Source organism: Ruegeria sp. CG1, from assembly GCF_056537265.1.
Map to the genome: position 1 here is coordinate 507557 of NZ_JBQFRF010000001.1, position 56142 is coordinate 563698.

Here is a 56142-nt window from a genome sequence, read left to right on the forward strand (position 1 = left end):
GGTTCAAAGTTCGCGGGGCGTGGACCTTCAGGGCGATCGCCTTCAATCACACGGGGTTTGAAACCTGTAGTTGGCTCTCCCCCAAGGCTTTCGGGCAGCTTGACAACTTCGATGGCACGGGCTCGATGGGCAAGGCGGCGGATAAAGCCACGTTCTTCCAGCGCGGTGATCAGTCGATGAATCCCGGATTTTGACCGTAGATCCAACGCGGCCTTCATCTCATCAAAACTGGGCGGAACACCGTCCGCTTGCACGCGTTTGTGGATGAATTCCAGCAAATCCAATTGCTTCTTGGTCAGCATTGCTCATACCTCGTCGCTCATGCGTTTTCTTTTGTTCTACGCATGTTCACGTTTTGTGTCAACGGATTTGCTAGATCGGCAGGTAAAGGACCTCATCCCCGGCCTCGCGCGCGGGATCGTGGGGTTGGCGTACCAATAGTGCATTGGCTTGCGCCAAAACACTTAGCAGCGAGCTGTCCTGATCATCACAGGCGCGGATGCCGCCATTGTCCAACACCGCCCGCATATAATGCTCACGCGGGCCATTTTTTCCGAGCGGGGCAGAAAGGCGGGCGCGTTGGAATGGCTGTAGGGCCTGTTCAATCCCCAACATGCGGCGCACCATTGGGATGAGGAACAGGTAACCGCACACCATGGCACTGACCGGGTTTCCGGGTAGACCGACCATCGCAGCATCCCCAAGCCGCCCGGCCATCAGTGGTTTACCCGGTCGCATGCGAATCTTGTAGAACGATTGCTTCAGCCCAAGACCTTCCGAGACATCCGCAACCAGGTCGTACTCGCCAACCGACGCCCCTCCGATGGTCACCACGAGGTCAGCGCCCTGTGCCAAGCCAAAAGCTGTTTCTAATGACGCTAAGGTATCTTGTGCGATAGGAAGTACACGAACTTGTGCGCCAGCATCTTCCAGTAACGCCTTAAGACCAAAGGTATTTGAGGCGATGATCTGATCGGGGCCGGGTGTTTCTCCGGGCATCACCAGTTCGTCACCGGTTGAGATTAGTGCAACCACGGGTTTGCGGGTCACAGGGACCGAAGCGATGTTCATCGCTGCCATTAATGCGACATCTTCGGGTCTGAGCTGGCGCGGGGCCGTGATCTGCGTACCGATGCTGAAATCGATCCCCGCAGGGCGGATATTGGTCTTTTCACCGGGGGCGTCGATTATGGTGATCAGATCACCGCCTCGGTCGACATCTTCCTGTATGACGACGAAATCTGCACCATCCGGCACAGGCGCACCAGTGAATATCCGCACAGCTTGGCCGGGTCCGACGCTTCCAGCAAAGCGACGTCCGGCCGCTGCTTCGCCAACCACTTTGAACATTGCATGCAGTTCGACTTCGGCCGCCTTGACGGCGTACCCATCCATCGATGACGCAGCAAAGGGCGGCTGATCACGCGTTGCTGCAACGTTTTCTGCCAGGATACGACCGGCAGCCTCGGCAAGGGCAACCGTTTCTGCGGGCAGCGGTGAGACCAGATCGAACAGCAGAGCCCGCGCTTCTTCAACCGAGATCATGATGCCTCGTAACGCCCTGATTTTCCGCCGTCTTTCAGTAGAACACGAATGCCGCCGATCTCCATCGATTTGTCCACGGCCTTCGCCATATCGTAAACCGTCAGTGCGGCTGTCGAGACTGCTGTCAGCGCTTCCATCTCTACGCCGGTCTGGCCGGAAGTCTTTACAGTCGCTTCAATCTGAACGCCGGGAAGGTCCGTGTCTAAGCTCAGTTCAATGGCGACTTTGGTCACGGGTAGCGGATGACACAGAGGTATCAGGTCAGGCGTTTTCTTGGCGCCCATTATGCCCGCAAGTCGGGCAACACCAAGAACATCGCCTTTCTTAGCGCGTCCTTCTGAAATGATATCAAAGGTTTCCTTCGCCATCTTGATGTATCCAGATGCAACCGCAACCCGGTCGGTGACAGCCTTGTCGGACACGTCCACCATATGGGCCTCACCTTTGGCATCAAAATGGGTCAGCGGCATCACATCACTCCGGGAATGAGCGGGTTGGCGAGCAGTGCTCGAGTTGCCGAAGCTACATCATCCTGACGCATCAGGCTCTCACCAATAAGGAAACAGCGCGCACCGTAGCGGGCGATATCTGCGAGGTCCGCCGGAGTGCTAAGGCCGCTCTCGCAGACGATCGTGCGATCCGCTGGAACCAGCTTTGACAGATGACGAGTTGTATCAAGAGTCGTCTCGAAGGTCTTGAGATTGCGGTTGTTTATCCCGATCAGCGGGCTTTTCAGCTGCGATGCCCGCTCAAGCTCGTCTGCGTCATGGACTTCGATCAGAACATCCATGCCCCAGTCAAACGCGGTTTGCTCAAGCTCGGCGGCCTGTGCATCGCTGACCGATGCCATGATGATCAGGATGCAATCCGCACCCAATGCACGCGCTTCGACCACCTGATAGGGGTCGTACATGAAGTCCTTCCGCAATGCTGGCAACGAACAGGCCGCGCGCGCTTCGGTCAGAAAGGACTTGTCACCCTGAAAGCTAGGCGTGTCCGTCAGAACCGACAGGCAAGCCGCGCCGCCCTCTTCATAAGCTTTGGCAAGCGCGGGCGGATCGAAATCAGCGCGGATCAGACCTTTGGACGGGCTGGCCTTTTTGACCTCGGCGATCAATCCGTACCCCTTGCGCATAGCCGAATGCAGGGCTTCGGCAAAACCGCGTACCTCGGGTGCGTTCCGTGCCTCAGATTCTAGTGTTTCCAGAGGCTTATGCGCCTTATCCGCAGCGATCTCTTCCAGCTTGTACGCTTTGATTTTGTCCAGAACGGTCTCGGTCATGCGGCTTCCTGTGTAATGCGCGCCAGCGCGGTGATCTTTTCACGGGCCTTGCCGCTATCAATGCTTTCTGTGGCCATCGCAACGCCCTCGCGCAGATCGCTTGCCGCATCTGCAACGACCAGCGCCGCTGCCGAGTTCAGCAACACCGCGTCGCGGTAGGCTGAATGTGCCCCATCCAGCAGGGCGCGGAAGGCGACCGCGTTCTCTTCGGGCGTGCCGCCGATGATATTTTCGAACGGATGCACCGGAAGGCCTGCATCTTCGGGGTGAAGCTCGACCTCTTTGACAACGCCGTCCTCAACCGATGCGACCCAGCTGACCCCGGTGATCGTAAGCTCATCCGTACCGTCTGAGCCGTGGACTAGCCAGGCATGTTCAGCCCCAAGCAGACCCAGAGTTTCGGCCATCGGGCGGATCAGGTCGCGGCTGAACGCACCGGTCAGTTGGCGCTTCACTCCGGCGGGGTTGGTCAGGGGGCCCAGAATGTTGAAAATCGTGCGCGTCCCCAGTTCTTGCCGCGAAGGCATGACATGGGCGATCGCCGGGTGGTGCATTGGGGCCATCATAAAGCCGATACCGACCTCTTTCAGCGCTTTCTCAACGACTTCCGGGCCGACCATTACGTTGATACCTAGCTGCCCAAGAGCATCTGCTGCGCCAGATTTCGAGCTCAGGTTCCGATTACCGTGTTTTGCAACGGTGACTCCGGCGCCAGCCGTCACAAAAGCCGTGGCTGTCGAGATATTGAGTGTTCCTTTGCCGTCGCCCCCCGTGCCAACGATGTCCATCGCGCCAGCGGGAGCTTTCACTGCATTGCATTTCGCGCGCATTACGGCAGCGGCGGCGGCGTATTCCTCGACCGTCTCGCCGCGCGTGCGCATTGCCATCAGCAACCCGCCGATCTGGCTGGGCGTGGCGGCCCCATCAAAGAGGATGCCAAAGGCCTGTTCAGCCTCGGCACGGGTCAAAGGTCGATCGGCCGCAGCACCGATCAGAGGTTTCAGAGCGTCGCTCATGCGGGGACTTTCATTTCGTTCAGGAAGTTCTTAAGCAGGGCGTGACCATGCTCGGACGCGATGGATTCCGGGTGAAACTGGACGCCGTGGATCGGCAGTTCTTTGTGCTGCAGACCCATAATCGTGCCATCCTCAAGCTCGGCCGTGATCTCAAGGCAATCGGGCAGGCTTTCGCGTTCTACGACAAGCGAATGATACCGGGTGGCCTCGAAGGGCGAGGGCAGGCCAGCGAATACACCTTTGCCGGTGTGTTTCATCGTGCCCATTTTCCCGTGCACGATCTCATGACAGCGCACAACCTTGCCGCCAAATGCCTGACCGATGGTTTGATGCCCCAGACAGACCCCCATCAGCGGTGTTTGCGTTTCGGCCACGGCTTCGGTCAAGGCCAGACAGATGCCCGCCTGATCGGGATCACAAGGGCCGGGGCTGAGCAGAATACCAGCCGGGTTCATCGCCATTGCTTCTTGCACATCCAGCGCGTCATTCCGGCGCACGACCATCTCGGCCCCGAGCTCACCCAGATAATGAACGAGGTTGTAGGTAAACGAGTCATAGTTGTCGATCAGCAGCAGCATTTGGGCACTTATCTTCCTATGGGCATTTCGGGCTGGCGATGCAGTCCCTGAGCGCGGTATAATGTCGGGACATACATGCTCAGGCTTGTGCGGCAGCGTCAAGAGGACATACCCAACTTGACACCGTACAGGTGAGCGTCGCGGAAGATGGCGTCTGGGCAGATGAGGCACGAAACAACGCGAGAGGCGAGATTTCGATGAGCGGATTTTACGGTGGAGCGATCGCCGGGGCGGTCTCGGTATTGGCACTGGGCGCGGTTCTTTCGCTGACAACTCCTTTGTCACGTAAACCAGATGTGACGGCAACAGCGCCCGAAGTGGCTGATACTCCGCAGCCCCTGGAGGCTGCGAAAGTTGAGGAAAGCAATGCCGATGCTGATCTGGTTGAGTTGCCACCATCCGGCCCTGAAACCCCCGATCTATCATCAGATTCGCTGGATGGCTTGGCAGGTATCGAGCTTGAGCCCGGTGCCCGTCCTGAGGCGGGTGGAGCACCGACCGTAGCCGAGGCACCTGCAGCGATCTCATCTTCTGACGTGACCGTTCAAACCGAAGCGCCCGCGGCACCGCCAAATCCACTTGCCGAACCGACCTCGCCACAACAGGAAGCCGAACCGGCAGCGCTCGCGGACGCTCCAGCAGCGCCTGCGCCCGAGGAAGCCCCGGAACCGCAGGTTGCGGAAGAAACGCCCAAGGAGGTCCCTCAGGTCGCAGCCCTGCAGCCTGAGACCGTCGAAGTGCCGGATGCCGCGCCAGAGGCTGAGGAAGCGGAACCCGTACCTGATGAAAATCCAATCGCGGTTGAGGGTGAAGAAGATACCCGCCCTGTACGTCAGCCGCGCGTATTGACCCTGCCGCAAATTGGCGGAGAGGGGGTTACAGGTTCCGGTTCGTTGATCGGCAAGCGTGTCGTGCCCCTAACCGAGAGGGATGACCCGCCCGTCGAACAAGCCGTGATTACTCCAGAAGTGGTGGCCAAGCCCATCGAAGCACATGCTGCCACCTTCGAAAACCCAGAATCCAAGCCATTGATGTCGATCATTCTGATCGATGATGAAGGGGCTTTTGGGGCCGAGGCGTTGCAGGATTTCCCATACCCGCTAAGTTTTGCCGTCAGCCCGTCTGACCCGAATGCAGCGGAAAAAATGGCCCGTCATCGCGAGGCTGGATTTGAAGTATTGGCCTTGGTTGACATGCACGAAGCCGCCAGTGCTCAGGACGCTGAGGTGTCGTTGTCGGTGTGGTTGGATCAATTGCCTCAAACCGTTGGCATTCTGGAAGGTGTCGGAAGCGGCATTCAGGGCAACCGAAAGCTGGCTGATCAGGTTGCGGCGATTGCTGGAGATACCGGGCGCGGGCTGGTGACGCAGGACAATGGTCTAAACACTGCGCAAAAGCTTGCAGCGCGCAACGGCATTCCATCCAGCGTAGTGTTCCGCGATTTCGATGGTGCCAAACAGGACCCCAAGATCATGCGGCGTTTTCTGGATCAGGCAGCCTTCCGCGCCGGACAGGAAGGTGCCGTGGTGATGCTGGGTCGTCTGCGTCCCGAGACGATCTCGGCTCTGTTGCTGTGGGGGCTTGAGGATCGCGGCAGCCGCGTGGCGATGGCCCCAATTTCTGCCGTGATGATGAAAGAAATCCAGCAGGGCGTTGCCGGATCGCTGACGGACGGGTGACGGCAGCGACCATCCGCCACCCCACTAGCTGTTTCCGCTGCCTGTAAACCGCGCCGCATCCGCAGCCGCGCCGCGAATGGCGTTCGATTTATGGACGGTCTCCATGTATTCCGCTTCTGGGTCGCTGTCATAGACAACGCCGCCTCCAGCTTGGATATACAGTTTGTGGTCTTTCACAATGGCCGTCCGCAGCGCGATGCACATATCCATGTCGCCGCCTGCGCTGAAATACCCGACACCGCCACCGTAGATGCCGCGCTTTTCAGGCTCCAACTCGTCGATGATTTCCATCGCGCGCACTTTGGGCGCGCCTGATACCGTGCCTGCAGGCATCCCGGCAAAGAACGCGTCCAGTGCATCCTTGTCTTCGGCCAGTTCGCCGACCACGTTTGATACGATGTGCATCACGTGGCTGTAGCGCTCGATGATGAACTCTTCGGTAGGACGCACGGTTCCAATCTTGGAAACACGTCCGGTGTCATTTCGTCCCAGATCCAGCAACATGAGGTGCTCGGCCAGTTCTTTCTTGTCGGCCAGCAGGTCGATTTCGTTGACCTTGTCTTCTTCGGGCGTCGCGCCACGCGGGCGGGTACCCGCGATTGGGCGGATCGTGACCTCATTGCCGAAGACACGCACCAGGATTTCTGGGCTTGCGCCTACGACCTGAAAGCCGCCGAAGTTGAAATAGAACATGAATGGCGATGGGTTGGTACGCCGCAGCGAGCGGTAGAGGGCAAATGGCGGTTGTGGAAAATCCTGTGTCCAGCGTTGGGCCGGGACGACCTGAAAGATATCACCTGCACGGATATATTCCTTGGCCTTTTCAACGGCTTCCATATAGCCCGATTTGGTGAAGTTAGAGACAGGAGCCCCAACTTCGATTGCGTCACCTAGATCGCGCGTCTCAGCCGGCATGGCACGCTCAAGATCACGCACGGCATCCATCACACGCTCGGCGGCCTGCGCATAGGCGGCTTTGGCGCTTTGGCCCTCGCTGGCCCATGCGGGCGACACGACGGTAACCTCGCCTTTGACGCCGTCCAACACAGCAATGACCGAGGGGCGCAGCATGATCGCATCGGGCAGGCCCAACGGGTCAGGGTTCACATCCGGCAGGTATTCCACCAACCGGACCATGTCATAGCCCAGATAGCCAAACAGGCCAGCGGCGGCCTGCGGCAGGTCATCGGGAAGCGCGATGCGGCTTTCAGCCAACAAGGCGCGCAAGTTGTCCATCGGTTTGCCATCCTGTGGCTCGAACGCCTCGGCATCGAAGCGGGCTGATCGGTTCAAGGCCGATGTCTCGCCCTGACAGCGCCAAATCAGATCGGGCTTCATTCCGATGATCGAATAGCGCCCTCGCACTTCACCCCCGGTTACCGACTCGAGCATGAAGGCGTCTTTCTGAGCGCCTGTCAGTTTCAGCATCAGTGAAACCGGCGTATCCAGATCAGCGGCGAGGCGGGTATAGACGACCTGATTTTCGCCCGCATCATAAGCGCGCGCGAAACTTTCGAAATCCGGGGTCAGGGCCATGTTCTGTCTCTTTTAGTAACTGGCCCGTACCGCGTTCAGCGCTTGCTGATCCAGCACAGGGCGTGCGCGTGTCTGGGCATTGCGCACATAGATGTCAAAGATGTTCTGCGCCAGCGCCTGGCTCAATTGCGCAGCCAGTGCATCCTGCATCTGGCGTTGCTCATCGGTTTCCGCCGGAGGTAGCTCTTCATCCAGACGCACGATCAGGGCGTTACCGTTTCCGGGAATGACACGCAGCTCACCAGGGTCCATTTCAAACACCTGAGTCATGAAGTCCACGGGAACATCTTCGAGGAATGCGGTACGTGTCAGCGCATTTTCGACGCGGAAGGGCAGGCCAGTGGCGGTAAAGTCGCCATCTGTTGCCAGCTGGGTCAGAACCGTGTTGCCCTGGTTTTGCAGCGCTTTCGCAGTTTCTACCTGCAGCCATGCCTCGGCGACACGGTCACGGGCGCTTTCCAGAGGTTCCGGGCGCGGCTCTAGCACTTCATTCAAGCGCAGCGCAAAGATCGAACCATCTTCAAGGAACGCGACCTCTGGGAAATCACCTTCTTGCACAGCCTCAGCCACTGCGCGGAAGCCGTCATACGCGGCGACGCCATCGTCGCTTTGCTGGGTCCAGTCGATCTGACCCAGTTCCATCTCGGTCTCACCGGCCAGTTCTTCCAGTGTTGCGCCGCCTGCAAGCAGGTCGTTGATGTCTTCGGCCTGTGCTTCGATCTGACGGCGCGCTCGGTCGGCGGCGAGTTCTGCACGAAGTTCGGGTTCGGCGTCTTCGAAACTGACATTGTTCTCGGCCAGCGATCCATTGATCCGGAACAGGGCAGGGCCGAAAACCGTAGGAAGCGGGCCGACCACATCGTCGATCTCGGCGGCAAACACGGCGTCGGCTGCATCGCCCAGATCTTCACGTGTGACATCGCCCAGATCAACATCGCTCAGCTCAAGCTGACGTTCGCGGACCAACTGTTCGAAATCGGCCCCGCCAACTTCAAGCTGTGCCAGCGCCTCGGTTGCGGATTCTTCGCTGGGATAGGGCAGACGCTCGACCAAGCGGCGCTCGGGTTGGAAAAATTCGTCAGCGCGTTGGTCGTATAGACGGCGCAGAGAATCTTCGTCCACTTCGATCGTGTCGAGCAGCATGTCGGGCGACAGAATGGCGTAGGTCAGTTGCTTGGTGCGGGGCAGGGTGAACTGATCGGTATTCTCATCGTAATATGTCTGAATCTGCGCGTCTGTGGGTTGGGCCACGGGCGTTTCGAGAAGGTCGGCTGACAGGGTCGCCACGGTAAAGCTGCGGCGGGCCAGCACATAGTTCGACAAAGCCTCGGTCAGCGTACGGGGCATTTCAACACCGCTCATGACCGCACCCTGAACGATGGTGCGTGAAGATTCTTTGCGCAGATCCGATTCGAATTCGGAATCGGTCATTCCGACCTGTTCCAGCTGAAAGCGATAGGCTTCGCGGTCGAATGTACCGTTTACACCTTGGAACGCCGGTATCTGTACAATCTCGTCCTGCAGGTTCTCGTCACCGATCGAAATGCCAAGCTGTCCGACCTCGTTATCGATTGCGGCCAGCGCGATCAGGCGCGAAAGGGCAAGTTGATCAAGGCCAAGATCATGTGCCTGCGAAATCTGCATTGCCTGACCGGTTTGCGCTTCGACGGCCCGGATCTCGCGCTGAAGCTCACGAAAATACGCGTCGACCGAAATGCTTTCATCACCGACCTGCGCAACCGTACGCACGGTTCCGGTCAGGCTGGTGGCGCCAAAGCCCGCAAGGCCCAGCATCAAAAGACCCATGAGAATCCAGACAAAGGTTTTGGATAGGTTTTTCATGCCTGCGGCCATGGTGCCCTCTTGGTTTTGTCGGCAAATGTCTGCCCAGTCGGTTGCGGCCCTGAATACGATGCGTGCAGCCGGGGGGCAAGCTTAGAAGGACAAGCCCTGCAATCGGTCGAACAATTGCGCGATACCGGCGCGGTCGAGGTTGGCAAATGCTACGCGAACCTGCCGCTTTCCCGCGGAATTGCCCTCTGGCATGAACATGGTACCCGGCAACAGCAGTATACCTGCCTCGGGTACCAGCCGTCGGGCCAATTCGTCGGAAGCGATGCCAAAGGGATGTTCGAGGTAGGCAAAGTAAGCGCCAAGTCCCAAAAGACGCCAGCCTTTGTCTTCAAGGCGTGGCATTCCTTCCGCGATGGCCGCTCTTCGGTCGAGAATTTCATCTCGTTCACCTGCAACCCATTGGGTCAAGTTCCGCATGCCCCAAAGCGCGGCAAACTGGCCGATCTGGCCGGGGCAGATTGCGACCGTGTCCAGAAATTTCTCGATCTCCGCCAACAGGGCGGGGCTGGTTGAAATCGCGCCGACACGGTGACCGGTCAGGCGGTAGGCTTTTGAGAACGAGTAGAGATGGACAAACGTATCGTCCCAACCCGATTGCTGGAACAGGTCATGAGGCGCGCCTGATCGACTGTCGAAATCGCGATAGGTTTCGTCAACCAAAAGACGAAGCCCCGTTTCCCGCGCAAGATCATAGAAGCGGCGCACCAAGTCCGCAGGGTATTCGACACCACCGGGATTGTTCGGCGTCACCAACGAAATCGCCCGTGTCTTTTCGGTGATAAGGGCGCGGGCGCGTTCCGGATCGGGAAGCAAATCATCGTCTGTGGGCAAATCAACGGTTTTTACCCCAGCCATATCCAGCCACATCTTGTGATTGAAATACCAAGGAGTCGGAAGGATCACCTCATCCCCCTGATCGGTAATTGCCGAAATCACGGCTGAAAAGGCCTGATTGCAGCCCGAGGTGATTGCGATCTGATTCGCCGTTACCTCAGCCACATAATGTGCGCTGATCTGAGCCGCGAGCTCGGACCGCAGGTCATCGTTGCCCAGAACCGGGCCGTAAAGATGTGCGCTGTCCTGCTCGACTGCGAATTCGGCCATTGCTTGCCGCAGCGCTAACGGGGGCGGATCGACCGGGGCCGCCTGACTGACATTGATCAACGGACGGTCAACCGCGAACTCGACCCCGTCCAGCCAACGGCGTGCCTCCATCACCGGAGGGGCAAAGGTGGCGGCAGTGCGGGTCATTGTCATGGTGAGTCCGTGATTTCAGCGCTTATGAAAAACGCTTGATTAATCGGTGCCCCGATAGGGTTCGACATATTGCAGCGCCATGTCCCATGGGAAGAAAATCCATGTGTCCTGACTGACCTCGGTAATGAAGGTGTCGACCATCGGACGGCCCTTGGGCTTGGCGTATACGGTCGCGAAATGCGCTTTGGGGAACATCTCGCGCACCAGTTCCAGCGTTTTGCCGCTATCGACCAGATCGTCGATGATCAGAATACCGGTGCCATCACCCATCAGATCAGCATTGGGCGCTTTGAGAATTTCTGCTTCGCCCTGCGCCTGATGATGATAGGATTTCACGCTGACAGTATCGACCGTACGGATATCCAGTTCGCGGCTGACGATCATCGCGGGGGCCATGCCGCCACGTGTAATTGCCACGACTGCACGCCAAGCGCCGTCATCTGGTCCTTGCCCATCCAGACGCCACGCAAGAGCGCGCGAGTCGCGATGAATTTGATCCCAGCTGATGTGGAAGCCTTTTTCGTGTGGCAGGCGGTCCTTGGCGCTCATGGTCTGTTATCCTTTTTCAACGTCCGGCGCGTCGACGGCCTTCATGCCGACGATGTGATAGCCTGAATCCACGTGCAGATTCTCACCTGTCACTCCGCTGCTGAGATCAGACAGCAGATACAGGGCCGATTTACCAACATCATCGATGGTCACATTCCGGCGCAGGGGCGAGTTATACTCGTTCCACTTCATGATGTAACGGAAATCGCCGATGCCGCTGGCCGCGAGCGTTTTGATCGGGCCTGCCGAGATTGAATTCACGCGAATGCCGTCTTTGCCCAAATCCTCGGCCAGATACTTTACGGACGCCTCAAGGGCGGCTTTGGCAACACCCATTACATTGTAGTGTGGCATGACCTGTTCGGCGCCGTAGTAGGTGAGGGTGATCGCACTGCCGCCTTCGTTCATCATTTTTTCCGCGCGCTGCATAACGGCGGTGAAAGAGTAGACCGAAACATCCATCGTCAGGTTAAAGTTCGCGCGCGATGTGTCGACGTAGCGCCCGCGCAATTCGTTCTTGTCAGAAAAGCCAATGGCGTGGACGACGAAATCCAGTTTACCCCATTTCTTTTCGAGCGCGCTGAAGAGTTCATTAATTGATTCTTCATCGCTGACGTCACAGGGCAAAACGATCTCGCTGCCCAACTGCGCCGCCAATGGATCGACGCGTTTTTTTAGGGCGTCCCCCTGATAGGAAAAGGCCAACTCGGCCCCGGCGTCGGACAAGGCGCGGGCGATACCCCATGCGATTGATTTGTCATTGGCCAGTCCCATGATGAGGCCGCGTTTTCCGGCCATCAACTGATTTGACATCTTCGGTTCTCCGCCTGTCGTCGCATTGTGTTCGGTTGGTTTATGCCATTGATTGTCCTGCTTCAAGGCCATGCGCTCTTGCCCGCAGCGGGTTCTCGCCTTAGGGTCATGTTAATTGTTTCCTGGGGATGGAAATGAACGAGCATAATGGCATCTTCGCCGGGGCTGATCCGTTTGAAATCGCGGATCGGTGGCTGGCCGAGGCAGAAAAGACCGAACCGAATGATCCTAATGCGATTGCTTTGGCAACCGTGGACCCGGAAGGTTTGCCGAATGCCCGTATGGTTCTGCTGAAGGAAATCGAGAAGGACGCGTTTGTTTTCTATACGAACTATCACAGCGCAAAGGCTCAGGAGTTGGACAGCGCCCACAAAGCGGCTTTTGTGATGCATTGGAAATCTTTGCGGCGACAAATCCGTGTTCGTGGTACAATCACCAAGGAAGATGGGCCGCAGGCGGACGCATACTACGCCTCGCGCTCGCTCAAAAGCCGCTTGGGTGCTTGGGCGTCACACCAGTCGCAACCGCTGGAAAGTCGTGCATCCCTGATGGCCGAAGTGGCTAGAGTGACCGCAAAGTTGGGTACCAACCCGCCTCGCCCTGAATTTTGGGGGGGATACCGTGTAACACCTGTCGAAGTCGAGTTCTGGGCCGATGGTGCCTTCCGGTTGCATGACAGGTTTCAGTGGAAGCGACAAAATGTCGATTCCGACTGGCAAGTGCTGAGGTTAAATCCATGACGTTCGCGTTGCGTGAAATGCAACTGTTTGCAGACAATAGCTTTTTTCAGCTTGAATTTGCGAGCCAAAACATAAACAAGAAACCCTTAACGACTTGCCTATCGTAATGGGAAAACAGTGCCAGAAGATCTGAACAGCATGTACCGCGTCCGTGGACACGTAAAATGGTTCGATCCCGCCAAGGGATACGGATTTGTTGTGTCTGACGAAGGCGGCCCGGACATTCTGTTGCACGTCAACGTGCTGCGAAACTTCGGGCAAAGCTCGGTCGCGGATGGCGCCGGCATCGAGATCATGACCCACAAAACTGATCGCGGTGTTCAAGCGGTCGAAGTGATCAGTGTTGACCCGCCTGTTCGCGCGGAAACCATGATGTTGGCCGATTTTGCCGAGCTTGATCCAACCGTGATCGGCAGCGCTCCGCTTGAGGCTGCGCGCGTCAAATGGTTCGACAAGGGCAAAGGGTTTGGCTTTGCCAATGTTTTCGGCAGCAGTGAAGATGTATTCCTGCATATCGAGGTGCTACGTCGTTCTGGGTTGGCTGATCTGCAACCGGGCGAAGCGCTGGCCATGCGGGTCATTGATGGCAAGCGCGGAAGAATGGCCGCGCAGGTTCTGGCCTGGGAAGCGGCCCTGAACGACTAGGTTCTGAATGATGAGAACGGCTTTCGTACTGGCGCTCCTGAGTTTTTTGATTGGCGGGATCGCGCGGGCTGAATGCCGTCCGGATCGTGTCGAGCTTCGAAATGATCTGGCAGAGGTTCGTTTCGACGTTGAGCTGGCCATCACACCGAAAGAGCGATCGCGCGGATTGATGTTTCGCGAAAGCATGCCGAACAGATCTGGAATGTTGTTTGTTTTTGATCCGCCGCAACCTGTTGCGTTCTGGATGAAGAATACCCTGATTCCGCTTGATATGATCTTTGTTGATCGCGCGGGCACGGTGACGCGTGTGCACGAAGGTGCAATTCCGGGGGATCTGAGCCCAATCGAAGGCGGCGATTCGGTTTATGCGGTCCTGGAAATCAACGCTGGCCTAGCCGAGCGTTACGCCATTCGGCCTGGATCGCAGATGCGCCACGAAGTTTTTTCGCAAGGTCCTGCAATTTGGCCCTGTTAGGGCTTTTCAAATCAGATCGGCACGTTTAGGAAGGCGCACGGTCCGGGGCGTGGCGCAGTCTGGTAGCGCACCTGTTTTGGGTACAGGGGGTCGTAGGTTCGAATCCTGCCGCCCCGACCATTTTTCTTCTACACTGGCGTTCCGCCATAATCGGTGTAGAGCTTGGAAAAATCCCTGTCCAAATCTTTGCTTTCAATAGGTATTCTAAGAGTTGAACCATCTTTCTGCGGAACCAGAAAGTACAACTCTGCGTCCACGCGATACCCGGCCTGATTCTTGGTCGAGCTCAGCCGCGTTACGATCTGCGGCAAGTTCTGCGGATAGCCGTTGAAGCTGAGAATCAAATAGGCCGTTGCCTCGGGCGGCAAGGTCTCGCGGCATTCAAAGATGCTTGCGGTGGTCTTGATATACTTGTCGCCCGGCCCCGCGCAGTCGGTCCTGAAGGAATTGAAAAGGTTCTGCGGATAACCGTCGAATTGCGCGCTGCGAGATGCAGGTGGTGCTTCCTGTGATGTGCAGGACACGATTAGCGCCACAATAGTTAACAATGAAATCAAACGCATGTAGAGTAGATTTCCCATCCAGAAATGTCGTGTGATTTCAAGTATGGCACGCGCTGCGATGTCGTGACGATGATTCTCTGAACATGTCCTTAACGCGGGATCGGTTGATCAATGACCTCTAACTGTGGCGGAAAACACGAGAAATCACTCTGACACATCAAGGCGGAATGGGCTGGTCGTGCGGGACATGTCTGTGGAGGAATCGCGATGCGGCGAAATTCCGCCGGTTCAGCAAAACAGGTCAAGCTAAAAGATTCCAAAAATGACCGAAAAAGCCCGTTGACCAACTATGGGAATATACGTCAGATTGTATGGGCCGAAAGACGAGCCACTAAATCTGGTAGGCAATGACCGGAAAAGGCATCGGGCGAGGGACGGAAAGCAAACCACTATGACGTAGACCGTATTCGCGGTTCTGCGCTGTTCTAGGCAGCGTCCGGTCCCTTGCGTCTCAAATTCGTCGGTAGTGCGGGCGGCACCCCGCAGCATCAAGATTTAGTGCCGGGACTTGAAATTTGGACAGATCGAAGCTGGGGCAGCGGACATGAAGATTGAAAGAAAATTCACCAAACCGGGACAGGATGCATATGCCGATCTGGATTTTGTGTCCGCAACATCCGAGATTCGCAATCCGGATGGCACAATCGTGTTCCGTCTGGACGAGATCGAAGTGCCTGCAAAATGGAGCCAGGTGGCCAGCGATGTCATCGCACAGAAGTACTTCCGCAAGGCCGGTGTTCCTTCCAAGCTGAAGAAGGTTAAGGAAAAGGACGTTCCCGAATTCCTGTGGCGATCGGTTCCTGCGGAAGATGCTGAATTTGATGGCGAAACCTCATCGAAACAGGTTTTTGATCGTCTGGCCGGCGCGTGGGCTTATTGGGGCTGGAAGGGCGGCTATTTCTCGACTGAAGAGGACGCGAGCGCCTATTTTGACGAGATGCGCCATATGCTGGCGACCCAGCGCGCAGCTCCGAACTCGCCGCAGTGGTTCAACACCGGTCTGCACTGGGCATATGGGATCGATGGCCCGGCGCAGGGGCACCACTATGTTGACTACAAAACCGGCAAGCTAACCAAATCGAAATCCGCTTATGAGCATCCGCAACCGCATGCGTGCTTCATCCAGTCGGTCGACGATGATCTGGTCAACGAAGGCGGCATCATGGACTTGTGGGTGCGTGAGGCGCGCCTGTTTAAGTATGGCTCGGGCACCGGAACCAACTTCAGCCATCTGCGTGCAGAGGGTGAAGCGCTTTCGGGTGGCGGCAAGTCTTCGGGCCTCATGGGATTTCTCAAGATCGGCGACCGCGCCGCTGGCGCGATCAAATCAGGCGGTACAACCCGTCGAGCAGCAAAGATGGTAATCGTCGATGCAGATCACCCGGACATCGAGCAATTCATCGAATGGAAAGTGATCGAAGAGCAGAAGGTGGCCTCGATCGTTGCCGGATCGAAGATGCACGAGAAGATGCTGAACGGTATTTTCGAGGCCATCCGGTCTTGGGACGGCTCTGCCGATGATGCCTATGATCCAAACGCAAACGACGCCCTGAAAAATGCGGTTCGCGAAGCGAAAAAGGTCGCGATCCCAGAAACTTACATCAAGCGCGTTCTGGACTACGCCAAGCAGGGCCACGATAGCATTGAATTCCCGACCTACGATACGGACTGGGATTCAGAGGCTTATAGCTCGGTCTCGGGCCAAAACTCGAACAACTCGATCCGGGTGACCAATGCGTTCCTGACCGCAGTTGAAAAAGACGCGGATTGGGAACTGATCAACCGCACCGACGGCAAGGTTGCTCGTACAGTCAAAGCTCGTGATTTGTGGGAAAAGGTCGGCCACGCCGCATGGGCCTGTGCCGATCCTGGCATCCAGTTCCATGATACTGTCAACGAATGGCACACTTGCCCCGAAGACGGTGAAATCCGCGGTTCGAACCCGTGTTCGGAATACATGTTCCTCGATGACACTGCCTGTAACCTGGCGTCGATGAACTTGCTGACCTTTTTCAAGGACGGTGAGTTCCAGGCGGCGGACTATATGCACGCCTCGCGGCTTTGGACGCTGACGCTGGAAATCTCGGTGACCATGGCGCAGTTCCCGTCTAAGGAAATTGCGAAACTCTCTTACGATTTCCGTACGCTGGGTCTGGGTTATGCCAACATTGGCGGTCTGCTGATGAACATGGGCTATAGCTATGACTCGGATGAGGGTCGTTCGATCTGTGGCGCGCTGACCGCGATCATGACCGGTGTGGCTTATGCGACCTCGGCAGAGATTGCAGGCGAGCTTGGCCCGTTCAAAGGATATGAGCGCAACGCAGACCACATGTTGCGCGTCATCCGCAACCACCGTCGTGCGTCGCAAGGAGTGACCGATGGTTATGAAAAACTGGCTGTTAAGCCGGTGCCTCTGGATCACGACAATTGCCCGGACAAACGTCTGATCGATCTGGCCATGTCAGCTTGGGATGAAGCGCTGAGCCTCGGCGAAAAGAACGGTTATCGCAACGCGCAGGCCACAGTTATCGCACCAACCGGCACCATCGGTCTGGTGATGGATTGCGACACGACCGGGATCGAACCGGATTTTGCGCTGGTTAAGTTCAAGAAGCTTGCGGGAGGCGGTTACTTCAAGATCATCAACCGCTCGGTGCCTTCGGCGCTTGAGAAACTGGGCTATTCCTCGGCTCAGATCGAAGAGATTGTGGGTTATGCGGTTGGTCACGGCACCATCGGCAATGCGCCGGGGATCAATCACACCTCACTGACTGGTCATGGTTTTGGCCCGAACGAGTTGGCAAAAGTAGATGCCGCACTGGAAAGCGCGTTCGACATCCGGTTCGTCTTCAACCAGTGGACGCTGGGCGAGGACTTCTGCACCGGTGTTCTGGGCATCCCGGCGACCAAGCTGAATGACCCGACCTTCGATCTGCTGCGCCATCTGGGCTTTACCAAGGCGGATATCGACGCGGCAAACGACCATGTTTGCGGAACCATGACGCTGGAAGGTGCGCCGCATCTGAAGGAAGAGCACTATTCGATCTTCGACTGCGCCAACCCGTGCGGCAAGAAAGGCAAGCGTTTCCTTGGGGTTGATAGCCACATTACCATGATGGCTGCAGCGCAAAGCTTTATCTCGGGCGCGATCTCGAAGACGATCAACATGCCCAATGACGCGACCATCGAGGACTGCCAGAAGGCATACGAACTCAGCTGGTCGCTGGGTGTGAAGGCGAACGCGCTGTACCGCGACGGCTCGAAACTGTCGCAGCCTCTGGCGGCGGCGCTGGTCGAAGATGACGATGAGGCAGCCGAAGTACTAGAAAGCGGTTCGACGCAAGAAAAAGCCGTCGTTCTGGCCGAGAAGGTGATCGAGAAGGTTGTGGTCAAGGAAATGATCCGCAGCCACCGCGAGAAACTGCCGCATCGCCGCAAGGGCTATACCCAAAAGGCGATCGTTGGCGGCCACAAGGTCTATCTGCGGACTGGCGAGTTCGAAGACGGCAAACTGGGCGAGATTTTCATCGACATGCATAAGGAAGGCGCTGGCTTCCGGGCGATGATGAACAACTTTGCCATCGCTGTGTCGGTTGGCTTGCAATACGGCGTGCCGCTGGAGGAGTTCGTCGACGCTTTCACCTTCACCAAGTTCGAACCGGCCGGGATGGTGCAGGGCAACGACTCGATCAAAAACGCGACGTCGATCCTTGATTACATCTTCCGCGAACTGGCTGTGTCCTATCTGGACCGCACCGATCTGGCGCATGTCAAACCCGAAGGCGCAACCTTCGACGATCTGGGTCGCGGCGAAGAGGATGGTCTGTCCAACGTATCGGAAATCAGTGAAAGCGCGGCAACCAAATCTCTGGAAGTGCTGAAACAAATCAGCTCGACTGGGTATCTGCGCAAGCGGCTACCGCAGGATCTGATGGTCTTCAATGGTGGTCAAGCCGACGTGTCCGGTATGGCCGAAACCGCAGCGACATTCGAAGCACCCGCTGAGACGGCGGTTGCGACCGGAATGGACGCCCGTACCAAAGCCAAGATGCAAGGGTACGAGGGCGATCCATGCGGCGAATGCGGAAACTACACGCTGGTGCGCAACGGCACCTGCATGAAATGCAACACTTGCGGCGCAACTAGCGGGTGTAGCTGAGTTTAGCGCCCCGGCAACCCGGGGTGCAGGGGTCGGATGCTGCCACAGTAACCGGCCCCGACGAATACGAAGCAAGGCGCTGAGACTTACCATCGATGCCTTGTTTCACTCGGCCGACATGCCCGTGTCGGCCGGGAACAGGGTGGGGCGGAATATTTGCTCCCTCCCACTCTCTCACGGGACGGGTGCGCTCGTCCCATGCGCAGTCCAGGCCGCAGGCAAAAAAACACCGGGCGGTCAACGAAATGAGCCTGGAAGGCGAAACTGACAGGGGGCTTCGGCCCCCTTTCTTTTTTCAACCCCGAGTCGTGGATTTGAGCAGGGCATTGCCGGATCATCCTGTTTGGATCGGGCAAGAGTTGCCGAAGCCACGACTGGCCATTTCGTCCGGCAATCGTCCGCAAATGCGACTCAGTCAAACACGCAAAGATTGGCTTGAAAGCAGCCATATCAATCTGAGCGGGTGACACGCCTACAGGATGGCCTTTTTTTGGCGCTTGTCCGGACGCAAACACTCAAGAAAACGCAATCAGGAGGCATAACATGAAACCGCAAATTCTGGCCCTTATCTCAACCTTCGCACTTGGCCTGCCGACATTGGCTGTTGGCCAAAGTGCTGCCGATACCAACGGCGACGGCGTACTGACGATCGATGAAGTTCAGGCCGTCGTGCCTGACGTTGATGCCGAAGGCTTTGCGCAGATGGACGCAAACGGCGACGGTGCGCTGGATCAGGATGAGATCACCATCGCTGAACAAGCGGGCCTGCTGCCGCCGTCCAACGGTTGATCAAGCAGGAATACTGGCGGCCCGGAGGCTCCGGGCCGCTTATTTTTCAGTGTCTTACGCGGGTAAGTAAATGTTGAACTTGCTGCGAATTTTCGCGTCCAGAAGCGGGTCGAATCTGGCCGGGGATGGCACGGCGAGGATCTCTTCCTTCCGCTTCACTGCCTTTTCGATCAGATCTGGTTTGCCAAGCTCAACCCATTCCTTCGGAGATGATCGGTCACCAAAGGTAGGATAGACGTAATCTGCCTGCATACGGCCTAGCGTCGCATCGGTGCCAAGATAATGCCCAGGACCACCCATGCAGACTTCGGCCATCTGGTCCAGTGCCAGTGTCTCGTCCGTCACCTCAATTCCGCGCACACAGCGCTGTGCCTGTCCGATCAGGTCATCGCTCAGGATCAGGCTCTCGTGGCAGAACCCCAGCAATGAGGCATGCATGCCTGCGGCCTCATACACCATGTTCAGGCCCGATAGCCCAGCCATGACGTTCGAACACATTTGTTCCCAACCGGCCTGCATGTCGGGCAATTTCGCGTCCGATGCACCAGCTGCGGCACCACCGGGCAGATCGTAAAACTGGTGCATTTGCGCGCAGCCCGCGGTTAGCAGAGCTTGTTCACCCGATCCGATGGACATAGCACCGGTGCGCAGGTCCAGACCAAAAGGCCAAGTGCCAAAAATCGCGGGTGCACCGGGCTTTACGGCGTTTACATAAACCAAACCCGCCAGACATTCGGCGGTGGCTTGTGTGATCGCTCCGGCAATGGTCGAGGGTGCGGTAGCTCCTGCCATGCCCGCAGAAAGCAACAAAACCGGCATTCCGGCCTTGATGCATTCTTCCATCACCTCGCAGCTTTCGGTGGCGAATTTCATCGGGGGCACAACGAAGCAGTTGGAGTTGGACATGAAGGGCCGCTCGCGCCACTTGTCCTCTCCGCCCGCGATCATGTGCAGCATCTCGATGGCGGGGGCCACATGGCTGGGCTCTGTGAACGACGTACCGATGTGTTTGAACGTGCCTGAGGTGGTGGCGTAGACCGTGTTCAGATCCATCTCAAGGTTGTCGGCGATATCTCGGCACACCATGGGGCGTTGAACAAAGTGAATGTTTTCAAGCTGTTCACAGATGCGAGTCGCGTCATGCAGGTCCTGCAGGGTCGAGTCGCGATATTCCTGCCCATGCACGTCGACCATGCTGACCGCTGCGCCTGCGGTGCCATAATGGACGCGTGTCCCTGATAGCTCCAAATCCGACTTGCCATCCCGGCTGTGTAGCGTGATCGAGCGGTTGGCCTTGGCGATTGTGTCCTCGACCAATGCGCGCGGAAAGCGGATGCGGCCATCGTCGCCCAAGGTGCATCCCGCAGCCACGAGATAGTCGATCCCACTTTGTGGCGCATCAGCAAGGCCGATGGTTTCCAGAGCGGTCAGAGCGGCCTCGTGGATGCGTTCGATCTGTGCTTGGGTCAGAACCTTCAGGGTTCCGCCCTCCATACCAGGCCGAATCGGGCGAAGATGTTCCGGAAGAGCTGACGCACGGGCGGCACGACGCGCGGCGCGGCCACCGCTGCGGGATGAGTTTCGGGTTTGTTCGTTCATGTGTGTGTCCGGTCAAAAAAGTACGATGTGGGTGAGTGTACCTAGACCAGTGCTGGCCGTCCTCGTGCCGCACGACCGCGATCCGCACCAATGGTGCGGCTGACCAGCCGAATTTTCCAAACTTCGTTATGCATCAACTTCCTCAGTCTGATGCGCCCATTGTTTCAATGCACTTTTGGACAATCTGTTCTGTTTGCGACTTTGGACTAGTTTTATTGGGCCATCAGTCAAAATGAACTGGGCGCAAATCCTCGTGACTAAATGTTTTTTTCCAATTGCGGTAAGAATCTGTTAATCTGCACGTAGTTATTTGGATTTGTACCTTAGGTTTAAGTAAATACTGGGGTTGGCTGATCAGCAGATCGCTGCCTCGGGGATGCGCCCAAACCGGCAACGGATGTTTGGAGGTCTGCATGAAGTCATTACTGGCCGCACTCGCCGCAGCACTGATAACAGGTGCAGGGCAGGTTGTGGCAGAAGACTGGACAGGCGCGTACGCTGGTTTCAGCTTTGGTTATGCAGATGTTGATGGGTCCGGAGGGGCAGGCGGAAGCGGGGGCAGTTTTGGCCCGCTGATCGGATACGACTATGATTTTGGAAATTTCGTGCTTGGCGGTGAGTTGGAATATAACCGCCTGAATCTTGATCTGGGACAATCCGAAGGAAGCCTTGATAGTATGTCGCGATTGAAGTTGCGCGGCGGCTACGATTTTGGATCAGCCCTTGGCTATGTTGTCTTGGGAACCGCGCGGGCCAGTACGTCGGGTGACAGTGATACGGCAGCCGTTTACGGGATCGGTGTTGCCTATCCGCTTGGCGAACGGTTTGTAATCAGTGGCGAAGCGCTGCGGCAGAACTTCGATGATATACCGGAGTCTGGTCGAAGCCTCGACGCAAATGTGTTCAACTTGCGCACCACATTCCGCTTCTGAAACTCGGTGGTCGATTGTCATCCCTCTGCCAATTGAGCGGCAAATTCGCATAGGGTCTGTAGCGATGTGACGAATTTCTCGTCATCGATTGTCATGGCCACGCGGATGTGACCTGCGGCGGCAGAACCAAAGCTCTCACCGGGCATCACAGCGATGGCATGCGTGTCCAGCAGCGCATTTGCGAACACATCGCCGCTAAGACCCGTAGCCCGGATATCCAGCATCAGATACATCGCGCCTTGCGCCGGTATTAAGGTGACGACCTGCTGCGCAGCCAGCACTTCAATCGCCAGAGCGCGGCGGCGGCGAAACGGCGCGGCGATTTTGTCTTCGAGAGGTTGTCCCACGCTCAGCGCATAGTTGGCCGCATCCTGTATAAAGCCGGGTACACCATAGGTTGTGTGTGTTGCCAAGTTGATCAGGCGGTCGATCACGCCTTCCGGAGCAACGATCCACCCACACCGCGAGCCAGTCATGGCATGAGATTTCGACATTGAACCCACGACCAGAGTGCGCTCAGCCATGCCGGGTAGAGCGCGAGGTGACAGGTGTTCACCCTCCCAAACCTGCGTATCGTAGACTTCATCGGAAATCAGCCATAGATCGCGGCGCTGACAAACCTCGGCGATGGCAGAAAGTGTTTCGGCGGAATAGACCACACCAGTTGGATTGTTTGGGGAGTTTATCAGCAGCGACACCGCCCCGCCTGCCGCGCCATCGATATCGGAAGCACGAGGTTGGAACAAATCTTCGGCGCGTGTTTCTATGCGTTTGGCTTCCGCTCCAACGCCACGGATCGTGCCGGGGTAGGTGGCATAATACGGATCCAGGTAGAGCGCGATATCGCCCGGATCGCAAAGCGCGGTGTGCGCCGCAAACAACGCGGCCTGACCGCCGGGGGTTATGATGACATTGTTGCGAGTGGTCGCTACACCTGTTCGCATTTGGACACGGGCGGCCACAGTATCACGCAGCAGATCAGTGCCCGGAACCATCGCGTATCCTGTGTGCCCGCTGCGGGCCGAACTTTCCATGGCCGACAATATTGACTGATCGGTCCGAATGTCATGCTCGCCGATCGTCAACTCGGTAACGGCATGGCCTTCGGCAATCATCCGACGCGCGCGGATGAACACCTCCCAGCCGTCTGATCCACCCTCGGTCAGATGCGTAATGCGATGCGATAGTTTCAAGGGATTCTCCCGACCGGCTATGACGCCGAATGGGGCAAAGCACAGCAATTTTGTCAATCAGCTTCGCGGCGGCAAACTCGCCTGTATCTTCTTGGTCAGCGATGCACGGACGATATCGTATGAGGTGATCAGGCGATGTTGCATCTCGTCGGCGGCGGTTTCCCACGGCAGGCGAACCCAGCTGCGGTGAAAATACGGGGCCTTGGTGCCAATCCCTGCGTCGATCAACATCTGCGCGGTCTCAATGTCGGGTGTCTTGACCGATACACCATCCCCGACCGAACCGACGCAGGCGAACATCTTGCCGCCAACTTTCCATGCGTCGTGGCCGCCACCCCAAGGGTCCGAAAGTTCGGCACCGGGCAGGTCTGCGCATACGGAATTGACGTAATCACGGGTCATGGTGGGCAGACTGCCTCTGTGGAGGTTGAAACTCAAGGCTTGGCTCAGCATCAATCCCGTGCTAGGCAAAGCGCATGAACCGGAAAACTTGCATCATTATCTGCTGCATTACCTGCTGATTTCTCAAGCGGGCCGGTTTCTTTCGTTTTCATCTCTGAGACAAGTTGCTAAGCCCGCGCCAACGCGTGACGTATATGCTGTTTCAGGAGCACGACCCGATGACGACGATCAAACTGCACAACACAAGGACTCGGACGAAAGAGGATTTCGCGCCGATCGATCCCGGTAATGTGCGGATGTATGTCTGTGGTCCGACGGTCTATGATCGGGCGCATCTTGGGAACGCACGGCCTGTGGTTGTGTTCGACGTGCTCTATCGTTTGTTGCGGCATGTATACGGTGCTGATCACGTGACCTATGTGCGCAATTTCACCGACGTGGATGACAAGATCAACGCCACCGCATTGTCGCGCAAGAAGGCTGGGGCTGACGGGTCTTTGGAACAGTTGGTGCAGGAACGTTCGGACGAAACCATCGGCTGGTATCTGCACGACATGGGCGCGCTGGGGGCGTTGGAACCCAACGCGATGCCGCGCGCCACAGAGTATATCGCGCAGATGATTGCGATGATCGAAGACCTGATGGCCAAGGGGCATGCCTATGCCGCCGAGGGTCATGTGTTGTTCGCGGTGGACAGCTGGAAGGAACACTACGGTGCGCTGTCGGGGCGGTCGGTTGATGACATGATCGCCGGGGCGCGGGTCGAGGTCGCGCCTTACAAGAAGAACCCGATGGATTTTGTGCTGTGGAAGCCGTCGACCGATGAGTTGCCCGGCTGGGACAGCCCATGGGGCCGGGGGCGTCCGGGGTGGCATATCGAATGCTCGGCCATGAGCTATGAATTGCTGGGCGAGAGCTTTGATATTCACGGTGGCGGCAACGATCTGATGTTCCCGCACCACGAGAACGAGATTGCTCAGAGCAAATGTGCCCACCCGCATGGTGAATTCGCGCGTGTCTGGATGCATAATGAGATGCTGCAGGTCGAGGGCAAGAAAATGTCCAAATCGCTGGGCAATTTCTTCACCGTTCATGATCTGCTTGAGCAGGGTGTGCCGGGTGAAGTGATCCGGTTTGTGTTCTTGCAGACCCATTATCGCAAGCCGATGGACTGGACCGAGAAGAAGGCGCGCGAAGCCGAGGCAACATTGCGCAAGTGGCGGGCGTTGACAGCGGGCATCGAGCCCGCCGCCACCGCGGCACCTGCGGTCATCGATGCGCTTGCGGATGATCTGAACACGGCAGGTGCCATCGCGGAACTGCATCGTTTGGCTGCAGATGGTGATGCTTCGGCTTTGCTGGCAAGTGCGCAGCTGGTTGGACTGTTGGGGGACGATATGGGCGCTTGGGCCGAGACCGCTTCGGCTAATCTGTCGTTTCATGCAGAAAAGCTGGCCGCTGCGCGCGCGTTTGCGATGCAGAGCAAGGATTTCTCTGAGGTTGATCGTCTAAAGGCGGCATATATCGCCGCCGGGCTTGAGGTTCGGATGAGCAAGGATGGTGTGGAATTGGTGCCCGGCGCCGGATTCGACGCCGCCAAGCTGGAGGAGGTCGAATGACCAAGGAACGCCTTTACCTCTACGACACCACGTTGCGCGACGGGCAGCAAACTCAGGGTGTGCAGTTCTCGACAGCCGAGAAGGTGCAGATCGCGCAGGCGTTGGATTCGCTGGGGATTGATTACATCGAAGGGGGTTGGCCCGGAGCGAACCCGACCGACAGTGCGTTTTTTGAAAGCGCGCCTGAGACGTCGGCCTGTATGACGGCGTTTGGAATGACCAAACGCTCGGGCAGGTCGGCTGAGAATGATGACGTTCTGGCGGCTGTAATGAACGCGGGAACACCAGCCGTTTGTCTGGTCGGGAAATCGCACGATTACCACGTGACCCACGCACTTGGTATCACGCTGGAGGAAAACACCGAGAACGTTCGCGCCTCGGTCGCGCATATCGTGGCGCAGGGGCGGGAGGCTCTGTTTGATGCCGAGCATTTTTTTGATGGCTACAAGGACAACCCGGAATATGCGGTTGAAGTCTGCCGCGCTGCGCTCGATGCAGGGGCACGGTGGGTGGTTCTGTGTGACACCAATGGCGGAGCATTGCCGGCAGAGGTCGGTCGGATCGTATCCGAGGTGATTGCGGCCGGTCTGCCGGGGGATCGGCTGGGCATTCATACGCATAACGACACCGAGAACGCAGTGGCGTGCTCGCTGGCTGCAGTCGATGCGGGGGCGCGGCAGATTCAAGGTACGTTGAATGGGTTGGGAGAGCGCTGTGGCAATGCCAACCTGACCGCTTTGATCCCAACGCTGATGCTGAAAGAACCCTATGCCTCGTGCTATGAGATCGGAGTGATGCCCGAGGCGCTGGCCGGGCTGACGCGCATCAGCCGGATGCTGGATGATATCCTGAACCGAGTGCCCAGCAAGCAGAGCGCCTATGTGGGCGCGTCGGCTTTTGCGCATAAGGCCGGGCTGCATGCCAGCGCGATCCTCAAGGACCCGACAACCTATGAGCATATCGATCCGGCAAGTGTTGGAAATGCGCGCATCATTCCGATGTCGAACCAGGCTGGGCAATCGAACCTGCGCAAACGTCTGACCGATGCGGGATTGGCCGTAGAAGCGGGCGATCCGGCGTTGGGACGTATCCTTGAGCGGATAAAACTGCGCGAGGCCGAGGGGTATTCCTACGACACCGCGCAGGCTAGTTTTGAGCTGCTGGCGCGGGATGAATTGGGGCAGTTACCCGAGTTCTTTGAGGTCAAGCGCTATAAGGTGACCGTTGAACGCCGGAAAAACAAATACAACAAGATGGTCAGCCTGTCCGAAGCGGTTGTTGTTGTGAAAGTGGATGGCGAGAAGAAGCTGTCGGTAAGTGAGTCGCTGGATGAAAGCGGTAGCGATCGCGGTCCGGTGAACGCGCTCGCCAAAGCTCTGGCCAAGGATTTGGGGCAGTATTCGCAGATACTGTCGGATATGCGGCTGGTCGACTTCAAGGTGCGCATCACTCAGGGCGGGACCGAGGCGGTCACGCGCGTGATCATCGACAGCGAAGACGGGCAAGGGCGGCGCTGGTCTACGGTTGGGGTGAGTGCGAACATAATTGATGCCTCGTTCGAAGCGCTGCTGGATGCGATTCAGTGGAAACTGGTGAGCGATTGCGCCCCGCAGTCAGCGGCCGCCGAATAAGGTGGAGTTCGACGACGACATCAAGGCTTGTGCTGCGCTGGTTCATCGGGCCGATCCCGATCGCTTTATGGCTGCCATGGCCGCGCCAGTTGAGGCACGGGCAGTTTTGTTCCCGATTTATGCGCTGAACGTCGAGGTGGCCCGTGCCCCGTGGGTGACGCAAGAGAGCATGATCGCCGAGATGCGGCTGCAATGGTGGCGCGATGCCTTGCAAGAGATTGCCGAAGGTCCATCTGTTCGTCGGCACGAGGTTGTTACGCCATTGTCGCGCGTGATTTATCCGCATCTGGCAGCGCTGTTGGATGAATATGTGGCCGTAAGGCGTTGGGATATCTATCGTGATCCGTTCGAGGATGAGGCGCATTTTGACGCCTATATTGCCCATAGCGCTGGAACATTAATGGTGGTGTCGGCGCAGGCTTTGGGTTCGGCGGATGAAACTGTTCTGCGTGATTTCGGATATGCAGCGGGGATCGCGAATTGGCTGCGCGCAATTCCCGAGCTTGAGGCACGTGGGCGCATTCCTTTGCTGGACGGAACCCATGACGGGGTTCGGGCGCTGGCGCAGAAGGCTTTGGACCGATTGGCGCAGGCGCGGTCCGCCCGCAACGAGGTCTCGGCACAAGCACGGCCTGCGCTCTATGCGGGGTGGCAGACGGAATGGGTGTTGCGGACTGCATTGGCCAGACCGGACCGGGTGGCCGCAGGTGCGTTGGCTCAGGGTGAAATCCGACGTCGGTTTACCCTGATGAAAACCGCAGCGACCGGGCGCTGGTAACGTCAGACGGTTTGTGGGTCCGAAGGCCTCAGAACCAGCCACAGCAGCGCGCCACCTGCAAGGGTCAGCAGCGGGATCATGGCGAGGTTTACGGCCGTCCAACCCTCGACCGCTGAACCGCCCGAGCAGTTCATCAATCCGCCAGAGGCAAGCGAAGCAAAGGTCACGCCGCCAAACACCAGCAAGTCATTCAGGCCCTGCATTCGCCCGCGTTCGTGCACTTCATGCGAGTCTGCCAACATGCTGGTGGCGCCAATGAAGCCAAAGTTCCATCCGATGCCAAGCAGGATCAGGGCGACGAAAAAGTTACCTAGATCAACACCTTGCAAGGCGACAATGCCTGCGCCGCCAAGGATTGCCAAACCGAGAGCTACGATCTTTTCGACCCCAAACCGCGCGATCAGGTGGCCGGTGAAGAAGCTGGGAATGTACATCGCCAGTACGTGGCTGGTGACGATATCCGCGGCATCACCTTCGGTATATCCGCACCCGACGACGGCCAAAGGTGTAGACGTCATTACAAGGTTCATCAGCGCATAGGAAACCATTGCGCAGATGATCGCTACTGCGATGCGTGGGGTTTTCAGCAACTCCAGCCGTGTGCGACCTTTGGGTTCATCTTCGGTCGGTTTCGGCGGAGTAGGGATGTCGAGAAAGAAGAACAGGGCTGAGCCGATTACGTTGATCGCGATCACCGCCAGATAAGTGCCCAAAAACGGGACCACATACGCCTGCGAGGTCAGCTTGACGATCTGAGGGCCGATGATCGCCGCCGCAAGCCCTCCGGCCATGACGTATGAGATCGCCTTGGGCCGAAATGCATCAGAGGCGGTGTCTGCTGCTGCAAAGCGATAAAAGCCATGTGCGCTCATGTATATGCCGGTCAGGAAGCTGCCGATCAGGAAGATCGGGAACGAGCCGAGATAAAGGCCGTAAGCCCCGATAACGCCCCCTGCGGCACCTGCGGTTGATCCCACAAGAAACCCGGCACGGCGTCCCCAGCGTTGCATGATGGCTGAAATCGGCGTGGCCGCCAGCATTGAACCCAGAACGATCAGTGAAATCGGCAGCGTCGCAAGGCAAGCGTTGCTGGCCAGCGATTGGCCTGCCAGCCCGCCGACGATGAACATCATCGGCATCTGTGCACCCAGGATTGCCTGTGCTGCCACCAAAACGGCGACGTTGCGTTTGGCCTGACTGTCGTCAGGGGTGGCAGCGATCATTGTCATGGGCGAATGGTTATCTACGATTGAGACTTGGCACAAGCGGGTTGCATATGCGGCACATCCGCCTAACGTGCGGACAAGGATCACTTATTGGAGAGCGCATGTCCGTCGGACGCATCATCGAAACATCGGACTGCGTTACCGAAGGGGCCGAGTGGCTGGCTGAGGCCTGCCCCCGGATGGCTTATGCGATAGAGCAAACCGGACCCCTGCCACTCAGGCGCAAGCCTGACGGGTTCGCCCAGTTGCTCAGCGCGATTGTCAGTCAGCAGGTCAGCGTGGCCTCGGCAAACGCAATCTGGAAGAGGCTGCAGGACGCAAAACTGACCGGTCCGCGCAAGATTATGTGGGCCACTGATGATGATCTGCGCGCTGTGGGTCTCAGCCGTCAGAAAATTCGCTATGCCCGCGCCTTGGCTGAGGCGCGGATCGATTACAAAGCGTTGCGTGATGCGCCAGATGACGAAGTGGTCGCAATTCTGACCGAGGTACCGGGAATCGGTGTCTGGACTGCCGAGATTTATGCGATGTTTTCGCTGGGTCGCGCCGATGTGATTGCACCGGGCGATCTGGCCTTACAGGAAGCTGCACGCATCCTCTATGAATTGCCAGAACGACCAAAAGACAAAGAGTTACGCCAGATGGCTGAAGCATGGTCGCCGTGGCGATCGGTTGCGGCGCGGGTGCTGTGGGCCTATTACCGGGTCGCAAAAGACAGAGAAGGGATCAGATGACACGGGTTTTGAACGCGCTCAGGAAAGAGCCGGTTTCAGGCGACACACGCTCGGTTGTGGTGTTTGTGCATGGTTATGGTGCAAACGGGGCCGATCTTTTGGGGCTGGCTGATCCGTTGGGCGAGCATCTCCCGGATACGTTGTTTGTAGCTCCGGACGCGCCTGAACAGATCATCGGTATGCCCAACGGTTTCCAGTGGTTCCCGATCCCGTGGATTGATGGCTCATCCGAGGAGGAAGCCCGACGGGGTATGGAAATGGCAGTTGAGGATTTCAACGCGTTCCTTGATGCGCTGATGGTGGATGAGGATGTCCTGCCAGAGCAGGTAGTGCTGTTCGGTTTCAGCCAGGGCACGATGATGAGCTTACATGTAGCCCCGCGCCGCGAGGACCCAGTGGCCGGGATCGTAGCGTTCTCGGGCCGTTTGCTGGAACCTGATTTGCTGCCAGACGAAACCGTAAGTCGCATGCCGATCCTGCTGGTGCATGGCGATGCTGATGATGTTGTACCGCCGCAATCGTTGCCAGAAGCAGCTGAGGCACTTCAGGCGGCCGGGTTCAAAGAGGTTTATGCCCATATAATGAAGGGCACCGGCCACGGGATTGCTCCGGATGGCTTGAGTGTTGCGCTGGCTTTCATGCGGGATAAGTTGAGCCTCTGACTTGCGGGGCGATCTAAGGAGAGCATGATGCTGATCGTGACAGGAGTGGTCGAAGTTTCAGATGCAGGGGTCGAGAAAGCCATTGCCGCTGCGCAGGTGATGGTTGCGGAAACCCTGAAAGAACCCGGATGCCTGATCTATGAATTCAGTCAAATCCTGGGTCAGGCGACCCGCTTTCGGGTCTATGAGGAATGGCAGGATCAGGCCGCGCTTGAGGCCCATTTCGCGACCCCTCATATGGCTGCGTTTCAGGCAGCACTTGGTGAAATCGGCGTTGTCTCTAGTGAAATCTACCGTGTGATCGGGGGTGAAAAGCAGCCGCTTCGCTGATCGATCACTCCCACAGCCTTCTTTCCGAGAATTCGACGGAGTTGCCTGCAGGGTCTCGTACATAGAGCGACCGGGCTCCGTTGGGCCAGTCGAACTCGGCATCGACAGGGATGTTCCAGTCCAACAGATGCTTGCGCATCACGGTGATTTCATCTCGGGTTAGGACAAGGCAAACATGGCTGGGACCGCGCGCCCCATGCGGTGGGACCGGCAGATCGGGGTTGCCTGGCGGTTTCTCGGTTTCGCGGGCATTGAACAGCAACAGGACAGACCCGCCGATTCGATAGAACACATGGCGGTCGGTGACGCGCTGGATTTTCTCTAGCCCCAATATCTGACCATAGAAATCCTCGGCCGCATCTAGATCGTCGACATACAGCGCGGCTTCCAGGATGGCAGACGGGGCAGGGATATCCGGTGTGACCTTCATGCCCTAAGCCTATCACATCACGCAGTTTTTGTCACCGGCGCGGGCGGCGGTCCCGCTTGCGCGACGGTGCTGCGTCAACAGCTGGCATCGGCAGGCTTTCCCACTGACCGGGGTCAAGGCCGTCCAAAGACCAATCTCCAACACGGGCTCGGATCAGCCGCAGAGTTGGGTGCCCGACTGCGGCTGTCATCCGGCGAACCTGACGGTTGCGGCCCTCTTTAATCGTCAGTTCAACCCAACTGTCGGGCACCGTTTGGCGAACCCGGATCGGCGGGGTGCGTGGCCACAGCCATTCGGGTTCGTCAATCAGCCGCGCCTTGGCGAGGCGCGTCAAACCATCCTTAAGTTCAACACCTTCCCGCAACGCCTTTAGTGCCGCTGTGTCGGGAATGCCTTCGACCTGAACCCAGTATGTCTTAGGCATCTTGTGCTTGGGGTCTGATATCTGCGCCTGCAAACGCCCATTGTCAGTCAGCAGCATCAAACCCTCGCTATCCCGGTCCAAGCGTCCCGCAGGATAGACACCGGGCAGGTCGATGAATTCCGACAGCGTGCTGCGGGGCGAGTCAGAATTGGCGCGGTCGGTGAACTGCGGCAATACATCGTAAGGTTTGTTGAAACGGATGAACCAGGACATGCCCCGCCATAGCTTGCAGACCACATCTGCGCAACCTGTGGATAAGTGTCACTTATCTGTTACGTATTCGGCCTAACCAATACCCGAGATGTTGTGTGAACTCGGCACTTGTCAGAGATTTAACACGATATATAGTTAACTTAAGGCCGGGGCGGGTGTTCCCCGCTCTGATGTCACAAACGGGCAGTACAGAGCGAGGAGCGATTCTGTTATGGACGGAGACTTCAGGACCGAATTTGTCAGGGAAACCGGTGCGCTCAAGCATCATCCGGCATTGGTTTTGAACGCCGATTACAGACCTCTTTCCTACTACCCGTTGTCTTTATGGCCGTGGCAGGAGGCGATCAAAGCTGCCTGGCTGGACAGGGTGGATATTGTTGCGGAATATGACGAGGTTGTCCGCAGTCCCAGTACCGAGATCCGAATACCCTCGGTCGTTGTCCTGAAAGACTATGTAAAACCCAGAAAGCGCGTGGCCTTCACGCGCTTTAATTTATTTTTGCGGGACGAATTCAAATGCCAGTACTGCGGCAGCCGTGAAAACCTGACCTTTGATCATGTTGTACCGCGCGCTGCGGGCGGGGTCACAAGTTGGCAGAATGTCGTTGCAGCGTGCAGCCCGTGCAATCTGCGCAAGGGCTCAAAATCCCTGCGACAGGCCAGAATGTCACTGAATAAACCGCCGCGTCAGCCGGATGCTGAGGCTTTGCGCAATATCGGTCGGAAGTTCCCCCCGAACCATCTGCACGAAAGTTGGATCGACTTCCTCTACTGGGATGCCGAACTGGATCAGCTATGAACCCTAGCGCGCGCGCCAGGCTGCGATCCAGATCAGGACCAGACCCGTCGAAATCAATCCATTCCAGCCCGCCATGGAAATCCCGAACATCTCCCACGGGATGTCATCGCAACGCACGAGCGGGGCAGACATGATCTGATCCATTAACTCTTCGGCACTCAGACCACCGATATCACCAGATGTGCAGGTCAATGGGCCCTCCCACCAGCCTTGCTCGACCCCAGCATGGTAAAACCCTATTCCCGCCGTTGTGGCCGCGGCCAGAGCGCCTAGTAGGGGCAGGGGGCGGACGCCCGGGAAGGCAAAGGCTAGAGCACCAAGAATCACTGCGACACCATGGGGATACCGCTGCCAGATGCACATTTTGCACGGCGCGAGCCCACCGATGTATTGAAAGCCCCAAGCCCCAAGTAGCAACGCGGCCGAGCCGGATGCGGCAACCAGAACCAGAAGTCTTTTGCGCGTCATAAGTATTTCACCACAAGAAAGCCGCCAAACAGCAGGATTATGAATAGGGTAAACATCAAACCCAACCGTTTTTCGATGAAGTCACGGATTGGTTCCCCAAATTTCCACAGCAGCCCGGCCACAAGAAAGAAGCGCAAGGCGCGCGCCAGGATCGAGGTGGCTATGAACGTCCCAATCGGCATCCCGGTCCAGCCCGACATGATGGTGATGACCTTATATGGGAAAGGCGTCACACCAGCCGCCAGCACGGCCCAGAAGCCGAAATCATTGAAGCGGGTATTGAATTCTTCCATTGCGTGGGCTTTGCCCATGGCTTCCAGAACAGGCTGCCCAAGGCTTTCGTAAAAGAATGCCCCAATTGCATAACCCAATATCCCACCCAGCACCGAGGCAACCAAGGCGACCGTCGCGATCAGCCAGGCCCGCGACGGACGCGCAAGGATCATGGGAATCATCAAAACATCGGGTGGGATCGGAAAAAACGAACTTTCGACAAAAGCCACAACAGCCAGCGCCCAGAGCGCATGAGGATGTTCGGCCAGACGAATGGTCCAGTCATAAAGGGATCGCAACATGAAGAATATGTATCCTGGTAACCGCTGCGGCAAGCCAAACCATGCACCCGACTGACCGTCAACCTCCTTCGATGAAACATTCAGGGCAGTGGTTGTTTTTTGCCTCTGGACCTTCTCTCGGTAGGGCGCTAATCCAGTGTTCGTGGCCCAAGTGGCGGAATGGTAGACGCAGGGGATTCAAAATCCCCCGCCCTCACGGGCGTGAGAGTTCGAGTCTCTCCTTGGGCACCACAGCAATTCTGAATATATTGCTGAAGTTCGGCTTCAATACCCCGTCATCTCAAGATATCCGCGCCCTGTGTGGCTACCTGTAATGGTGATTGGGCCTTCCCAGTATTCGAACCGGGTTCCCATCCAGGCTTTCGGGGTTATGGCATCGACTTCAACATCGATCCCGCGATCCGGCAAGGATACCTGCCATTTGATCGGAACGTCACGATGCGCCACGCGGGCGGTTTCAAGGGGCATTAGCAGAACTGAGCCATCGGGCAGGGGGGTCGTTTGCCCATCGGCCTCAATCCACGTAGCGGCCGTGAAATCCCCTCGATCCCCGCGTAGACGGAAGGCCATCAGCTTGTCACCGTCGTCAAAGCTGAGCGAGAACCAGTCCCAGCCGCTTTGATCTTCGGCCAAGGGTTGCGAAGACCATTCGCGATCCAGCCAACCCTGGCCGGCGACTTCGACATCTTCGTTGGGCAGGTGGAGCGTGCCCTCGACCGAGTAGAAGGGTTGTGAATAGTAATAGCTGGCCTGACCATCGGCGGATTTCACCGAATACCCCTCGGCCCCGTGAAACACCAATGGGCCTTGGGCCTTCAGAGTCAGATCATACCCAAAGTCTGATCCGTTTGCTGTCAGGCTGAGGGTTTCCAAATCATCGCCGCGCATGTGCCATTCATCGATCCATGCCTCAAACGGATGGGCCGTTACGCCAGCCTGTCCGACACCGCCGCGAGAGAGTCGTTCGGCGAAATAGTGTGTTTCTGGCGTTGTGAGCGCGGCATGGCCCATCCAGATCTGTGGGTTTTGCCAGCCGTCAGCTTCGGATGGTTTCAGTGCCGAACGGAATAAGGTCCATTGTATGCCATAGTCGCGACCCTCTGCGTCTTTGAGGTTTGCCGTCAGATACCACCATTCAATCCGATAATCCGGATGGGCGCCGTGATCTTTCGGAAACTGAAAGCTGTAGCCCGGTTCAGGACGCGTAAAGCCATCCGCATTGCCGCCCAACCCGGCATAACCCTGCGCCCAACCAGGAATTGGAAGGAGGATGAACAGAATGAAGGCTTTAACGTTCATTGGCAAAAACCCTCAACAGCGCAGCAGGTGGTAGGCGGAGCAATCGTAATGCGGGTAGGGCCGCTGCGAGCACGGCGGCAACCAGAGTCAGCAGGAATAAGCTCAGCCAATCAGTTGGGAACAAATACATGGGCAAGCGCCATCCGAAGGCCTGCACGTTGATCACGGCCAGCAGCACCCATGCCAATACAAGGCCCAATGGAAGGGCAAGACAAGCGGTCATCACCGCTAGCAGGACACTGCGCAGAAGCTCTAGCTTGGCCAGTTGCGCGCGCGTAAGGCCCAGCGCCCAGACCGGTGCGACCTGAGGCAGGCGCTGGGTCCACAATGTCAGCAAACTGGTGAGTATCGCGAACCCCGCAACGCCCAGTGTCAGCACATTCAGCGCTGAGGTGACGACGAAAGTTTTCTCAAAAACAGCCATCGATTGCGCTTTCATAGCGGCCTGCTGCACAACTGCCGATGGGGGTAGGTAAAATTGGTCACGCAACGCCTGTGCCAGCTCCGAGGCCTGATCCGGTATGATGCGGATGCCGAAGCGGCGTGTATCCGTATCCGGGGCAATCTGATCTAGCATCGGCATAGCGACGATGGCCTGACCTGTCGGGTTCCCGTAATCGGAATAGACACCTGCAATCGGCAAGCTGTGCTCGGGTGTGATCGCGACGGTATCTCCGGGCCACAGATCCGCGCGTCGTGCGAGTTGCTCGTTGATCAGAACGGCGCCGCGATACAGGACGTTGTCCCATACGTCAGGACCCTTGGCGATCAGTGGCCAGTTGTTGCGATAGCTATCGTGATCAACAATCCCGTACAGAAACAACGGCCCGGTCTCGTGCGGCAATTCGGTGCTGCGAATGGGTAGGACAGCTGACGCCCTTGGGTCGAGCCAATCGATAAGGGCTGCGCCTTGTGCATTGTCGGCTGCGGTCACGTAAAGTTCGGAGGTCAACCGTTGATCGAGCCAGCCAGTAAAGGTGAGGCGGAAGCTTGAAACCATTGTGCCGACGCCGATATTCGCGGCGAGCGCCAGCAGCAAGGCCATCAGCGCAAGTGACAGACCGGGCAATTGCGCCCGCATGTCCGCGAGCACCCATTGACCAACAGGCGTGCGGGCCCGGCGCAGGCACAAGGTCAATATCCCTGACAGTGCGAGCGGCAGCAACAAGGCCGCTCCGGTCAGCATCCCGGCAAGCAAGGCAAATCCTGCGATAAGTCCGCCGATTGTGAAATATGCGATAAAGCCCACTGCTAGCAGGGCTAGGCCACATGCGCCTGTAATCTGGGCCGAGGCTTTATTGCCACGCCAAGCTTGTAAGCCCGGCCCTGCGAGGATGGGCATGCGCGAAAGTCGCCAAAGAGCGTGGCCACTGGCCGCCAACGTGCCGCCTGTTGCCATCGCAAGACCTGCGGCGACCCATTGGGGGCGTAATGACATCTGCCCGTCGATTGTTGCCCCGTAGAGGCCGCGCAACGTGGCGGCGACATCAGGCAACAAGGCTCCAGCCAGAAAATACCCCAGAATTAACCCGAACAGGCCACCGATCAGGGCCAAGAGAAGCAATTCACCCAGAACGATCCAGATCAGGTCCCGCATGGGAAGGCCCAACGCCCTTAATGTACGGATAGTGCCACGCCTCTGCGCGAAGGCGAGGCCGACCGTTCCGTGAACGATGAACAGGCCGACGGCGAAAGACAGCAAGCCGAAGGCTGAGAGGTTCAGGTGAAAGCTGTCGGTAAGCTGCGCGGTATCCAACTGGGCCGAGGGGCTAATGCGTTGAAGTTCAGGCGCAAGTTCTGACAGAGATGGGACCCCACGGGGCTGATTGGGCAAGATCACCAGACGGGAAATCTGACCGGGACGGTTCAGAAGACGCTCGGCCACTCCAATATCGGTGAGCACCAGATCAGCTGGCAGCGCGGTGCTGGAAAGTACCGGTGGGAAGTCGTCACTAGATTGAAACAGCGGGGCCAGGGCGGGTGACATCAGCAGCCGCCCCGGAGCTGTCAGCATATCAGCTGGGTCGGGGGCATCCGCGCCTTGCTCGATCTGGGTGATCGCGGGCAGGACAGGGTAGGCCACCAAATCCACCCCCATCAGACGTACGGAACGGCCCTTGATGCGCAGCGTGCCTTCTAAGACGGCCGCCACTTGCCAGCCTGCGCGCCTGAGCTCGGCGTAGCGGGAAAGAGGGATCGTGGAACCGGAGGCGCGCAGTTCGTCGAATTGTCCGATGGCAAGCTGGGCGCTGGCGCGTTCATAGCTGGCGCGCGCTTCGGCATTGATGGCTTGCACGGCCGACCACAGACAAGTTGCCAGCGCGATACCCGTCAGAAGCGTCATCAATTGCAATGGGTGCATCCGCCAATGGGACACCAACGCCAGGACCGCAGCGCGTGTCATGCGATATGCCCGCCCGTCAGGTGGGCACGCCGGTCGAGACGGCTGGCGATGTCATTCGAGTGGGTGACCAGCAGGAGCGCAGCGCCGGTATCGGCTACCAATGAAAGCATCAGGTCTAGCACCACCGCACTTGCTGTTTCGTCCAGATTGCCCGTCGGCTCATCCGCTAGCAGCAATCGTGGTCGGATCGCCATGGCGCGTCCGATGGCAACCCGCTGCTGCTGTCCGCCCGAAAGGTTCTCGGGGTAGCGGTCTTGCAGTTCTCTCAGGCCAAGGCGCTCGGTCAGGTGGACAACCCAATCCGGGTCGTTCCGACCCGCAAGTCGCGCATGGATCGAGAGGTTCTGGGCAACGGTCAGCGACGGGATCAGGTTGAACTGCTGAAAGACCAGAGACAAGGTGCCGCGACGCAATTCGGCGCGTTCCGCATCATTCAGGGCCGACATGGCGCGCCCTTCCAGAGTAATCTCTCCGCCATCAAACCCATCCAGCGCCGCCACCAGATGCAATAATGTGCTTTTGCCACTGCCACTTTCTCCGGTCAGCGCCAAGGTCTGCCCCTGTTCCAACGTCAATGAAACATCGGTCAGGACAGGTCGCCCACCGGGATAGGCTTTTCGAACGTGATCAATTGATAGCAACATGCAAACTCTCATCTGGTCCCGTCACAATGTGCAACGCGGCGCGCCAGTGTCCAGAGCCGAGATCGGTTCTATTCGCCGCAGCCTTACGCATCGCATGGGGTTGTCGGCAACGCGCGAAACCCCCATGCTTGCACAGTTTTCAGCGATCAGAACAAAGGCCGTTTACATGACATTGTCGCAACAAATCATTTGGGGCAGCTTCTATCTGGGTATTTGTTTTCTGATCGAAATCATGCTGCTGACATGGTGCGTTCTGGTCATCCGAAAACTGGTTGCGAAATGGGAGACACGCAGCACTATCCTTGCAACCGCAGGCCCGATCAGCGTGGCGCTGGTGTTTATCGTGCTGACCCATACGGTTCAGGTCTGGATCTGGGCGATTGTCTGGGTTTGGGGTGATGTGCTGCCGGATTGGAATTCGGCCCTCTATTTCTCATTGGTGACGTTCACAACGCTGGGTTACGGCGACATCGTCTTGGGCGAAGGGCTGCGCATCTTCGGAGCGTTTGCATCGGTCACGGGCCTACTGGCCTTTGGGCTGTCGACCGCGTTCCTGGTGGCTCTCATGACGCGGGTGTTTGAAGAACGGTTCCTGAACTAGAGGATCGGTGCAAACAACCGTGCAAGCGGCGCACCAAAACGGATGTGGAACGGTTGCTGGGGCAAATTGCGGGTCAATTCGTAACTTGCTTCAAAATCGGTTTCCAGCATCGCAGCCACTGCGTTTGCTGCGCGACGATCAAAGAACAGGGCCATCGCCTCAAAGTTCAGACGGAAAGATCGGTTGTCCAGATTGGTGGTGCCAACGGCGGCCAAGGTATCGTCTACAACAAACGCTTTTTGATGCATGAAGCCGTCGGTATAGCGAAACACACGGGCGCCACAGTCTCGGATTTCGTCGAAATAGGCAAAAGCGGCCAGCCAGGGCAGACGATGGTCGATGACATCCGGCACGAGTATTCGTACATCCACACCACGCAACGCCGCGTGCTGTAGCGCGGTCATGATGTCGATGTCGGGCACAAAATAGGGCGAGGCGATCCAAAGCCGTTCTTTCGCCTCAGTGATGGCCGCAAAGAACATCATTGCGCCGGTTTCTGTTTCGTCGCCCGGGCCCGTTGCCACCAGCAGCGCATTCATGTCCTGATCAGATTCATTTCCAGCCCAATCGAGTTGGTCGATCAGATCTTCGTTGCGCGCCCAGTGCCAGTCTTCCGTGAAGATCAGTTGCAATTGACGGACCACGTGACCGGTCATCTTGATGTGTGTGTCCCGCCAACGACCGAACCGAGGGCTTTGTCCCAGATACTCGACCCCGATGTTGTGACCACCGATAAAGCCGACATCGCCATCCACGATCACAGTTTTTCGGTGGTTGCGATAGTTCAGTTGAAACCGGAAATTGGGCCCGCGTTGTTCGCGGGGATCTGCAACATCCACACCGGCCTGGCGCAGCGTCTCAAAATAGCTGGACGGCAGGCCATAGCTACCCACCGCGTCGGTCATGAACCGAACATGTACGCCACGCTTGACCGCGGCGATTAGCCGGTCCCGCACCCTTCGCCCAAGATCATCATCCCGGACGATGTAGAACTGGATCAGAACGTAATTCTCGGCCTTATCTATGGCGTCGAGAATGGCATCAAACGTAGCCTCGCCGTCGATCAGCAGCTCGGCTCCATTCCCACGTGAGACGGGCAAATGGGCCAGCGCTTCAAACGCGCGAGGATTGACTCGCATCGTCTGAGGGTCGGGTTTCGAGAAATCGGCAAAGGTCTTGATCCCTTCGACGACGCGCTCACTTTCTTGCCGAGCGATCCGGTATCCTCTGAACCGATGGTGACCGAGGAATAGATACAGCGGCACGCCAAACATCGGGGCCGACAGCAGGAACACAACCCAGCCAACCGCTCCTTGTGGTGTGCGTGCAGTCTGCGCAGCGCGAACTGCAAAGACGACCGCTACGCAATAGAGTGAAAACAGAAAAAACGAGACGAGTAATGTCCACATCGGGGCGCAGCGATCCGGGTTGCTTAGTTTGCCCCAGTGTAGATGCGGGACCAGTCGTTGGCCATATCAACAATGACCCATCCCATATCCGGGCCTTTGTCCAACCCATCGACCAGCCGTCCAATCGGGCTTTCGCGGTCGTAGGCCCATTCACGATCCGCATCAGTGTGATGGATCAAAACGCCCAGCCGTGGCCCGTCGCCTGCGGTGGTCCATTCAAGCATGGCAAAATCCCCGTCCGAGTTTCCCCCGGCAAATATGGGGCGCTTGCCGATGGTGCGCTCGATATTGATAGGTTTGCCTTCTTTATCATCGATGAAGGCGATGCCGGGGGCCTTGTTGATTACAGGCGTGCCGTCCACATTGTCATACGTGGTCTCACCATAGGTGCCCAGAATCTGTTCGGGCGGGATGCCATAGGCCTGTTCGGCGAAGACACGCATGAAATGCAGGCCTCCGCCTGAAACGATATAAGTTTTGAAATCCTCATCCCGCAGATAGCGCAACAGCTCGACCATCGGCTGATAGGTCATCTGGTCGTAGGGCAGATCGGTCTCGGGATGTCGTGCAGTGTCCAGCCAATCGGCCACCGACGCCTGAAATACTTCAACGCTGCTGCCGGAATGCGATGCGTTGACCACTTCGATCAGAGCGTCGTGCCCGCCTTCCAGAATGGTTTTCAGATCACCTTCAGCAGCCGCTTTCAGCGCTGGGGTCGATAAGATCGATGGGTCTTGTTTAGCAAGCTCTGCCAGTTGGTCCATGGCAAATATGAACTGAAAATAGACCGGTTGTTCGGCCCAGAGCGTGCCGTCATTGTCAAACACCGCTATCCGGTCGACGGGAGTGACATAGAGTTCATTCGCCGGGTCGCTGACCGCGTCAACAAAGTCGATGATCTGCTGTTTTGATGCTGAGTCGGTCCAGCTGGGCAGGGGGTCTGCGAACGCCACTAAGGGGACGGTGGCTATAAACGCCGTGAGTTTGAGAAATCTCATTTAATAGCCTCTGATACTGGAAAAAGGGGCCGCGCTTTACGGCGGCCCCTGTCTTGTTTTCTAGTTCGAAGTCGGTGTGGCCAATTTCTGCATTACCTGATCCAGGCTGAAGCTCGCCGCCTTCTGACGTGGTGGGAATTCTTGGAAAGTACTCAGGAAACTCGCCACATATTGCTGCGCCGGTACTAGGAAATACACCCGGTCGATCATCCAGTCGTAGTATGTGTTGGATGTACGGTATCCACGCTCATAAGGGTCGCGGCGCAAATTCACGATGATCGGCACGCGCAGTTCTGTGAATGGTTCCATCCATGCGCGCAGGGTGGCCCATGCTTTTTGCTCCAAAAAGATCAGCTTCCAGTCGTCAAAACGCAAAGCAGACAGGTCGCCGTCATCCGTGAAATAAAAGATTTCACGGCGGGGGCTTTCAGTGGTCTCACCAGTCAGCAGTGGCAATATGTTGTAGCCATCCAGATGCACTTTGTAGTCGCGACCCATGGCAGGTGAGGAATAGCCGGCTTTCAGCTTTTCCTTGATTTCGGGGTCGCCAGCGACCGCCAGATAGGTGGGCAGCCAATCCATGTGATGCACGATTTCGTTCGAGATCGAACCCGCTTCGATCTTACCGGGCCAACGCACCATGGATGGTACGCGCCAGCCGCCTTCCCAGTTGGTATTCTTTTCGCCCCAGAACGGTGTCGAAGCGGCATCCGGCCAAGTGTTGTAATGCGGGCCGTTATCGGTGGAATAATGAACGATAGTGTTGTCGGCGATGCCGAGTTCGTCCAGCAGATCAAGCAGTTGGCCGACCTGAATGTCATGTTCGATCATGCCCGCCGTGTATTCATCGGCCGGACTACCTAGGATTTCGTTGGCTGTTTCGCGCATTTCTTCCCCGACATGGGTGCGGAAATGCATGCGTGTGCCATTCCACCAGACATAGAATGGTGTGCCGTTCTGGTTGGCCTCACGAATGAACTCAACGGCAGCTTCCAGGGTTTCCTGATCCACCGTTTCCATGCGTTTGCGTGTCAGTGGACCGGTGTCTTCGATGGGGCCGCCTGCGCTGGACTTGATCACACCGCGCGGACCATAGGCCTCGCGGAACGTGCGCCCGTCGGGCAGAACCGCGTCCCCGGGATAATCTTCATGCTCGGGTTCTTCTTCGGCATTGAGGTGATAGAGATTCCCAAAAAACTCATCAAATCCGTGATTTGTCGGCAGATGCTCATCCCGGTCGCCCAGGTGGTTCTTGCCAAACTGGCCGGTCACGTACCCATGATCCTTAAGCAACCCTGCAATCGTGGGGTCTTCGATCTGCATCCCTTCTTTAGCGCCAGGCAAGCCAACCTTGGACAGTCCAGTCCGGAACACCGATTGGCCCATGATGTAAGATGAGCGGCCAGCTGTGCAGGATTGCTCGCCATAATAATCGGTGAAGATCATGCCTTCATCGGCGACCCTGTCGATATTGGGGGTCTGGTATCCCATAAGGCCCATTGTGTAGGCCGAAATGTTGGATTGGCCGATGTCATCGCCCCAAATGACCAAAATGTTGGGTTTTTGATCCTGCGCCCATGCGGGCAGTGCGACCAGAACGGCAATCGACGCTGCTGCGGTACGGCGCAGTCCGATACGCCAGCTTTCCAAGAACCGGGTTGTAGTTAACATGTTTTACTCCTGAACTTGTGGACAATTTGTCCCTGTGAACTATCTGAGACTTGTGTCCAGAATAGGATTAGTTGCAGTCGTTAAGCAGTGGATATCCCGCGAAAATAGCCAGATTGCGGGATTCGTGTGTAAGTAATGTAGGCCAGTGAGCCTGATTGAAATTTATCATATGATGAAGTTTAAATATATAGATGGCATTAATTGAAACTGATCTAGACGCGCTGCAGGAAAGTTCCTGGTTCAAAGCCAGATCTCCCGCCTTTCAGGATGCTCTGATGCGCAGCGCCGTGCGCCGAACTTACGGTGCTGACGAAGCTTTGTTTGTCCAGGGTGATCCCGCCAACGGGATTCACGCTGTATTGGATGGTAGTGTTAAGATCACCGTCCCCGCAGATGACGGTCAGGAATTTGTCATACACCAAGAGGGACGTGGCTTTTGGATCGGCGATCTCGCGTTGTTTGCGACTGCACATCGGCTGATCAGCGTGGTAGCGACTCGGCCAACCGAGACGCTTTTCTTTCCGGCCTCGCGGCTAGAACGCTTAGTGCAGGATTCTCCTGACTTTGTTCGGGATTTCTACGCCTTAAGTCATGAAAACATGCAAAAAGCCCTGCGTATCGTAGCCAATCTTGCGGTGACCGGCACCGAGAAACGGCTGGTTCTGAGGTTGCTGCATCTGGATGAGGTGACATCCGACGCAGAGGGTTGGATACCGGTTTCGCAGGAAGAGCTGGCGGCTATGATTGCAGTCTCTGCGCCAACGCTTCACCGAGCATTACACAGGCTTATCGAATTGGACTTGATCGAAGGCGGGTATGGTCGGCTGAGGTTGAAAGATCGACGCGCCCTCGTCGCTAGCTGTCAAAGTTGACGGACGTTCAAGCCGAATGTTCGGTTGACGACCGATCATCCTCACCGAGCCTTCCATCCAAAGACATCAAGATCGCGACAGGGCGCAGCGCGGGGATGTGGCTGAAGATGATCAGGATGCAGACGGTCAAAGGCACACTCAGGAACGCTCCGATCAGACCCCAGACCGTAGTCCAGAAGGTCAACGCCAAAATCACTAGGAAGGTCGACATGTTCAGCGATCGGCCCAGCATAGCCGGATCCAGAAAGTTGCCGATTAGAAACTGTAGTGTGCCGCACCCCAGAACGATCACGAGAAATGGCCCGATCGTCTCAAACTGAACCAGAGCGATCATTGCGGGAAAGATAACGGCAATGATCGAACCGATTGACGGGATGAAATTCAGGGCGAAAGTCAGCACGGCCCAGGTTTCAGCATATTCCAGACCCAGCGCTTTGAATACAGCGTAGCTGATGGTGGCGGTGATCAGACTGATAAATGTTTTCACGCCGACGTATCGCTGCAGGCTGTACGAAATCGCATCCAGAACCAAGGCCAGGTCAGCCCCCAGCCGTGGGTTGCCGGCGGCAAGCTGGATTTTCTTGCGAAAGGCTAACCGCTCGGCCATCAGAAAGGCGACATAGAGGCTGATTAGGAAGAACTGGTTAAGCAGTGATGTGGCGCTGCCCAGCAATATCCGAGCGACATAGGACATATCGATGCTGACCAGATTGTCTCGGATAAAACTTGTGACATCATTGCCGACCAACCCGGTAATTCTATGAACAGCCCCGTCAAACTGGCTTTCGTAGGTGTTGATCGAGCGTGCAAACTGCGTGGCCTGACTGCCCAGAATGTACATGATCATGAACAAACCGGCCAATACAACTGTTACTCCCGCGACATTCGCCAACCAGATTGGCACCCGCGTCACTGCAATGACCCGGTCGCTAAGGGCCAGGATCAGCACGTTGACCAGTAACGCCATGGTCAACGGCACCAGAAAGTTTGCCCCTGCATAGAGGCCAAGCACCATTAGCGTGGCCACGATCGCAACATCCCGCAATACGCTCAGTTGCGGACGCGCACGGGAAGGGCTGTTTTCTGGGTCAGAGGTCATAAGATGGCCTTGGTCTGAGTGCTGCCTGGATGTGTTTTGATTGATCCTGCACAGGCTGGCGGGTTTATGCAATCCATACAGAAGGTTATACGCATGAAATCGGTGGCCTGATCCGATTGACGGTTCTGCCAAAGGAAAAGGCAGGCTAGGCTAGCGCAATGCCAACTGTTTTGATTCCCTCGTTCGGCCAATTCCTGCGTGCGCTCTGGCTTGCTGTGCGCCGGTTCAATGACAAAAACGGCTTTGTCATGAGCAGCCATGTCGCCATGTCGTTGATGATGGCCTTGTTTCCGTTTGTCCTATTCACGGTGGCGTTGGCAGGGGCCTTGTCACAGGGCTATGTGACCGATGAGTTGATCGAACTGATCTTTGGAGCATGGCCGAAAGACGTGGCTGATCCCATCGTTTCAGAACTGCGGGCGGTTCTGGCCGGGGCGGGCTCGGGCGTGATCACTTTGGGCGGCTTGTTGGCGATCTACTTTGCGTCGAACGGGGTAGCCGCTGTGCGAAAGGCGATGGCGCAAGCCTATCACGACAAAGACACTTGGCCGTTCTGGAAAACCCGACTGTTGTGCTTCGCGCTGGTCATAATCGGCGGCGCTGCCATTCTGGCCATCGCGGCGGTCGAAGTCGTTTTGCCGGTCTATACCCGTCTGGTTTCGGAAAAGACGGCAGTGGATGTCGACAACTGGCTGTCGGTGGATCGCCTGCGATGGACCTTTACCGTGGCCGTGCCCGCTGGCACCGTTCTTCTGGCCCATCTGATCCTGCCCACCCGTCGGCACAGCCTTTTGCAGATTTTGCCGGGCGTGATCCTGACGTTGGCTTTGTGGGCTGCGGGCGGATGGGGCTTTTCGATCTACATCGCCCAGTTTGCGACCTATAGCGCGACGTATGCCGGGCTTGCGGGGGCGATGGCGGCGCTGATTTTCCTGTACCTGTGCTCGGCCATGCTGATCCTCGGGGCTGAATACAACGGCGCGTTGATCGATCTGCAGAATGCGGAAGGCAAATGATGTATCGCCGCGCAATCCTGGCGACCGCGATCCTTTGGGCAACCGCGCAGCAGTCGCAGGCGCAGGACTATGTTGGATCAGACGCGTGCTCGGATTGTCATAAGGAAGAAACCGAAGCCTGGGAAAGCTCATACCATGCGCTTGCCTGGACCGAGGTGGAGGACGGCCATGTTCAGGCTGATTTCGATGGAACACGATTCTCGCATGATGGAATGAGCGTGGCCTTTGCGGATCAAGATGGAGCTCTTACGGCGCAGGTCACCGAAAAAGACGGCGTTACAACGACCTATCCGGTACATTCAGTGGTTGGTATCGCGCCGCTACAGCAATATCTTTTCGAAACCGAACCCGGCCGGTTGCAGAGTTTCGACGTTGTTTGGGAGGTCGAAAAGGGCCGTTGGTTTCACCTTTATCCAGATCAGGATCTGCCTCCGAATGATGGGCTGCACTGGACCGGTCCGTACAAAAGCTGGAACGCCCGCTGTGCCGAGTGTCACGCGACCGGTTATGTGAAGAACTACGACTCTGAGGAAAGGCGCTATGCCTCGACACAGGTCGAAATTGGTGTCGGGTGCGAGGCTTGCCACGGGCCGGGTTCTGCGCATTTGGAGTGGACGACCGGAAAAGTGTTGCAAGACGGTTTGAGCGAGTTCGGATTCCCTACGACATGGGGCAGGGGGCAGACAGAAGCGGAAATTCAGCAATGCGCCGGCTGTCATTCCCGGCGCGAGGCGTTAGAAGATGGTAATCCGCTTCCCGGCAAGCCGTATCACGACGCCTATAACCTGGCGTTGCTGCGACCGGGTTTGTATCACCCAGATGGCCAGATTTTGGACGAGGTCTATGTTTATGGCTCATTCCTGCAGTCGCGCATGTATGCAGAAGGGGTGGGTTGTATGAATTGTCATGATCCGCACCGGGCTGAGGTAAAAGCCGAGGGTAATGGGTTGTGTACCCAATGCCACTCCCCCGCTGGCAACCCGGATTTCCCGACCCTTCGGAAAGCCGACTATGACACGCCCGCGCATCACCAACATGCTGAAAATTCTGCGGGTGACCAATGCAAGAACTGCCACATGATCGAGCGTGTCTATATGGGGGTAGATGGCAGGCGCGATCACAGCTTCCGCATTCCCCGCCCTGATCTGGGGCTCGGAACTGATGCCTGCACCGATTGCCATGCGGATGAAGATCAGTCTTGGGCGGCGCAGCAGATTGAACTCTGGTTCCCGGAATCATCCTATAGAGTGGCGCACTATGGCACGACATTTGCAGCAGCAGGCAGTGGTCAATTGGACGACCCTGAAACGCTAGTCGCGATCGCTCTGGATGAAGGACAGGCAGGTATCGTTCGCGCAACCGCTCTGTATTTGTTGCAACCTTTTGCAACGCCTGATCTTGCCGAGCGTCTGGCACCGTTGCTGGCCGATCCGGACCCACTGATACGGGCCAATGGACCGGTACTGCAGCGGCAGGTTCCTGCCCAGTTGCGCGCTTCGCGGTTAGAGCCGTTGTTATCCGACCCCATGCGCAATGTACGCATCTCGGCTGCGAAAGAGTTCTTATCGATCCCCGCGCATGCCATGAAGCAAGACCAACGCGCAAGCGCGCAGCAGGGCATGGCGGATTGGCAACGTAGCATTTCCAATCGTTTGGACTTTCCTGAGACCCATTTGGTGCTGGGTGGCTGGGCGCTTACGCTCAGAAACGCGCCGGCTGCAGAACGTGCATTCCGCGAGGTTGTAACGCTCGACCCGCAGCGCGTTGAGGCTTGGCCGATGCTGGTTCAACTTGCCCACATCAATCGCGGTGTTCAGGCTGCGTTGGCGACATTGGACGAGGCCTTGTTAGTTCTTCCCGATGATCCAAACTTAATGCAACTGGCGCAGGAACTCGGGAGATAACTGGCATGGAACTGGCAGATTTGCGCCATCTTCACGGCGCATTCTGCGGTTAGCCAACCGGTATAAGCACTCGGATTGCTACAGGTGATGTATGCCGGATCGCACCGCTACCCTCGCAAAGCCGCTGACGGCGGCCCGTAAAACGACGCTTGACCAGCGTATTGAAGAGCTGCGCGCGCGCAAGCCTGTCGATATCAATCATGGCGAAGCACTATTGCTGCAAGGCATAGCTGCAGCGTCTCTGCGGAAACAGAGCATAGCGCCGGGAAAGATCGATCTGGATTAACGCCGCTTAACCCCGGAAGCCGGTGGCGACAACAAACTTCTCGGAACTATCAGAACGTGAGGCCGGAGGCTTCACATTGGCAACCTTGTTGAATTTCTGCTTGAGCAGTTTCTGAAGGTCCCCCTCAGCCCCGCCAGCAAGCACCTTGGCAACGAAAGTGCCGCCCTCTTCCAGCACGTCGAACGCGAAATAAGCCGCCGTTTCGCACAGGGCCATGATCCGCAGGTGGTCAGTCTGTTTGTGGCCCGAAGACGCAGCCGCCATATCAGACATGACCACGTCCGCTTTGCCACCCAGCCAGTCCTTGACCTTCTGATCGGCGTCATCTTCCATGAAATCAAGGACATGCGCGGTGGCACCGGCGACGGGCTCAACCTCTTGAAGGTCAACCCCCAGAACGGTGCCGACGCGCTTGCCGCTTTTCTCGCCGAGTGCATTGACGCGTTTCACGGCGACTTGCAGCCAGCCACCGGGCGCACAACCCAGATCGACCACGCGCGCGCCGGGTACGAGAAACCGGAACTTGTCGTCCAACTCAAGTATCTTGAATGCCGCGCGTCCGCGATAGCCTTCGACCTGCGCGCGTTTGACATAGGGGTCGTTCAACTGCCGTTCCAGCCAGCGGGTCGAGCTGAGCTTGCGCCCGCGCGCTGTCTTGACCTTCACCTTCAGGTCGCGTTGCCCGCGACCCGAGTTGCTTTTGCCAGTTGGTGTCTTCGCCATCAGAACGGTCCGTCTTCCAATACACCGTCCGCACTCATTTGCGCATAAAGCAAACCCTCGCGCAGCCCACGGTCCGCCACAGAAAGGCGATCGGTGGGCCAGCAGCGCAACAGCGCCTGCAAGATGGCCGAGCCGGACATGATCAGGGCCTGCCGATCTTCTCCGATCCGGGGATCACGGCGGCGCCCACGAGGGCCGAGTTCTAGATAGCCTCGTATCACCTTGTCAATCTGATCGCTGGTCATCCGCAATCCGTCCACCTTCGTCCGGTCATAGCGCTTGAGGCCAAGGTGTGAGGCGGCGACAGTGGTCACCGTTCCGCTGGTGCCCACAATCTGAAACCCTTCGCGGGCCTGTTCATCCTTGTAAGGTGCGAAATCGGCCAGATTTTCTTCGAAAAACCAGCTCATTAGCGCAAAACGCGCGGCATCGTCTTCGACGTCGTTGAACTGATCACGCAATGTTGCCACGCCCAGCGGGACGCTGATCCAATCAACCACTTTGGCCGCAGGGAAAGGGCTTTCAGGTGTGTGGAACCCGTTATGCAATCTCATAATCGCGGCAGGCCGATCCCGACGAGGAACAGAGGAGATGTCGATCCAGACCAATTCGGTTGAGCCGCCGCCGATATCGACGACCAACAATTGCTCGGTCTTGGTCGACACTAGCGGTGCACAGGAAATCACAGCCAGACGTGCTTCTTCCTCGGGCTGGATGATGTCGAGCGTCAGGCCGGTTTCGCGTTTAACTTGCCGGATGAAATCGCGTGAATTCTTGGCGCGACGGCAAGCCTCGGTTGCGATCAAGCGCATGCGCTTGACCTTGTTACGTTTGAGTTTTTGCTGACAAATCCGCAGCGCCTGTACGGTACGTGCCATGGACGCCCGCGACAACCGCCCGGTGCGTTCCAGACCGGCACCCAACTGCACCGATTTGGAGAAGCTGTCCACCACATGAAATCCACTGCCCTTGGGCTGGGCGATCAACATGCGGCAGCTATTTGTCCCCAAATCCAGTGCCGCATATAACGCATCTGGATCGGGTCTTGCCGGCGCGGGGCTTTCGACCGCTTTCGGGAACGCGCCCGCACCTCTGGGACGCTTGGGCGCCATCTTAAACGCCCTCCGATTTTCGAGTTACCCCGACCATAGGTCGCGCAATTGGATCACGCAAGACGCTCATTAAAGTCATTAGGATTTTGATGTTCGGTTTTGGCCACCAAGGCTTTAAAAGCTGCGGTACGCAGCCGTGGGCAAAAAGGTCGCTGCAAATACGCCGTATGTCGAAAATCGACCGACTTGGACCCACATTGAAGTTTAGAACCGGTCCATCTGGTTAGGAGGAATCACGGTAATGCCTGACGTCACCATCGTATATTGGCGCGATATTCCCGCCCAAGTCATCGTCGGCAAGGGCCGTCGTGGCGCTAAGCGGCAGTTGGAAGAGCGGTTTGAACAAGCCATCGACCGGGCCGCAATGAAGGTGAACGCCAAGGATAGTGATGCCTATCTGGCCGAGTGGCGCAAAGCCGAGCCTTTCGCAGTTGAGGGCGACCCGTCCGAAATTGCCGAAGCCGAGGCCGCGCGTTTGGAAACAGAGTACGATCAGGACCGTATCAAGACCCTGATCGCCAATGACGGTTGGGCATGAGCCCCAGATCTTTATGGGAGGCCGCTATGGCTTTGCTGAACTTCAAGAAACGTGATGCGGTCGAAAACGGCCCTGTGAACCCGACCGTCGAAGCCTTTTTGCAGGGCTACTCGATCGAGGTGATGCCGCGCACTGCAGAAAAGGTCGAAGATTTCCGCGCGCTGCTGCCAGAAGGCACCCGTGTCTACATCGCCCATATCGAGGGCACGCCAATCGAAGACATGGTCAAAACCGCCAAGCGTATCGCGGCCGAAGGTTACCCTGTCATGCCGCATTTCCCGGCACGGATCATCAAGGATGCCGCAACGCTGGAAAACTGGATTTCCATGTATCAGGGTGAAGCGGGTGTCGAGCAGGCGCTTCTGCTGGCCGGTGGGGTCGCCAAACCGCATGGTGATTTCGACAGCTCGATGCAGCTGCTGGAAACCGGACTGTTCGACAAGGCGGGGTTCAAGCGACTGCACGTAGCCGGTCACCCCGAAGGCAACAAGGATATCGATCCCGACGGCTCGACCAAGAATGTCGATGACGCGCTGCGCTGGAAGCAGAAGTTTTCGGAAACCACCGACGCCGAAATGGCGCTGGCCACTCAGTTTGCGTTCGACGCCAAGCCGATCATCGCTTGGGCAGATAGCCTGAAAGAAGCGGGTATTGATCTGCCGATCCATATCGGTATCGCGGGCCCGGCGAAGCTGCAGACGCTGATCAAATTCGCTATCGCCTGCGGCGTTGGTCCATCGCTGAAAGTCCTGCAGAAGCGCGCCATGGACGTGTCCAAGCTGCTGTTGCCTTACGAGCCAACCGATGTGGTCACCGAACTGGCCAATCACAAGGCAGCCAACCCGGATTTCAATATCACCAAGGTACACTTCTTCCCGCTGGGCGGGATCAAGACCAACGCCAACTGGGCGATCAACAACGGCGGCGCTTCGGCAAAGCCGGTTAACTCCTAAGGAACGGACATGACCCGTACAGTCGTAGAATCAAAAACAAAAACTGCCGTTCTGGGCTTTGACGAACCGTTCTGCGTTATCGGTGAGCGGATCAACCCAACGGGCCGCAAGAAACTGGCTGCCGAATTGGAAGCAGGCGATTTCTCGACAGTCGAAAAGGATGCTCTGGCGCAGGTCGCTGCAGGCGCGACCGTTCTGGATATCAACGCAGGTGTCGTCTACAACTCGAACCCCAACCCGAACGAGACCGAGCCGCCGCTGATGACCAAGATCGTCGAGCTGGTGCAGGGGCTTGTTGATGTACCGCTTTGCATCGATTCCTCGGTTCCGGGCGCTTTGGAAGCCGGTCTTGAGGCGGCGGAAGGTCGTCCGCTGTTGAACTCGGTCACCGGTGAAGAAGAGCGTCTGGAACTGGTTCTGCCACTGGTCAAGAAATACAACGTACCCGTTGTGGCGATCTCGAACGATGACACCGGAATCTCGGAAGACCCTGATGTGCGTTTTGCCGTCGCCAAAACCATCGTTGAGCGTGCAGCCGATCACGGCATCCCGGCTCATGACATCGTGGTCGATCCGCTGGTCATGCCGATTGGTGCGATGGCAACTGCTGGCCAGCAGGTGTTTGCTCTGGTCCGTCGTCTGCGGGAGGAGCTGGGCGTGAACACCACATGCGGTGCGTCCAACATCTCGTTCGGCCTGCCGAACCGTCACGGTATCAACAACGCCTTCCTGCCGATGGCAATGGGTGCTGGAATGACTTCGGCGATCATGAACCCGGTGGCTCTGCCGGTGACTCAGAAGAAGATTGCTGAAAAGAAAGAGGCCGTTGCTGCCGCCGGTATCATTCTGCCCGAGGATATGGACGACGAAACCTTTGTACAGATGTTCGGTCTGGGTTCGACCCTTCCGCGCGCGGGCAAAGAGATGGAGGCCATCCGCGCCGCCAACCTGCTGACCAACAATGATGCGCATGGTGGTGAGTGGATCAGGTTCAACAAACCACCCGCCGAGGCCGGAGCTGAAGGCGAGGGTGCACGCGGACGTCGTGGCGGTGGTCGTCGTCGCCGCGCTTAAGGTAAATAAAACAATGAATTGGGCCGGATTTTTTTGATCCGGCCTTTTCGATTCGTCAGCGTTTGTTGACCCTTGAACCCCAGTAAAGAGCAGTGCTAATCAATGCCCAGCGGCGGGTATGATGTAATGGTAGCCTGTCAGCTTCCCAAGCTGAACGCGCGGGTTCGATTCCCGCTACCCGCTCCAATCATTCTTCGCGTCGGGCCTGATAGAGGTTGATCATCGCCGGGATGAGGATCTCCGAACCAGACTTATACTGTCGGAACTCTTTTGCGACCGCTTCTTGAATAGCGTCAGTATCAGCCTCACTCCCTTCGAAATGAGCAACAACACGGCCCGCAGGACCAACACGTGTCACCAGCCTCGCCGTGCCTTCAACGCCGCCAAAACCCGTCAGGTTCACTGTGATCGCGTCGCCGGTTATTTCAGACAGCCCCGCTTGGGTCATCAGACCTTTGACATGGTCGATGTCGTGGAACGCCAGCGGCCCGGGCGCATAGCGGTCTACGCGGGGCGGTTGACCCATTCGCCGAACGGCGGCGACATGGGGTATCTTGAACCACGGGTTGACGTCCAATGGCCCCCAGGAAGCGAACGTCATTTGCCCACCTGGTTTCAGTGCCGAGGCGATGTTTCGGAATGCTGCGATCGAGTCGCTAAAGAACATGACACCAAACCGGGAGATTGCGGCATCCATTTGTCCGGGTTCAAACGTGTAGGTTTGGGCATCCGCGTGCTGAAAAGTGATAGTCTGTATCCCTTTGCTTTCAGCGCGTTTGGCTGCGCGGTCCAGAAAGGGCTGTGAAATGTCAGCGGCCAGAACGTGCCCGTTCGGTTCTACCGCGCGAGCGGCAGCGATTGCGCTGACGCCCGTGCCACATCCGATATCCAGCACTTGCATACCCGCCGACAGGGCGGCCCGGTTCAGAACGAGATCAAGAACGGGCGCGAAGGCGTGGTCAAGCTGATCCTCATAGGTCAGCCATTTGGTGCCCTGTTCCGAGTTTCCCCAGAATTCCGCCTGTTCCTCGTTCACTGATGTCATGTTCGCCTCCTGTGGATGGGGCGACTATGACCTCCGGCGGCGTCGGCGGCCAGATTTTTCCTCATCCCCGCCACCGGTATTGAAGGACGGAGCGGGCAGGGTGACGACCTGGGCCAATTCAGGGAACGGATCGGTTTTGTGTGGGATCGCATTGGCGGCGACGAAATGGTCCTGAAACTTGGGCTCGATTGCCGTTTCGACCTTGGTGATCTCGCGCACCACGCGTTCGATCTCGGCCCGCGATCCGATGTTACACAGCGCGATCCGGGCACCGGTTCCAGCGGCATTACCCGCGCTGGAGACCTTCTCGAGCGGTGCATCAGGGATCATACCCAGCACCATCGCGTGTTTGGTCGAAATATGCGCGCCGAAGGCACCGGCCAGTACCACGCGATCCACACGGTCAACCTCCATCTCATCCATTAGGAGACGCGCTCCGGCGTAGAGCGCGGATTTAGCCAACTGGATGGCACGGATATCACCCTGAGTTACCGTGATACGCGGACCGCCCTCGGCGCTGGCGTCGTGGATCAGATAGGAGTTGGTGCGGCCTTCGGGAACGCAACGCGGTGTGCCCGTCTGCGCGGCCGAGCCGATCAGCCCGCTTTCGTCCAGAAGACCTGCAATGCGCATCTCGGCCACGGCCTCGATTATGCCTGAGCCGCAGATACCGGTGATGCCCGTGGTGGCAATGTCCTGATCAAAGCCTTCGTCATTCGACCATTTTTCGGACCCGATCACGCGGAAACGCGGTTCTTTGGTGACAGGATCGATTTCGATTCGTTCAATCGCACCGGGCGCGGCTCTCTGGCCCGAGCTGATCTGGGCACCCTCAAATGCGGGGCCGGTGGGTGACGAACAGGCCAGAACGCGGTGGGTGTTGCCCAGCAAGATTTCCGCATTGGTACCCACATCCACGATCAGTACCAGATCGTCGGACTTGCCGGGTTCCTCGGATAGGGCAACGGCAGCGCAGTCCGCACCCACATGGCCCGCAATACACGGCAGGATGTAGACCTGCGCGCGTGGATTCATCGTGGTCAGGTCCATCTCATGCGCAGGCAGGGACATGCTTTCGGACGTCGCGAGCGCAAATGGCGCCTGACCCAGTTCGACTGGGTCAAGACCCAGCAAAAGATGGTGCATGACCGGATTGCAGACGAACACCGTTTCGACGATCAAAGCGGCATCGATCCCGGCCTCATCAGCGATTGAAGTGGTCAGATCGTTGATCGCTTCGCGCACGGCCCGGGTCATTTCCTTGTCGCCACCGGGGTTCATCATGGCGTAGGACACGCGGCTCATCAGGTCTTCGCCGAAACGAATTTGCGGGTTCATAAGGCCGGAAGAAGCCTTGACTTCACCTGTTTCCAGATCGGTCAGGTGCGCAGCGATGGTGGTCGAGCCGAGGTCGATAGCCAGACCGTAAAGCCCATGTTCGTGCAGGCCGGGCCAAATTTCGACGATACGGGCCACGTTGTCCTTGTGGCCTTTGTGGACGGCGACCGTGACCTCCCATTTCCCTTTGCGCAGCACTGGCTGCAGCTTGGACATCAGCGACAGATCAGCGGTAATCGCATCGATCTTCCATTGTTCGCGCAAGGCGCGTTCTAACCGTTCCAGATCGCCTGTGGGCGAGTGCATGTCGGGTTGTTCCACCACCACGAAATACAGGCGTGTTGCAGGGTCCATGGTGATGGCGCGGGCGGCGGCGGCCTTGCGGACCACCTGACGGTGAACCTGGCTTTCAGGAGGCACGTCGATCACCACGTCACCCTGAACCGAGGCCTGACAGCCCAAACGGCGCCCGGGTTTCAAGCCTCGCTTGTCGTCATAACGCTGTTCAACCGCGTTCCACTCGCTCAGCGCGTCCTCCGAGACGGTCACGCCATGCTTGGGAAACTCGCCATAGCTGGGGGTGATCTGACATTTCGAACAAATACCGCGTCCACCGCAGACTGAATCAAGATCGACACCCAACTGGCGCGCTGCCGTCAGGATTGGCGTGCCAACGGGAAAGTGTCCGCGTTTGCCGGACGGGGTAAAAACGACAAGAGGATCGGTGGTCATGAATGGCCTGCCTTTGTATTCGCGCGTATGCCGGCGAACATATGGGTTTGAACGCAAAGGGAAAGGGCATTCAGCGGCACGTTTTGCATTGCTTGCGTCGTTTTCGGGCGTGGCAGAAGCCCGCGGGGGAAAACAACTTGGGTTCGGGGCTTTCCCTCTGGTGAAATCCATGCAATAGGGTCACCGTCAAACGGGCTTTTGCATGGGGTTATCAAATGCAGATTCGTGAGGCACTCACCTTCGACGACGTTCTTCTGGTTCCGGGCGCATCTTCTGTGCTGCCGGCAACCGCTGATACCACCACGCGCGTGACGCGTGAGATTACGATGAACATCCCGCTGCTAAGCTCGGCGATGGACACGGTGACCGAGGCGCGTATGGCTATCGCCATGGCGCAGGCTGGGGGCATCGGCGTGGTGCACAAAAACCTCTCGGTCGAGGAACAGGCCCGCGAAGTGCGTCGGGTTAAGCGGTTCGAATCCGGTATCGTCTATAACCCGGTCACGCTGCGCGCGGATCAAACATTGGCAGATGCTCAGGCTTTGGTAGAGCGCTACAACTTCACCGGCTTCCCGGTCGTTGAAGAAAGCGGTCGTGTCGTCGGTATTGTCACCAACCGAGATATGCGCTTTGCGACCTCGGATGACACGCCGATCAAAGCGATGATGACCTCTGACAATCTGGCGATGCTGCAAGAGCCCGCCGATCTGGAAGAGGCCAAAAGCCTTATGCGTGCGCGTCGGATCGAAAAGTTGCTGGTCGTCGATGGCGAGGGCAAGCTGACAGGCTTACTGACGCTGAAAGATACCGAGCAGGCCGTGCTGAACCCTACAGCCTGCAAGGACCGGTTGGGCCGACTGCGGGTGGCTGCTGCGACCTCGGTCGGAGACGCGGGGTTTGAGCGGTCAGAGCAGTTGGTCGATTCC

The 56142-nt window shown here is 57.4% G+C and carries 54 protein-coding genes and 3 tRNA genes (2 of these 57 only partly in view); 26 read left to right on the forward strand and 31 right to left on the reverse strand.

What is annotated here, in order from left to right:
* From lexA to ACR0AU_RS02570, 6 genes are all read right to left on the reverse strand, one after another.
* Window positions 1-302, reverse strand: partial view of a transcriptional repressor LexA gene (gene lexA, locus ACR0AU_RS02545; RefSeq protein ID WP_170465326.1) — the 5' portion only. It extends 397 nt beyond the left edge of the window; 302 of the gene's 699 nt are visible here — the first part of the coding sequence; it begins with the start codon at window positions 300-302; its stop codon lies beyond the left edge, outside the window.
* Between the two features lie 70 nt (window positions 303-372).
* A complete protein-coding gene (locus ACR0AU_RS02550) occupies window positions 373-1545 on the reverse strand; it encodes a molybdopterin molybdotransferase MoeA (RefSeq protein ID WP_480795228.1) in 1173 nt (390 codons plus the stop codon).
* Window positions 1542-2015 carry a cyclic pyranopterin monophosphate synthase MoaC gene (moaC, locus tag ACR0AU_RS02555; RefSeq protein WP_480585142.1) on the reverse strand — a complete coding sequence of 158 codons (474 nt, stop codon included), beginning with the start codon at window positions 2013-2015 and terminating at the stop codon, window positions 1542-1544. The genes ACR0AU_RS02550 and moaC overlap by 4 nt, the downstream gene beginning before the upstream one ends.
* Window positions 2015-2827 carry an indole-3-glycerol phosphate synthase TrpC gene (trpC, locus tag ACR0AU_RS02560; RefSeq protein WP_170392973.1) on the reverse strand — a complete coding sequence of 271 codons (813 nt, stop codon included), beginning with the start codon at window positions 2825-2827 and terminating at the stop codon, window positions 2015-2017. The genes moaC and trpC overlap by 1 nt, the downstream gene beginning before the upstream one ends.
* Window positions 2824-3843 carry an anthranilate phosphoribosyltransferase gene (gene trpD, locus ACR0AU_RS02565; RefSeq protein ID WP_480795229.1) on the reverse strand — a complete coding sequence of 340 codons (1020 nt, stop codon included), beginning with the start codon at window positions 3841-3843 and terminating at the stop codon, window positions 2824-2826. Before trpD ends, trpC begins: the two co-directional genes overlap by 4 nt.
* Window positions 3840-4421 carry an anthranilate synthase component II gene (locus tag ACR0AU_RS02570; protein ID WP_480795230.1) on the reverse strand — a complete coding sequence of 194 codons (582 nt, stop codon included), beginning with the start codon at window positions 4419-4421 and terminating at the stop codon, window positions 3840-3842. The genes trpD and ACR0AU_RS02570 overlap by 4 nt, the downstream gene beginning before the upstream one ends.
* 197 nt (window positions 4422-4618) lie before the next feature.
* Here ACR0AU_RS02570 and ACR0AU_RS02575 point away from each other — a divergent pair, with 197 nt between their 5' ends.
* Window positions 4619-6100: a divergent polysaccharide deacetylase family protein gene (locus tag ACR0AU_RS02575; protein WP_480590244.1), complete on the forward strand. Its 1482-nt coding sequence runs from the start codon at window positions 4619-4621 to the stop codon at window positions 6098-6100.
* Window positions 6101-6124: 24 nt separating this feature from the next.
* Here the strand turns inward: ACR0AU_RS02575 and trpE are convergent, their stop codons facing one another.
* The 5 genes from trpE to fabI form a co-directional block, all read right to left on the reverse strand.
* A complete protein-coding gene (gene trpE / locus ACR0AU_RS02580; RefSeq protein WP_170732292.1) occupies window positions 6125-7636 on the reverse strand; it encodes an anthranilate synthase component I in 1512 nt (503 codons plus the stop codon).
* 12 nt (window positions 7637-7648) lie between these two features.
* Window positions 7649-9490 (reverse strand): SurA N-terminal domain-containing protein, encoded by a 1842-nt coding sequence (locus ACR0AU_RS02585; RefSeq protein WP_170732290.1) that lies wholly within the window; start codon window positions 9488-9490, stop codon window positions 7649-7651.
* An 81-nt stretch (window positions 9491-9571) separates the two neighbouring features.
* Window positions 9572-10747 (reverse strand): aminotransferase, encoded by a 1176-nt coding sequence (locus ACR0AU_RS02590; protein ID WP_480795231.1) that lies wholly within the window; start codon window positions 10745-10747, stop codon window positions 9572-9574.
* A gap of 39 nt (window positions 10748-10786) precedes the next feature.
* Complete coding sequence (gene gpt, locus ACR0AU_RS02595; RefSeq protein WP_170392980.1) at window positions 10787-11296, reverse strand: xanthine phosphoribosyltransferase; 510 nt, start codon at window positions 11294-11296, stop codon at window positions 10787-10789.
* Window positions 11297-11302: 6 nt separating this feature from the next.
* Complete coding sequence (gene fabI, locus ACR0AU_RS02600) at window positions 11303-12109, reverse strand: enoyl-ACP reductase FabI (protein WP_170405951.1); 807 nt, start codon at window positions 12107-12109, stop codon at window positions 11303-11305.
* 134 nt (window positions 12110-12243) lie between these two features.
* Between fabI and pdxH the strand changes: the two genes are divergently transcribed.
* From pdxH to ACR0AU_RS02620, 4 genes are all read left to right on the forward strand, one after another.
* Window positions 12244-12849 carry a pyridoxamine 5'-phosphate oxidase gene (gene pdxH, locus ACR0AU_RS02605; RefSeq protein WP_480795232.1) on the forward strand — a complete coding sequence of 202 codons (606 nt, stop codon included), beginning with the start codon at window positions 12244-12246 and terminating at the stop codon, window positions 12847-12849.
* 117 nt (window positions 12850-12966) lie between these two features.
* Window positions 12967-13494 carry a cold-shock protein gene (locus ACR0AU_RS02610; RefSeq protein ID WP_170392983.1) on the forward strand — a complete coding sequence of 176 codons (528 nt, stop codon included), beginning with the start codon at window positions 12967-12969 and terminating at the stop codon, window positions 13492-13494.
* Window positions 13495-13501: 7 nt separating this feature from the next.
* On the forward strand, window positions 13502-13969 hold the full coding sequence (locus ACR0AU_RS02615; protein WP_170392984.1) for a DUF192 domain-containing protein: 468 nt from the start codon (window positions 13502-13504) through the stop codon (window positions 13967-13969).
* Window positions 13970-14012: 43 nt separating this feature from the next.
* Window positions 14013-14089: transfer RNA gene (locus tag ACR0AU_RS02620), tRNA-Pro, on the forward strand.
* 8 nt (window positions 14090-14097) lie between these two features.
* On the opposite strand, the gene ACR0AU_RS02625 is transcribed toward ACR0AU_RS02620, so the two are convergent.
* Window positions 14098-14532, reverse strand: a complete 435-nt coding sequence (locus ACR0AU_RS02625) for a hypothetical protein (RefSeq protein WP_170392985.1) — start codon at window positions 14530-14532, stop codon at window positions 14098-14100.
* A 544-nt stretch (window positions 14533-15076) separates the two neighbouring features.
* Between ACR0AU_RS02625 and ACR0AU_RS02630 the strand changes: the two genes are divergently transcribed.
* Complete coding sequence (locus tag ACR0AU_RS02630) at window positions 15077-18694, forward strand: vitamin B12-dependent ribonucleotide reductase (protein ID WP_480795233.1); 3618 nt, start codon at window positions 15077-15079, stop codon at window positions 18692-18694.
* Between the two features lie 543 nt (window positions 18695-19237).
* Window positions 19238-19483, forward strand: coding sequence for an EF-hand domain-containing protein (locus ACR0AU_RS02635; protein WP_170405941.1), 246 nt, complete (start codon window positions 19238-19240; stop codon window positions 19481-19483).
* A gap of 54 nt (window positions 19484-19537) precedes the next feature.
* On the opposite strand, the gene ACR0AU_RS02640 is transcribed toward ACR0AU_RS02635, so the two are convergent.
* Window positions 19538-21082 carry a trimethylamine methyltransferase family protein gene (locus ACR0AU_RS02640; protein WP_480795234.1) on the reverse strand — a complete coding sequence of 515 codons (1545 nt, stop codon included), beginning with the start codon at window positions 21080-21082 and terminating at the stop codon, window positions 19538-19540.
* Window positions 21083-21495: 413 nt separating this feature from the next.
* Between ACR0AU_RS02640 and ACR0AU_RS02645 the strand changes: the two genes are divergently transcribed.
* Window positions 21496-22014, forward strand: a complete 519-nt coding sequence (locus ACR0AU_RS02645; protein WP_170510161.1) for an outer membrane beta-barrel protein — start codon at window positions 21496-21498, stop codon at window positions 22012-22014.
* Between the two features lie 17 nt (window positions 22015-22031).
* Here ACR0AU_RS02645 and ACR0AU_RS02650 read toward each other — a convergent pair whose 3' ends face one another.
* Both ACR0AU_RS02650 and ACR0AU_RS02655 read right to left on the reverse strand, forming a co-directional pair.
* A complete protein-coding gene (locus tag ACR0AU_RS02650) occupies window positions 22032-23207 on the reverse strand; it encodes a pyridoxal phosphate-dependent aminotransferase (protein ID WP_480795235.1) in 1176 nt (391 codons plus the stop codon).
* A 57-nt stretch (window positions 23208-23264) separates the two neighbouring features.
* Window positions 23265-23609, reverse strand: coding sequence for an MmcQ/YjbR family DNA-binding protein (locus ACR0AU_RS02655; RefSeq protein WP_170662636.1), 345 nt, complete (start codon window positions 23607-23609; stop codon window positions 23265-23267).
* Window positions 23610-23827: 218 nt separating this feature from the next.
* Between ACR0AU_RS02655 and cysS the strand changes: the two genes are divergently transcribed.
* The 3 genes from cysS to ACR0AU_RS02670 are packed head-to-tail and all read left to right on the forward strand — an operon-like array spanning window position 23828 to window position 27637.
* Window positions 23828-25228, forward strand: coding sequence for a cysteine--tRNA ligase (gene cysS / locus ACR0AU_RS02660; protein WP_480795236.1), 1401 nt, complete (start codon window positions 23828-23830; stop codon window positions 25226-25228).
* Window positions 25225-26859: a citramalate synthase gene (cimA, locus tag ACR0AU_RS02665; RefSeq protein ID WP_170595539.1), complete on the forward strand. Its 1635-nt coding sequence runs from the start codon at window positions 25225-25227 to the stop codon at window positions 26857-26859. Before cysS ends, cimA begins: the two co-directional genes overlap by 4 nt.
* 1 nt (window position 26860) lies before the next feature.
* The gene (locus ACR0AU_RS02670) at window positions 26861-27637 is read left to right on the forward strand and encodes a phytoene/squalene synthase family protein (protein WP_480771462.1); all 777 of its coding nucleotides are present in this window, start codon (window positions 26861-26863) and stop codon (window positions 27635-27637) included.
* Between the two features lie 2 nt (window positions 27638-27639).
* Here the strand turns inward: ACR0AU_RS02670 and ACR0AU_RS02675 are convergent, their stop codons facing one another.
* A complete protein-coding gene (locus ACR0AU_RS02675) occupies window positions 27640-28866 on the reverse strand; it encodes an MFS transporter (protein WP_223118012.1) in 1227 nt (408 codons plus the stop codon).
* 98 nt (window positions 28867-28964) lie between these two features.
* Here ACR0AU_RS02675 and ACR0AU_RS02680 point away from each other — a divergent pair, with 98 nt between their 5' ends.
* Genes ACR0AU_RS02680 through ACR0AU_RS02690 form a run of 3 tightly spaced genes read left to right on the forward strand, consistent with a single transcriptional unit; the run spans window position 28965 to window position 30589 of the window.
* Complete coding sequence (locus ACR0AU_RS02680) at window positions 28965-29597, forward strand: DNA-3-methyladenine glycosylase family protein (RefSeq protein ID WP_480569806.1); 633 nt, start codon at window positions 28965-28967, stop codon at window positions 29595-29597.
* Window positions 29594-30259 (forward strand): alpha/beta fold hydrolase, encoded by a 666-nt coding sequence (locus tag ACR0AU_RS02685; RefSeq protein WP_170392997.1) that lies wholly within the window; start codon window positions 29594-29596, stop codon window positions 30257-30259. The genes ACR0AU_RS02680 and ACR0AU_RS02685 overlap by 4 nt, the downstream gene beginning before the upstream one ends.
* 27 nt (window positions 30260-30286) lie before the next feature.
* Window positions 30287-30589, forward strand: a complete 303-nt coding sequence (locus tag ACR0AU_RS02690; protein WP_170732274.1) for a putative quinol monooxygenase — start codon at window positions 30287-30289, stop codon at window positions 30587-30589.
* Window positions 30590-30593: 4 nt separating this feature from the next.
* Here ACR0AU_RS02690 and ACR0AU_RS02695 read toward each other — a convergent pair whose 3' ends face one another.
* Together ACR0AU_RS02695 and ACR0AU_RS02700 are read right to left on the reverse strand one after the other, a co-directional pair.
* Window positions 30594-31019 carry a VOC family protein gene (locus tag ACR0AU_RS02695; protein ID WP_480795237.1) on the reverse strand — a complete coding sequence of 142 codons (426 nt, stop codon included), beginning with the start codon at window positions 31017-31019 and terminating at the stop codon, window positions 30594-30596.
* A 31-nt stretch (window positions 31020-31050) separates the two neighbouring features.
* Window positions 31051-31656 (reverse strand): rRNA large subunit pseudouridine synthase E, encoded by a 606-nt coding sequence (locus ACR0AU_RS02700; RefSeq protein ID WP_480795238.1) that lies wholly within the window; start codon window positions 31654-31656, stop codon window positions 31051-31053.
* A gap of 211 nt (window positions 31657-31867) precedes the next feature.
* Between ACR0AU_RS02700 and ACR0AU_RS02705 the strand changes: the two genes are divergently transcribed.
* Window positions 31868-32455, forward strand: coding sequence for an HNH endonuclease (locus tag ACR0AU_RS02705; RefSeq protein WP_170405905.1), 588 nt, complete (start codon window positions 31868-31870; stop codon window positions 32453-32455).
* Window positions 32456-32458: 3 nt separating this feature from the next.
* Here ACR0AU_RS02705 and ACR0AU_RS02710 read toward each other — a convergent pair whose 3' ends face one another.
* Window positions 32459-32923: a disulfide bond formation protein B gene (locus ACR0AU_RS02710; protein WP_170732268.1), complete on the reverse strand. Its 465-nt coding sequence runs from the start codon at window positions 32921-32923 to the stop codon at window positions 32459-32461.
* Entirely contained in the window at window positions 32920-33498 is a 579-nt protein-coding gene (locus tag ACR0AU_RS02715; protein WP_170393003.1) for a YqaA family protein, read from the reverse strand. Before ACR0AU_RS02715 ends, ACR0AU_RS02710 begins: the two co-directional genes overlap by 4 nt.
* Window positions 33499-33643: 145 nt before the next feature.
* Here ACR0AU_RS02715 and ACR0AU_RS02720 point away from each other — a divergent pair.
* Window positions 33644-33729 (forward strand) — tRNA-Leu (locus ACR0AU_RS02720).
* A 33-nt stretch (window positions 33730-33762) separates the two neighbouring features.
* Here the strand turns inward: ACR0AU_RS02720 and ACR0AU_RS02725 are convergent.
* From ACR0AU_RS02725 to ACR0AU_RS02735, 3 genes are read right to left on the reverse strand one after another with little or no spacing between them, the layout of a single operon-like run.
* Window positions 33763-34797 carry a lipocalin-like domain-containing protein gene (locus ACR0AU_RS02725; protein WP_480795239.1) on the reverse strand — a complete coding sequence of 345 codons (1035 nt, stop codon included), beginning with the start codon at window positions 34795-34797 and terminating at the stop codon, window positions 33763-33765.
* A complete protein-coding gene (locus ACR0AU_RS02730) occupies window positions 34787-37201 on the reverse strand; it encodes an FtsX-like permease family protein (RefSeq protein WP_480795240.1) in 2415 nt (804 codons plus the stop codon). The genes ACR0AU_RS02725 and ACR0AU_RS02730 overlap by 11 nt, the downstream gene beginning before the upstream one ends.
* Window positions 37198-37845, reverse strand: a complete 648-nt coding sequence (locus tag ACR0AU_RS02735) for an ABC transporter ATP-binding protein (RefSeq protein ID WP_170776191.1) — start codon at window positions 37843-37845, stop codon at window positions 37198-37200. The genes ACR0AU_RS02730 and ACR0AU_RS02735 overlap by 4 nt, the downstream gene beginning before the upstream one ends.
* On the opposite strand from ACR0AU_RS02735, the gene ACR0AU_RS02740 reads away from it, so the two are divergent.
* A complete protein-coding gene (locus ACR0AU_RS02740) occupies window positions 37844-38446 on the forward strand; it encodes a potassium channel family protein (protein WP_370644421.1) in 603 nt (200 codons plus the stop codon). The two genes, ACR0AU_RS02735 and ACR0AU_RS02740, sit on opposite strands and share 2 nt — an antisense overlap.
* On the opposite strand, the gene cls is transcribed toward ACR0AU_RS02740, so the two are convergent.
* From cls to ACR0AU_RS02755, 3 genes are read right to left on the reverse strand one after another with little or no spacing between them, the layout of a single operon-like run.
* The gene (cls, locus tag ACR0AU_RS02745; RefSeq protein WP_170662620.1) at window positions 38443-39855 is read right to left on the reverse strand and encodes a cardiolipin synthase; all 1413 of its coding nucleotides are present in this window, start codon (window positions 39853-39855) and stop codon (window positions 38443-38445) included. The genes ACR0AU_RS02740 and cls overlap by 4 nt on opposite strands.
* A 23-nt stretch (window positions 39856-39878) precedes the next feature.
* Window positions 39879-40853 (reverse strand): HAD family hydrolase, encoded by a 975-nt coding sequence (locus tag ACR0AU_RS02750; protein WP_170732262.1) that lies wholly within the window; start codon window positions 40851-40853, stop codon window positions 39879-39881.
* A 60-nt stretch (window positions 40854-40913) separates the two neighbouring features.
* Window positions 40914-42524, reverse strand: coding sequence for an arylsulfatase (locus tag ACR0AU_RS02755; RefSeq protein WP_255612093.1), 1611 nt, complete (start codon window positions 42522-42524; stop codon window positions 40914-40916).
* Window positions 42525-42715: 191 nt separating this feature from the next.
* On the opposite strand from ACR0AU_RS02755, the gene ACR0AU_RS02760 reads away from it, so the two are divergent.
* A complete protein-coding gene (locus ACR0AU_RS02760; RefSeq protein ID WP_480795241.1) occupies window positions 42716-43396 on the forward strand; it encodes a Crp/Fnr family transcriptional regulator in 681 nt (226 codons plus the stop codon).
* Window positions 43397-43403: 7 nt separating this feature from the next.
* On the opposite strand, the gene ACR0AU_RS02765 is transcribed toward ACR0AU_RS02760, so the two are convergent.
* Window positions 43404-44495 (reverse strand): AI-2E family transporter, encoded by a 1092-nt coding sequence (locus ACR0AU_RS02765; protein ID WP_170393011.1) that lies wholly within the window; start codon window positions 44493-44495, stop codon window positions 43404-43406.
* Window positions 44496-44653: 158 nt separating this feature from the next.
* Between ACR0AU_RS02765 and ACR0AU_RS02770 the strand changes: the two genes are divergently transcribed.
* From ACR0AU_RS02770 to ACR0AU_RS02780, 3 genes are all read left to right on the forward strand, one after another.
* On the forward strand, window positions 44654-45511 hold the full coding sequence (locus tag ACR0AU_RS02770; RefSeq protein WP_480569783.1) for a YihY/virulence factor BrkB family protein: 858 nt from the start codon (window positions 44654-44656) through the stop codon (window positions 45509-45511).
* Window positions 45511-47415, forward strand: a complete 1905-nt coding sequence (locus ACR0AU_RS02775; RefSeq protein WP_480795395.1) for a cytochrome c3 family protein — start codon at window positions 45511-45513, stop codon at window positions 47413-47415. The genes ACR0AU_RS02770 and ACR0AU_RS02775 overlap by 1 nt, the downstream gene beginning before the upstream one ends.
* Window positions 47416-47506: 91 nt before the next feature.
* Window positions 47507-47701 (forward strand): hypothetical protein, encoded by a 195-nt coding sequence (locus tag ACR0AU_RS02780; protein ID WP_170393013.1) that lies wholly within the window; start codon window positions 47507-47509, stop codon window positions 47699-47701.
* A 6-nt stretch (window positions 47702-47707) separates the two neighbouring features.
* Here the strand turns inward: ACR0AU_RS02780 and ACR0AU_RS02785 are convergent, their stop codons facing one another.
* The gene (locus ACR0AU_RS02785; RefSeq protein WP_170610764.1) at window positions 47708-48424 is read right to left on the reverse strand and encodes an RlmE family RNA methyltransferase; all 717 of its coding nucleotides are present in this window, start codon (window positions 48422-48424) and stop codon (window positions 47708-47710) included.
* Entirely contained in the window at window positions 48424-49536 is a 1113-nt protein-coding gene (locus ACR0AU_RS02790) for a Ppx/GppA phosphatase family protein (RefSeq protein ID WP_170393015.1), read from the reverse strand. Before ACR0AU_RS02790 ends, ACR0AU_RS02785 begins: the two co-directional genes overlap by 1 nt.
* A gap of 241 nt (window positions 49537-49777) precedes the next feature.
* Here ACR0AU_RS02790 and ACR0AU_RS02795 point away from each other — a divergent pair, with 241 nt between their 5' ends.
* From ACR0AU_RS02795 to ACR0AU_RS02810, 4 genes are all read left to right on the forward strand, one after another.
* Window positions 49778-50074, forward strand: a complete 297-nt coding sequence (locus ACR0AU_RS02795; RefSeq protein WP_170393016.1) for a virulence factor — start codon at window positions 49778-49780, stop codon at window positions 50072-50074.
* 26 nt (window positions 50075-50100) lie between these two features.
* Window positions 50101-51027: a methylenetetrahydrofolate reductase gene (locus ACR0AU_RS02800; protein WP_170393017.1), complete on the forward strand. Its 927-nt coding sequence runs from the start codon at window positions 50101-50103 to the stop codon at window positions 51025-51027.
* Between the two features lie 9 nt (window positions 51028-51036).
* On the forward strand, window positions 51037-52101 hold the full coding sequence (locus ACR0AU_RS02805; protein ID WP_170393018.1) for a methyltetrahydrofolate cobalamin methyltransferase: 1065 nt from the start codon (window positions 51037-51039) through the stop codon (window positions 52099-52101).
* A 112-nt stretch (window positions 52102-52213) separates the two neighbouring features.
* Window positions 52214-52287 (forward strand) — tRNA-Gly (locus ACR0AU_RS02810).
* A 1-nt stretch (window position 52288) separates the two neighbouring features.
* On the opposite strand, the gene ACR0AU_RS02815 is transcribed toward ACR0AU_RS02810, so the two are convergent.
* Window positions 52289-53146, reverse strand: a complete 858-nt coding sequence (locus ACR0AU_RS02815; RefSeq protein ID WP_480795242.1) for a class I SAM-dependent methyltransferase — start codon at window positions 53144-53146, stop codon at window positions 52289-52291.
* A 24-nt stretch (window positions 53147-53170) separates the two neighbouring features.
* Complete coding sequence (locus ACR0AU_RS02820; RefSeq protein ID WP_170732258.1) at window positions 53171-55216, reverse strand: ASKHA domain-containing protein; 2046 nt, start codon at window positions 55214-55216, stop codon at window positions 53171-53173.
* 215 nt (window positions 55217-55431) lie between these two features.
* Here ACR0AU_RS02820 and guaB point away from each other — a divergent pair, with 215 nt between their 5' ends.
* A protein-coding gene (gene guaB, locus ACR0AU_RS02825) for an IMP dehydrogenase (RefSeq protein WP_480795243.1) crosses the window boundary here: on the forward strand, window positions 55432-56142 show its 5' end (the start). It continues 738 nt past the right edge of the window; only the first 711 of its 1449 coding nucleotides appear in the window; it begins with the start codon at window positions 55432-55434; its stop codon lies off the right edge, out of view.

Bases quoted from the DNA above. Each gene is read 5' to 3' on its own strand.
- ACR0AU_RS02550 (WP_480795228.1), bottom strand. From the start codon at position 1,545: ATGATCTCGGTTGAAGAAGCGCGGGCTCTGCTGTTCGATCTGGTCTCA.
- moaC (WP_480585142.1), bottom strand. From the start codon at position 2,015: ATGCCGCTGACCCATTTTGATGCCAAAGGTGAGGCCCATATGGTGGAC.
- trpC (WP_170392973.1), bottom strand. From the start codon at position 2,827: ATGACCGAGACCGTTCTGGACAAAATCAAAGCGTACAAGCTGGAAGAG.
- trpD (WP_480795229.1), bottom strand. From the start codon at position 3,843: ATGAGCGACGCTCTGAAACCTCTGATCGGTGCTGCGGCCGATCGACCT.
- ACR0AU_RS02570 (WP_480795230.1), bottom strand. From the start codon at position 4,421: ATGCTGCTGCTGATCGACAACTATGACTCGTTTACCTACAACCTCGTT.
- ACR0AU_RS02575 (WP_480590244.1), top strand. From the start codon at position 4,619: ATGAGCGGATTTTACGGTGGAGCGATCGCCGGGGCGGTCTCGGTATTG.
- trpE (WP_170732292.1), bottom strand. From the start codon at position 7,636: ATGGCCCTGACCCCGGATTTCGAAAGTTTCGCGCGCGCTTATGATGCG.
- ACR0AU_RS02585 (WP_170732290.1), bottom strand. From the start codon at position 9,490: ATGGCCGCAGGCATGAAAAACCTATCCAAAACCTTTGTCTGGATTCTC.
- ACR0AU_RS02590 (WP_480795231.1), bottom strand. From the start codon at position 10,747: ATGACAATGACCCGCACTGCCGCCACCTTTGCCCCTCCGGTGATGGAG.
- gpt (WP_170392980.1), bottom strand. From the start codon at position 11,296: ATGAGCGCCAAGGACCGCCTGCCACACGAAAAAGGCTTCCACATCAGC.
- fabI (WP_170405951.1), bottom strand. From the start codon at position 12,109: ATGTCAAATCAGTTGATGGCCGGAAAACGCGGCCTCATCATGGGACTG.
- pdxH (WP_480795232.1), top strand. From the start codon at position 12,244: ATGAACGAGCATAATGGCATCTTCGCCGGGGCTGATCCGTTTGAAATC.
- ACR0AU_RS02615 (WP_170392984.1), top strand. From the start codon at position 13,502: ATGATGAGAACGGCTTTCGTACTGGCGCTCCTGAGTTTTTTGATTGGC.
- ACR0AU_RS02625 (WP_170392985.1), bottom strand. From the start codon at position 14,532: ATGCGTTTGATTTCATTGTTAACTATTGTGGCGCTAATCGTGTCCTGC.
- ACR0AU_RS02630 (WP_480795233.1), top strand. From the start codon at position 15,077: ATGAAGATTGAAAGAAAATTCACCAAACCGGGACAGGATGCATATGCC.
- ACR0AU_RS02635 (WP_170405941.1), top strand. From the start codon at position 19,238: ATGAAACCGCAAATTCTGGCCCTTATCTCAACCTTCGCACTTGGCCTG.
- ACR0AU_RS02640 (WP_480795234.1), bottom strand. From the start codon at position 21,082: ATGAACGAACAAACCCGAAACTCATCCCGCAGCGGTGGCCGCGCCGCG.
- ACR0AU_RS02645 (WP_170510161.1), top strand. From the start codon at position 21,496: ATGAAGTCATTACTGGCCGCACTCGCCGCAGCACTGATAACAGGTGCA.
- ACR0AU_RS02655 (WP_170662636.1), bottom strand. From the start codon at position 23,609: ATGACCCGTGATTACGTCAATTCCGTATGCGCAGACCTGCCCGGTGCC.
- cysS (WP_480795236.1), top strand. From the start codon at position 23,828: ATGACGACGATCAAACTGCACAACACAAGGACTCGGACGAAAGAGGAT.
- cimA (WP_170595539.1), top strand. From the start codon at position 25,225: ATGACCAAGGAACGCCTTTACCTCTACGACACCACGTTGCGCGACGGG.
- ACR0AU_RS02675 (WP_223118012.1), bottom strand. From the start codon at position 28,866: ATGACAATGATCGCTGCCACCCCTGACGACAGTCAGGCCAAACGCAAC.
- ACR0AU_RS02680 (WP_480569806.1), top strand. From the start codon at position 28,965: ATGTCCGTCGGACGCATCATCGAAACATCGGACTGCGTTACCGAAGGG.
- ACR0AU_RS02685 (WP_170392997.1), top strand. From the start codon at position 29,594: ATGACACGGGTTTTGAACGCGCTCAGGAAAGAGCCGGTTTCAGGCGAC.
- ACR0AU_RS02690 (WP_170732274.1), top strand. From the start codon at position 30,287: ATGCTGATCGTGACAGGAGTGGTCGAAGTTTCAGATGCAGGGGTCGAG.
- ACR0AU_RS02695 (WP_480795237.1), bottom strand. From the start codon at position 31,019: ATGAAGGTCACACCGGATATCCCTGCCCCGTCTGCCATCCTGGAAGCC.
- ACR0AU_RS02700 (WP_480795238.1), bottom strand. From the start codon at position 31,656: ATGTCCTGGTTCATCCGTTTCAACAAACCTTACGATGTATTGCCGCAG.
- ACR0AU_RS02705 (WP_170405905.1), top strand. From the start codon at position 31,868: ATGGACGGAGACTTCAGGACCGAATTTGTCAGGGAAACCGGTGCGCTC.
- ACR0AU_RS02710 (WP_170732268.1), bottom strand. From the start codon at position 32,923: ATGACGCGCAAAAGACTTCTGGTTCTGGTTGCCGCATCCGGCTCGGCC.
- ACR0AU_RS02715 (WP_170393003.1), bottom strand. From the start codon at position 33,498: ATGTTGCGATCCCTTTATGACTGGACCATTCGTCTGGCCGAACATCCT.
- ACR0AU_RS02725 (WP_480795239.1), bottom strand. From the start codon at position 34,797: ATGAACGTTAAAGCCTTCATTCTGTTCATCCTCCTTCCAATTCCTGGT.
- ACR0AU_RS02730 (WP_480795240.1), bottom strand. From the start codon at position 37,201: ATGACACGCGCTGCGGTCCTGGCGTTGGTGTCCCATTGGCGGATGCAC.
- ACR0AU_RS02740 (WP_370644421.1), top strand. From the start codon at position 37,844: ATGCAAACTCTCATCTGGTCCCGTCACAATGTGCAACGCGGCGCGCCA.
- ACR0AU_RS02735 (WP_170776191.1), bottom strand. From the start codon at position 37,845: ATGTTGCTATCAATTGATCACGTTCGAAAAGCCTATCCCGGTGGGCGA.
- cls (WP_170662620.1), bottom strand. From the start codon at position 39,855: ATGTGGACATTACTCGTCTCGTTTTTTCTGTTTTCACTCTATTGCGTA.
- ACR0AU_RS02750 (WP_170732262.1), bottom strand. From the start codon at position 40,853: ATGAGATTTCTCAAACTCACGGCGTTTATAGCCACCGTCCCCTTAGTG.
- ACR0AU_RS02755 (WP_255612093.1), bottom strand. From the start codon at position 42,524: ATGTTAACTACAACCCGGTTCTTGGAAAGCTGGCGTATCGGACTGCGC.
- ACR0AU_RS02760 (WP_480795241.1), top strand. From the start codon at position 42,716: ATGGCATTAATTGAAACTGATCTAGACGCGCTGCAGGAAAGTTCCTGG.
- ACR0AU_RS02765 (WP_170393011.1), bottom strand. From the start codon at position 44,495: ATGACCTCTGACCCAGAAAACAGCCCTTCCCGTGCGCGTCCGCAACTG.
- ACR0AU_RS02770 (WP_480569783.1), top strand. From the start codon at position 44,654: ATGCCAACTGTTTTGATTCCCTCGTTCGGCCAATTCCTGCGTGCGCTC.
- ACR0AU_RS02775 (WP_480795395.1), top strand. From the start codon at position 45,511: ATGTATCGCCGCGCAATCCTGGCGACCGCGATCCTTTGGGCAACCGCG.
- ACR0AU_RS02780 (WP_170393013.1), top strand. From the start codon at position 47,507: ATGCCGGATCGCACCGCTACCCTCGCAAAGCCGCTGACGGCGGCCCGT.
- ACR0AU_RS02785 (WP_170610764.1), bottom strand. From the start codon at position 48,424: ATGGCGAAGACACCAACTGGCAAAAGCAACTCGGGTCGCGGGCAACGC.
- ACR0AU_RS02790 (WP_170393015.1), bottom strand. From the start codon at position 49,536: ATGGCGCCCAAGCGTCCCAGAGGTGCGGGCGCGTTCCCGAAAGCGGTC.
- ACR0AU_RS02795 (WP_170393016.1), top strand. From the start codon at position 49,778: ATGCCTGACGTCACCATCGTATATTGGCGCGATATTCCCGCCCAAGTC.
- ACR0AU_RS02800 (WP_170393017.1), top strand. From the start codon at position 50,101: ATGGCTTTGCTGAACTTCAAGAAACGTGATGCGGTCGAAAACGGCCCT.
- ACR0AU_RS02805 (WP_170393018.1), top strand. From the start codon at position 51,037: ATGACCCGTACAGTCGTAGAATCAAAAACAAAAACTGCCGTTCTGGGC.
- ACR0AU_RS02815 (WP_480795242.1), bottom strand. From the start codon at position 53,146: ATGACATCAGTGAACGAGGAACAGGCGGAATTCTGGGGAAACTCGGAA.
- ACR0AU_RS02820 (WP_170732258.1), bottom strand. From the start codon at position 55,216: ATGACCACCGATCCTCTTGTCGTTTTTACCCCGTCCGGCAAACGCGGA.